The following is a 46,716-nucleotide window of genomic DNA, read 5'->3' on the forward strand; positions in this document are numbered from 1 at the left end:
CGGTGAGAACTGTGTGGATCTTGTAGGGGACTGCCGCGGTTAGAGCTTCGAGGAAGGCCGAGGCGGAAGTCCGTCCCGTCTTCCTGACCAGTTGCACGAAGGCGAACTTGCTGGTGCGATCGATGGCGACATACAGGTAGAGCTTGCCTTCGGCGGTCTGCAGCTCGGCAATGTCGATGTGGAATTAGCCGATCGGATAAGCATTGAACTTCTTCTTCGAGGGCTTACTGCCTTCGACCTCCGGCAATCGGCTGATGCCGTGGCGCTGAAGGCAGCGATGTAGGGATGACCGCGTCAGATGGAGCGGCAACAGCGTATGCCGCCGAAAAGCAACGATGATCGCCTTCTCTTCGACGGAAGGGACAGTCGACTTGGCATCTTTGGGACCTGTCGGGAGATCAGCGACGGTCTTGCGCTGCTTCCACTTCGCGGACGGTCTTCTGATTGACCCCGTAGCGCTTGGCGAACGCTCCCAGGCTCTATTGACTATTTTGTATTGCTCGACGGACTGCCTCCGTCGTGGTGGCGCAGCCGTGTAGAACCTACCCCATAGCGGGGACCAAGAACCTAGAGTGCCACGGCCGCCGATCAGGAAAAAAGAGAAAGCGCAACCCGCGCGACGGCGCCTCGTTCAACAGACCGGGTATAGCTACCAATTTAGCAACCGAGGTTCCGCTTCAGAAAAGAGCTAAAGAGATTGACAGGGCGAACCGAGGGCATGACTCGGGAGTCGACTCTCTGGGAATCGCCAACCTGAGCAGACCATTATGATTGACGGGTGGGGCCATTACCTCTAGCGCACTACCTGTGCTCGAGAGCAATTGTCGATGCCAATTTTCGCCGTATTTCGCATTGCGCGCGACCGCAATCAGTCTTGCCGACAACGATAGCCACGTAGTGATCGGGGCGCTCGCCACTGGCAGCGTCAGTCAAAGCGTGAATTCTGTTCTCTGAATGCGCGTACGTGGTTTCATTGTCCTACGGAGTAAGCACGTCAGAACGCAGTATTGAAGAAGCATGCGGCTGGCGAAGACGGCTGGTCTGGCTAGCAGGCCCGAGATGTCAGACGCGATGACTCACAATTGGACGGCCAAATCGGGGCTTGAACGTCTCTGAGGCGAGGCAGCTGAGGGCGCCGGGAGAGAAGAACGTGCAGGTGAGGAAGAGTCCGGCTAGACAGATGCTCGATCGCTCTTGCCCAGACACTTTGGTGGGATCCGCCGCTGCGCTCATCATCAGGCGCCATGAGCCGGTCGGAACAACGAGCCTGTTCGAGGTGGGCGCGGATCGGAAGAATAATGCTATCCGGTCCACGAGCCTCGATCTTTCGGCCATGGCTGGCTGTTCGCCCTGCCGCGGCGGAAGGAGAGCTGTCAGGGATCACCGCAAAATTGGGCGGCAACTGGTCCGAATTCGGCCGTCTCTCGTCGGTTGATCGCGATGTCGGCACAAAGCAAGGTCAAGTCGATGTCGTCGAATTGGCGGTGGCTTGATCTGCTTGCGATCCAGGCAGTTGGTCCGCATACCCACGATGAGCAAACAGTGATCGGGTCATCGGCATCGACAACGAAGGCATCAAGTATCCACTGATCATTGTCGATGGTGTCACCGACAATAAGTGCAGGCGCTGCTTGACAGCCTAACCAGCTGGGCGCTCGATCCTGGTGTCTCTAGCCTCTCAACGGGCCACGGTCGTAAGCATACGGCGGTCCGCTAGGCGCGGCGTCAAGCTGGAAGATCGACGAAGCGGCGCAGACCTAGCAATCGAGAGAAGAACGTTAAACATGAGGCTCTGGATGGCGACCAGCATTCTCGAAGAGTTCGCTGAGACCCTAAACGGACGCGTGCTCCGGCGTTCCACAGCAACTCCGGCGACACCTCTAAGCTCGATATCAATCAACGTGCTCTCTCTCTGAGCTCAAACATCGAGTGGGAGTCCCAATACTCCTAACTCAAGTAGGTTCGCTGCTTGTGGCTCTCAGGTAAGTAAGTGGGAGCCCTCCATTCCGGAAGAAAGGCGTCTACGAGATATGCGCCGTCGAGTTGAGGACCGCTACTCGGAAACCATTCGAGAGGGACCGGTCCGCTGAACGATGCGGGCCAGGTAATCAGGTCTTAAAACGTTTGTCCTCGCTCACAATTGATTCTGGTACGAAGCCAAGGCCTTGAAATATCGAGAAAGTGGAGGTCCAAGCATTTGAGACACAGTATCGTCGCAGTCAACCGCCTTAAGCTAGATAACTAGATAAGAAGTGAGGGAATCACCATGTCTTACGAGGCCATCAAGTATGAGGTCGCAGAGAGATCCTTACGATTACCTTGAACCGGCCGGAGAAGCTCAATGCTTGCACCTCCACCATGGAGCGGGAAATCATAGACGCCTTCGAGCGCGCCGATGAGGACGACGATATCCGTGTCATTCTCGTTACTGGCGAAGGCCGTGCCTTTTGCGCAGGTGCCGATCTTTCATCAGGCGCCGATACCTTTGACCGCGACGCGCGAGGCTGGCACATTAAACGGCTACCAAATGGTATGGTCGATTACAGCGATCCGAAAGTCAGCGATGGCGGCGGCAAGCTCACGCTGCGAATCTTCAAGTGCCTCAAACCTGTGATCGCCGCGGTGAATGGGCCGGCCGTCGGCATGGGCGCGACCATGCAGCTCGCGATGGACATCCGCATAGCGTCTGAAGCCGCACGGTTCGGCTTTGTGTTCTCCAGGCGTGGGCTCGTACCGGAAGGAGCCTCGAGCTGGTTCCTGCCGCGCATTGTTGGTATCGCGCAATCCCTGGAGTGGTGCTACAGTGGACGGGTGTTCTCCGCGCAGGAAGCGTTCACCGGCCGGCTCGTCAGCAGAGTAGTGCCGCCCGATCAACTGCTGCCTACGGCGCGTGCGCTTGCCCGGGAGATTGCCGAGAAGACCGCCCCCGTGTCCATTGCTCTGACTCGGCAGATGATGTGGCGTATGCTAGGCGCCGACGATCCGATGGAAGCCCACAAGATCGATAGCCGCGGCATCTATACGCGCGGCCGTTCGCCCGATGGTAAAGAAGGCATAATGGCGTTTCTGGAAAAGCGTTCCGCGATGTTCCGCGACAGCGTATCGGCCGATATGCCAGACTATTTTCCATGGTGGACGGAGCGAGAGTATAAATAGCCATGCCAGGAGCATTTCTCCTCATTTTGCATAGTGTTGGGATGCTTGCCGGAAGTGACAAGCACGATCGCACTAAGCGCGCGAGATCGTATGCCACGAGGCCTAACCACCCGCGAGGCCTCGCGTCTTTGCATTCTGCCGAGCGAAGGTTCTCCAAATGCCGACCTGCTCTCCCACGGAAAGTAGGCAGGGTCTAGATCCATTGTTGATGTCCTAACTGTCAATTAGAACCCGCCGCAAAAGGCGAACATGGACTCATCAACCAAATGCCAAGGTGTAGCAATGAGAAGCGTGTTTGATCCGTTGCAAGTCTCGCGCTTTCTTCGCGTATATGACGACGCTGCAGCGCAAAAGGGCATGAAGCTTTCGATTGGCTTTGATTTTAACGAGTATGTCGCGATCACGCGGAGTCTTGAAACGAAAAGGCCAACAGAACCGATTTTCCGACCAGATTGCTCGCCAATTAAGTCGGGCGAGGGATATTGGATGATCGGCGCGGACCAGAATAATGAGGTCGCGCTTGTGGAGGCTGCTCGACTATATGACCTTCAGCACAGTAACTTGGCCGAGCATCTTGAATCCCTGAAGGCGTTTTACGCGGACCCGGTAAGACAGGCGCACCCGCGGGATCGTTGTACTTGCACGGCACCTAGCGCAAGGAATATTAGGGGCAAAGTAGCCTATCATGGCGATTTTTGGTTGCGTAAAGATTTTAGAGGACAGGGTATGCCAAAGATTATGGCCGCCGTATTACGCGGTATATCGTTCGCCATGTGGGCGCCTGACTTCGTATGCGGACTTGCGGGGCATTGGACACTGGATAAGGGCGTTCTTGGGCAATACGGTCACACGCATCATGAATCCGGTGGGGCGATATTACAGCTGGTGGAAGAGAAAATTACTGAAGACAATCTGCTCGTTTGGCTGACCGGCGAGGAATTAAGGCGCTTGGTTTATCGTCATGATAAAGCGAGCTAGAGTAGCGCGTGATGGTTGCCGATGCGACTGCGGTGCTAATGATCGTCGGACGATCAAAGGTGTGGTGCATCATCATCTCTCACACTCGGCCAAGGCATGATGATGTTCTGCAGCAACGACCAAGCTGCCATTGCGTTCATGCGCGGTGGGTTCATTCGTCGGCAGTCCCATTCGACATGAGTTTATGTCGCAAGGCGGTCTGTAGATAAAGAATGTCAGCGGTTCAGAAGGAGTTCAGCTGATCCATGCGCAACTTACACTTTACATTACGCGTCACGATCGTTCAGTCCGCTCAATCTCGCTCCGAAACAAATGCGTCCGGATGCTGCCGGCCAAATAGAGGGTTCAGAAGATGAGGTATGAGTGACTGGCTAACGCTCTGTTCACTTAGAACAACAGGCAAAATTGATCGAGGAGGACACCGTAGTGCCGCTATCCACTGGTTCGAGTATGGCACGAACTGTGCGTTCTGGGCGGGGATCCAAGGACAGCTTTGCTCGGGCGCGGCTAGTTTTTCCTGATGGCACTTCCCGAGTGACTATCGTGCGCGATCCAATGCCGCTCTACGTCGAGCGCGGAATGGGTAGCTATCTTTTCGATGTTGATGGTCGCCGGTTTCTTGATCTTAACGGCAACTTCACGACTTTGATCCACGGCCACGCCTTCGCGCCCATCGTGGAAGCGCTAACGAGCCAACTTCAGCGTGGCAGCTGCTTCGCAAATCCGACAGAGAGCGAAATCGAGCTTGCCGAACTACTTTGCGGCCGAATTCCACGGGTTGATCGTGTTCGGTTCGTCAACACGGGCACCGAAGCTGTGTTATTCGCGGTGAAGGCAGCGAGGACCTTCACGGGCCGGACGAAAATCGCCAAATTCGAAGGCGCTTATCATGGTGCTTACGACTGGGCCGAGGTAAGCTTGGCGGCGACGCCGGACAATTGGGGTGATCCCAGCGCACCCAAGTCGACAGCAATCTATCGTGGGACGCCACCAAGCGTACTCGACGACGTAGTTGTGCTTCGCTTCAATGATGTTGAAGGTGCACACCGATTGTTGTCATTGCATGCGCAGAAGCTTGCTGCCATCGTTCTAGATCCGATGCCGAGCCGCGGTGGTCTGATTGCGCCGAGTGCTGATTTTATTGCTGCGGTTCAGAAAACCGCTAATAAGAATGGCATTCTGGTTATTGCTGATGAGGTGTTGAATCTCAGGCAGAGTTTTCGGGGCGCTTCTGCCCGCTATGGCCTTGTTCCGGATCTCGTGACGATGGGAAAAATCATTGGCGGCGGCTTGCCAATTGGCGCAGTCGGAGGTCGCAAGGAGGTGATGACAGTCTTCGATGCTTCATCTGATCGACCACTGCTGCCACAAGGCGGCACATTTTCCGCCAATCCTTTATCCATGATCGCGGGTCTTACCGCAATGCTGCATCTGGACCACGCGGCGTTTGCACATCTCGAGGAGCTGGGAAACATTGTCCGAGATGGGATGCGTCGGGTCATCTCAAGCCGGGGCGCACCGCTGTGCGTGACCGGAGCCGCGTCGCTCTTTCGTATTCATCCGATGCCTCGAATCCCGAATGATTTTCGTGAAGCGTTTCCTACGCCCGCCGAAGCCGCCCTAATGAGGCGACTCACACACTATTTTACAGAGAACGGCATAATATTGCCGCACGGCGCCGCTGCGTCGATCTCCACGCCCATGAATCGCGTTGATGCGGACCTCATTGTTGATGTGTTCACAGGCTTTCTGGATCGCAATCAAGATATGCTTGACGCGATAGAGGTGCGTACACGAAGCGAGCCGTCAGCGGATCCAGTGCGCGAGCGTTGAGTGCAATGCGGTCAAGGGTGATCTTCGGCTGCGGCCTTACTTGGGCTGGTATTCTAACGCGAAGTGATATTGCATTCGGTAGCTCGCTTAATACTGGCAAGGCCCCAATACGATGGAGGTTGTGCGGATTTCAGGTGCGCCGGACAAAAAAACGCAGATCGTCTATTCCGAACTAATCTGGTGTCGGCGAACGGATCCGAGGATCAAGTAAGATCTGTAGGCCGCGACAGGTGGCAACGTCTCAGCGGAAGGAATTCTTGTGTGGATGCCACCTGGTGCTCAGGTCCGACAGCTATCGAGGGCGATAGCGAGCAACGATCCGAAGCTCGGCCGATCATCACCGTCGTTTTGGTCGCCTATGTCAATAACGGTCGAGAAATCGATTCTGCGGTAGCGTCTCTGGTTGCATAAACCGGAGCTTCGCTGTCCGCCTGCAGAAGCTGGGTCGAATAAATGCGGAACTGTTAATGCGCTGGTCGGAACGACCACGTGCGCCTGACGGTACCGGAGCGACACGGGACGTTTACCCACCGTTCTGCGAGGCCTGGAGTGCAATCCTCCGGGCCTACTTGCTCATGGGCGTCCGGGCAATACGGCGCGTGCTCGCAAGCATGCGCTCTAGGCCAGGCGGCCGCGTGCCGCCATCCCGCACCGCTTTGAGACGATGACCGTCCTCGCCGGTCTGCGCTTTCGAGCATGTTCGCTCCAATGGTTCCCGATCGACGGGAAAACATTCCGCGTCGAGTCAATCATGGGCTCATTCAAAGATCGCGGATCACTCTAATGGACAATCTCGGCAGAGAAGGCGCAACAAGCGAACGTCGTGCGGACGAGGCGCAACGCTCTTCTGTCTCCTGCTGAACAGCTCCCACTTCATTCGATCTAGAATGTGCCTTGCTGAAGGCGATGCTACATAGGGCCGACGGCGAACGTCGAACGCTTGTGAAGCGCAATCGAACGCTGTGGTGACTGTTCACGCCCCGAATGCGTCGCCGTGGGACACGACGAAACTGATCGGGAACTGCTCTAGTAGCGATTCTAGCCCCATCTGATCTGATAGCTGTCCAGACGACCTAGCCGATGGTTTAGTGCGCTAGAACCATAGTGGCGCATCAGGTGGCGCAAAATGAAGCAGAACTTCAAGTTCAAGCGCTCGGCGCGATACTTCGCAGACGGAATGGAGAAGATTATGCAACAACAGGGCCCGCTCTCAAACGATGGTCGCGTGGTCAGTCATTTTAGGAACACCGCCTACATGATCAATAAGAGCGGTCCGTACTTCGAGGCGGCGCACGCGGCTGGTCTAATGGGTGTCCAGGGAAGGTCCACGACCGGACGCAACTTTGCGTTCGGCACGGGGCCTCTTGACAATCGGCCGGCGGTCACGGATTTCGTGCGATGCTCCTACCTTGGCCTGGACAATCATCCCTTGATCGTGGCTGGCGCTATCGAAGCAATTGAGGCGCATCGGTCATTACACTGGTCCTGCGCGCGAACGCGGCTAAATTTTGATTTCTTGTCAGAGCTCGAATCAATCTTATCGGAGATGTTCCGCGCACGCGTGCTGGCCTTTTCTACCGTCATGCTCGCCAACTTAGGCGCGATGCCGATCCTTGCGTCGGGCCAATTGACAGGTGGAAGAAAGCCGCTTGTCGTGTTCGATCGCGTTGCGCACATCTCGCTCGCCTATCACAAGCCGGTCGTCGCAGACGAAACGCGGGTGGAAACGATTGCGCACAACGACGTCGAAGCTCTAGAACGATTGTGCCGTGAGCACCCGGTTGTCGCCTACGTGTGCGATGGCGTCTATTCTATGGGAGGCAATGCGCCCGTTAACGAACTGCGTCAGCTTCAGGAGCGTTATGGCCTCTTCCTCTATATTGATGATGCTCACGGAATATCCCTGTTCGGACGCCAAGGCGAAGGATTTGCTCGCTCTCAGTTTCCGGATGTTCTTGGTGATCGCACGATTATAGCTGCGTCATTGGGAAAAGGATTTGGCGCATCGGGTGGCTTACTGATGCTTGGAACGCGCGATCAGGAGGCAGTGTTTCGACGCTACTCCATTCCATATGCGTTTTCAGTTGCTCCCAATCTTGCGGCCGTTGGCGCCGCGCTAGGTTCTTGCAAGATTCATCGATCCGCAGAACTCGGCGAACGGCAGAGGCGATTGTCGCAGCGGATCGAGGTCTTTGACCGTTGCGTCGCAACCGGCAACCACGGCAATTCACTTCCGATCAGGATGATCGTCGCCGGATCGGAGGCTCATGCGATTGCAGCAGCAAGAGAACTTCTCGATGCTGGCTTCTATACGTCGGTAACGTTCTTTCCGACCGTTGCGCAAGGATGCGCAGGAATTCGGGTTTGCATTACGGCCGATCATCAGGTCCGAGACATTGAGCGATTGTGCGACTGCGTCTTAGAAGCGATGCCCCACACCAAAAGCGCTACGCCTAGCATGGCATTGGCCAGCCCCTAAGCTGATGCTGGGAGTTTAGCGAAGAATCTATGGAGCTGCTTCATAGGACAGAGTTGCTTCCAATGTCTGCGGACAAGTGCAGTCCATCCGGGAAAAACGTCTCCTGGGAACCCAAAGACAGTAATGCATAGAGACTGGAAACGAACACTTGACGTCTCCGACTTGGGTGACTTTTCCGAGTGTGCGAACTTGCTAAATGGATGCGACAACGACAAAGGCGATTTCCTCGTGAGCCGTGCACTACCGAGCTGGACGTTTGACAATTATGCCGAAGACCGGAAATAATTTTGACTATAGCGACCGGCGAGTTGCCCTCGTGACTGGAGGAGCTCGCGGGATAGGATTTGAAATCGTGCGCCGGTTTTTGGCTGACGGTTATCAGGTCGCTTTTGTGGCGACCAAAGTAGAACACGTGGAGCGGGCGCTTGTTGCCTTTGATTGTCCGAGACATCAGATCTACGCTGAGACGACCGACGTAACGCAGCAAAACGAGCTGGAGAGATTTGTTGAGCGCGTTCAAGCCCGGTGGGGCGAAATCGCGATTTTGGTGAACAATGCAGGCATCTCCCCCAAGCGTGTGGATCAGGACACACCCTGGCTTTCGCAGACCACACTACAAGAGTGGGCGCGGGTGATCGATGTCAATCTAACCTGTCCCTTCAATCTTATACGGCTCTTAGCACCAGCGATGATTGCAGCAGGCTATGGACGCATCATCAACATTGGTTCACTCGCGGGTCGGGCGATGCCATTGATTGCAGGGCCGCATTATGCCGCATCCAAGGCGGGACTAGTCGGATTAACGCGCGCTGCTGCGCGGGATCTCGCTCCACACGGTATTACGGTCAACTGTATAGCTCCTGGACGGATCCTCAGCGATCTGACTGGACCATCCGGGGCAGCAGTCAACCGCTCTGCTCTCAGCCGGATTCCGGTCGGCCGTCTTGGAACAGCCGAAGAGATTGCGCACGTCGCAGCATTTCTGGTGTCGTCGATGGCGGGGTTTATCACCGGTGCAACCATCGATGTTACCGGGGGCGAGTTCGCCGCCTAGGTGGTTAGTCACGGACGTCGATGTGCAATCTTGTCACATGGTTCGAAGAATGCGCTAGGAGACACGTGCCGCACGGACCTATATCGCGGCCTAAGCGCCACGATGCCAGCCGATTATCGGAGGCCGTGGGCCTCCGAAGAAAAACTCAAGGCTTATCCGACTGGTTGTTTGTGAGGCCTATGGCTGTGTCTGCCGGTGAGGTGGCTCGCTCTACACTGCGTGTCCGAGGGTTGCTCGGGCGGACGAGACGATCCTCATCACAGGAGGACGAGCCGTGGCAGATATTATAACGAAGCATTCATCGGAATTGATGCCAAGCAAAGGAATGTGGTCGCGATTCCGGGCGCGGGCCGGGAAAGGAACGTTCGGTTCTTTCGGTGAGCTCGATGCTTCGGCCACCAACATGCGCCGATCTTAGAATGAAACGCCGACCGGTTTGACCGCATCCACTTCCTGTTACGAGGCTGGCCCAACTAGCTATGGTCTTTATCGCCTGATCCGGTCGCTCGGCCACGAATGCACCGTGGTGGTGCCATCGCTGATCCCAGGGAATGCGGGCGTACGGTTGCAGGGCGGCAAACTGACGGCGGTATGGAGTCCGAGTGAAGGTCACGGAGCTATGCGAGATCTCGTTTGCGCTCGAGTGGCAGCGGTTGAGGCATGGCGAGTCCACGAGTAATAGGTGAGCGCCTTCATGATCAAGTACGGCTGTACTTACCCTCGCAAGAAAGGTTAGACGATGTGTTATCTGCGCTGGCTTCAGGGGCAGCAGTTCGATCACCCGACACATCAGATCGGATTCAGGAGATGGTCGAAGCGGTTCGTTCGCAGCAAGTGGGCCAAATGTCTGGAGCGCGCCACAAGAGTTCCGTCTCGGTGTGGTCTCTGGAGACGCTCGTGCAGGCGCTTCAGACATTGTGAGGCATCGATCTGAACGTCGGGGCGGGGTGGCATCACCAAGGAAGCGGCCGCGTTCGCCACTTGTTGATCGAAAGGGCCTGGACATATCGACACCCGCCGATGATCCGGAACGACAAAGCCATACCGGCTCGAGCAAACGTCGCCAACAGCGCGAGAGAATGGTCGGGAAGGCGCTCGCGTTCATCCCGGTCTGCCAGGCAAGCGCAGGCGGCCCAATTGGGCGCCCTTCTATTCACCGTGTATTGGCGACCACAGTAGAGCAAGCCCGTCAAACGCTTTTGGGCCCGCTCGATTCCCGCAGTAAGGTGGGAGCACACCTCGGACCGACAATAGGGAAGGCGGCAGCTTGATCACCGACATCCTGCGGTTCCCGCCTCCGCCTATGCACGACTTTCTGTACGAACAGCGATTGACGGTCGGATGATGCTCTATTTCTAATCCTTGTCAGCGGACATCAAAGCGTAATTCTCAAACCATGGCCTTGAAGGCTTGAGTGCGGTAGGCCGGCGATGCGACCCGGCGTGCCGTCACGTTCAACTTGAGTGTATGGTCAAGCATAGACACGAGCCGATCACTTCAATGAGGCCGCAAAACGCGCCCATCGCAAGGCGCCAAAGGAGGGCGGGATCGCGACGACGCTAACAGCAAATGCCAGGACTCAACAAAGCTGCCCTGATGAGCTTGCTGACACTAGATGTGAACAGCAGGACTGAGCCAATCCATGCCGACGCGCTACGCCACGCACAAGGCCCACCGGCCTGTAACGTTTCCAGACAAACATACTCGAGGAAACTGCCTCGCGCCGACGTTCGGCGCCCAACACCGTGGTTAGCACTTGCGTCGTGGCCTTAGGTCCAAACTTAACGTCAAATCATCCGGTCGTACCTCAAACTAAGGAGGGCGGACCTCGCCGGAGCGATACGGTGCAACGAAAGGAGGATGAGGGAGAAGCGTCCCGAAACCTGGCATGTTCCCGCGATGTCACTTTGGCTACCCGGGGATAGAATCAATTGTGTCGTCCGTTTGCTTGATGCGGAAGATCGAGCGCGTGGTCATCAATGGACGCACGGTGCAGTTACTACCTGATTCAATAGCTGCCGAAGTGGCGTAGGCATGGTTTAGTCCGTTTGCGCCCATGGGAGTTGATCGAGCAGCCCTTGTGCGGAAGTCCCGGCGCGCGCATTATCTACGGATCGACGAAAACTGAGAATGCAAGAGCGCCTCCTTCTTTGTCGCGGTGCCGGCCTAACGGGGCGCTTTCGAAGCACTCAGGTGGACGTTGATTACATCCGTCGGGATCTCCCGGATGTAGTCGCGCAGCGGGAAAATAGGCCTGAGAAATCGGTCGAGCAGCGGCGCAAGAGCAGCCAACCCAACGGGATCCAGTATGTCGCGCACCTCTCCGGCCGTGCTTCGTTTAAGAGATTTAATGTCTTGAGACTGGCACATATTTGGGGGCCGCCGATCGCGGAAGCATCAGGCGTCAGCCACCAGGCGGACCCCGCCAGTACTCACGGCAAAGGGAATCCAAAGCTTCTGAACGCGAATCTTGTTGCAGCAAAAAAGTTGCGAACCTTTATGTCGGAGGTTAGGCGCGTATCGATCGCGTCGCGGTCGGTATCGAGAACATCGTGGATGCAGGGGAAGGAGGCGTTGGATCAAGCCGGATCGGCGCTGGCTCGCAAATGCCGTGAGCTCCCAAATCGCGAGTACGTATGAACTTGGACTAGTGCTCGCAAGAAGCGATGCGCTAGTGCATTGTCGTTGTTGTCTACCTAGCATTGCGGAGGATCAAGGAGCATCAATATGACCGGAAGGTTGGAAACATCGATCGAAGCGCTATCGCATCTGCGGGTCGTCGAACTTGGTAGCTCGGCAGCAACGAGCTACTGCGCCCGGTTGTTTGCCGATTTCGGCGCTAATGTTCAGAAAGTAGAGCCGCCGACGGGGGATCCACTTCGCCGGAGCGCGCCACTTACACCCGGTGGTGAAAGTGCGTGGTTTGCGTTCCTTAACTTCAACAAGTCAAGCATGGTCGTCGATGCGAAAGAGCACGATGCGATGACACGCCTGACTGAACTGATCGAGAGTTGCGACATTCTGGTCGACGGCCGCGATGTTGATACAGCGGATTGCCCGTCAATTGATATGATCGCGATCCGGCAGCGACGCCCCGGGTTGATCTACCTCGAAGGGAGCTGGTTCGGCCGTGAAGGACCCTATGCAAGATTTGCCGCAACTGATTCGACCGTTCGCGCGCTGGCCGGCTTCATCAAGTTGGTTGGACCGGTTGACGGAAGGCCATTGCACGCGCCGGATTTCCAAACAGGTATCCTTGCCGGGCTGTGGGGCTTCATCGCCGCGACCTCTTCGGCGGTTTTACAAATGCAGGACGGGAGAGGGCGGTCGTGGTCGCTCAGTATTTTCGAGTCGTGCCTCGCGCTCAGCGAGTATCTTATGTTCGAGACGTTTGCGCATGGCTACGTGATGCGCCGGATCGGTATCAACCGCTTCTGGCCGACATTTCCCGCCGGGATCTACGAAACCAAAAGAGGCTGGCTTGGCGTTACGACAGGCACGCCGGCACAATGGCGCGCGTTCTGTGACCTGCTCGGCTTGGCCGAATTGCGTGATGATCCGACTCTGGTCCTGGGCGTCGATCGCCTGCAACATATAGAGCGGATCGAGGGACAGTTCATGCCGAGGCTGAGGACGCGGACAGCTCAGGCGTGGTTTTCTGAGGGACTGAAACGCAACATACCTATCGTACCAGTGCCCAGTATGTCAGATCTGCTCCAAGACGCGGAGAGGAAGGAGCGGGGCGCAATCGTTCCCGTTCTGCTTGCCGAAGAAGAGGCCCTGACCGCTGGCTCGATGCAGCGACTGACACTTACGCCGCCGCGCCGGGGCGGAAAGGTTCCAGCTCCCGGCGAGCAGCAAGCTTTCGCCGATATCCGAAGACACTTGACGCTCGCTCCACAAGCCTCGTCCGGCTGCAGTGATCCCGACCGACTTCCGTTGCACGAGTCCGCGTCATCGACTTCTCGATGGGCTGGGCGGGCCCATTGTGTACGCGCACACTGGCTGATCTCGGTGCGGATGTCATCAAGATCGAAGCCATCCAATATCCGGATTGGTGGCGCGGTGTTGACCGACGGCCTGCTTACATTAACGACCAGATGTACGAAAAGAAAGCGTGCTTTTGCGTCATGAATCGAAACAAGCGCGGTATCACACTTGACTTAAAGCGGCCGCAGGGCCTTGCTCTTGCCAAACGGCTCTTAACGGGAGCCGATGTTGCCATCGACAATTATTCGGTGGATGTTCTGCCGAAGTTAGGTCTTGGCTACAACGTACTCAGAGACATCAACCCTCGGCTCGTTGTGATCTCGATGTCAGCCTTTGGGGCAGATAGCGTTCATCGCGATTGCCGGGCCTATGGCTCGACTCTGGAGCAGGGCTCGGGGTTGCCGGGCGTGATCGGAAGCTGCGACGACCCGCCCGTGATGAGCCACGTAGCTTTCGGGGATGCCGTCGGCGGATTGAACGGCTGCGCTGCAGTTCTGATTGCCTTGATTCATGCCCGCAATACCGGCCATGGACAGTTCATTGATCTTGCTCAGATAGAATGCATGATGCCGTTTGTGGCGCCATGGCTCACCGTTCATTCGATTGGCGGTATGCCTCCCCCAAGGTATGGCAACCGCCATCCACAATTCGTGCCGCATGGCTGCTTCCAGTGTGCGGGTGAGGACAGCTGGATCGTAGTAACCGCCACCGACCAGGAGATGTGGCAGAGGCTTGCCTTGCTTATTGGCCGCCCTGGCTGGGCCGCGGATCCATCGCTCGCGTCTGCGGAAGCTCGCCGCGGTATCGAGCATCTCATAGAGATTGCCATAGAGAAATGGACGCTCGCACGTGGGCCGCAGGAAGCCATGTCTGAGATGCAGGCCGTAAAGGTTGCTGCGGGTGTGGCCCGCCTGCCAATTGACCTGCTCAATGATCCGCATCTCAAGTCGCGCGCATTTCTGCAGGAAATCGAACGTGCTTTCGTGGGCTTGCATCCGCAGCCATCTATGCCCATTCGCGAAGGCGGACGGCCCTACGCGATCCGCACAGCGGCGCCCACGCTCGGAGAGCACAACGGAGAGATTCTGTCAGAGCTTCTAGGGCTTTCTGAGGCCGAGATTGTGCAATTGGCGAGGGAAGGCATCATCGGTACGGCGATGCTATCCCAAAAGGAGCCCGCAATGATAAAGGAGGCGCGGCCAAACTGACAAGTTGTCTTCTATAGCGCAGACTAGATCGGCACATCTCGTGTGCCCGCGAGCGGCTGCGGAAAGATGACATGGCCTCCAAGTGCCTGCCGGCGATGCTTGAGCAGCCAATGCTGAAGAAGCTCCTGCCGAGCGATCGCTTCTCAGTCGATGTCACGCTGATCGAGGCTAGGAACTCGATGAAAAGCGTCAAGCCGATGGACGGCTCCGCGGTCCGTCGGCGCCAGTTAGTGTGCGCAAATGCCGAAGCGGTCTTCCATGGCCAGAACGCTCCAACGACCTTCATGCCTCGACCACCGATCCCGATGCCAAGTGTACCGGAAATGGTAAAGCAAGGAGACGAAGCTGTGCGTCACCGGGTATGGCTGATGGAAAACGGCCATGGCGTACTGTTTGAGGTCTAGCTGATGCAGGCCGACGGCCAACCGAACGGGGGTGGCCGCGCTGCACATGATGGAGCCTCGTGACGAGCCGACAGGGATCACCCTTGGCGCCAAACAAACCCCGTGCCGCCGAAGACCTCGTCAACGAGCTGTGCGCTGACGCCGCATGTGGCGCAGAGTACCAGCGGCCGCAGCTTTACGATTGATGAGCTAACGAGCCGGCATGCCGTCAGCCAGCAAATCTGCAAGCGCGTCGAGGAGGCATCGGCTGGATCAAGACGGTCGCCGGGCACGGGAAGATCCTCTTTCCGTGCCGTGATTGGTGCTGATGGGCTTTTACCTTCGCTGTGGCCGCCTACAATCTGGTCCCTAAGCTGATCGCGGAGGCCGCCGATGGCCATGGTGACCGGCTTCGCCAAGACGCTTTTCGGCCATTTGTGCATTGCCGAAATGGACACTGGGACAGCGCCATCCTCCGATCTTGAGGCGTCGGCACGGGGCATGTAGGGCTTTCAGGAAGGTGTGAACATCTCAGGTAGCGCGACGCAATGGCGTTGCCCGCGGGTTGCTCACGGTTTGGCAACGCCGGGTCGCGGCGATGGCTGTCAAGGCGCCGAGCTTCGTATCCATCCGAATTAGTGGCGAGAGTGGCGGCGTAGCCGACGAGCGTATTTCGTCGACAGAGATCAGCCCGTCGCCGACTGCAGGGTGATCGAGATCGAGCTGAACGGGGCACACATCCGGATCGAGCCTGGTGTGGAACTGGCGACCCTTTCGACGGTTTCTGTCGGCGTTTCGGGGCATCCGGTGATTGCACTGAGATCCGACCTCAAAGTGGTGCTGGCGGAACAACCGGTCGACTTTCGCGAGTCAGTGCACACGCTGTCGGCCGTGGTGGGCGAAGCGCTGCGCGCGAACCCGTATTGCGGCGACGTCTTCGTGTTGCGCAGCAGCGCATGGATGAATTGAAGCTCCTAGCGTGGAATGGCAGCGGATGGTGCTGCTAACGAAGTCGTTGCACGAGGGGCAATTTACCTGGGCATTGATCCGCGACGGCGTAGTGCATCTGAGTGCGACGCAGCTTGCGATGCTGGTCGACGGGCTCGGATGGACGCGTGTCTCGTCCAAGCCTAAAGCAGCCGGCCGTTGTTGGGTAAGAGGAGAGGATTTCGCTGCAGCATGCAGGGCGCGCATGAATGGTCTGATCATGACGCCTTGTCCCGACCCTCTCCCGACCGATCCGGCGGTCTGACCGAGATGGTGCTCGCGCTCGACGCCGAGAACGAGAAGCTGCTCGTGACAATGCAGACACTCAGAGAGATGATCTTCGGGAAGCGTTCTGAGAGGCTTGCGGTGCTCGTTGACGAGCAACTTGTGCTCGGTCTGGATGATCTCGACATCGGTGTCACGCTGTCTGTAGCTGCCAACGACGACGAAGCTGCGGCGAAGTCGCTCGATAGGCGACGCAAGAGAGCGCGCCGCAACAACGGGCGCTGCCCAAGCACCTGTCGCGTTGTGAGCAGGTGCTGGAGCCGGAGCGACCGCGTGCCCCTCTTGCCAGAGCCTGCTTCACAAGAAAGGTCGAGGACGTCAGCGAGGTGCTGGACGTGATCCCGGCGATGCTGCTTTGCGGACGGTCCATCCCAGTACGCCTGCCGCAGCTGCACCGGTGGGTCCATGCGAAGGCTCCCATGCCTGATTTGGAGTGGTATGGCCTCGACGGCACTCGTGAGCCACATGGTGGTCTCGAAGTTCGCCTGGTATCTGCCGCTGTACCGGCAGGTGCAGATCCTGACCGGCCAGGCATCCAGCTCGACGGCGCGACGCTCGCCGGCTGGGTCAAGCGCGCCACCTGGTGGCTCAAGAGCCTCTACGAGCTCCAGCTACGAATGATCCAGGCAGCACCGCGCCTGTTCTGTGACGAGACCTCGATGCCGATGCTCGATCCCGGACGACATTTCTTGGCGCATGCCATGAATGACCGGCCATGGGGCGGGCCTTCGCCGCCGGCGGTTGCTTACTTGTTCGCCAAAGGCTGTGGCACGGAGGAGATCGCCGAACAATTGACGGGCTTTTCAGGCGTTCTACAAGTAGATGCTTATGCCGCCTACAAGGCGCTCCCCCGCCATCATGGCGGCGTGATCCAGCTCGCCATCTTTTTTCGCCCATGTCCGACGCCGTTCGCTCGCGAGGTGATCGAACGCCTGCAGGCAGTCTATGCCATCGAAGCGGAGATCCGTGGCAGCCGTGCGGAGCAATGGCTGGCCGCCCGCCGCACCCGAAGTGCACCGCTGATGGCGGCGCTCAAGATACGACTGACCGAGTTGGTCGGCCAACTCTTCTCCCAGTCGAAGCTGACAGAGGCGATAAACTATGCGCTCAATCTCTGGGACCGGTTGACGCTGTTTCTCCGCGACGGCCGCGTCGAAGTCGACAGCAACACAGTCGAGCGTTCCATGCGCCCGATTGCGATGGGGTAGACGGAACTCATTATTCAGCGGCAGCGAGAAGGCGCTGAGAGCTGCGCGATCCTGGCTTCGCTCGTGAACACGGCAAAGCTCTATGAGCTCGACCCACAAGTCTACCTGACAGACGTGCTGGGAGCGCACCGTGTCCATGCGAACCAGGAGCCATCAGCTGCACGAGCTGCTCGCTTGGAATGGGAAGGCGGTGCGCCATCGTACCGCACAGACTGCGGCATGAGTCCGCGTCGACACAAAGCAGCATGATCGACGACGTCAGCCGTGATGCCGCTCGCGGAACATGAGCGACGGCTCCAGCTCGCATCGATCGGCATCCTGTCGCCACCAGCATTCTCATGCTCGACGGCGATGCCGCCGCGATCGTAGCCGGGCCGGTGTCGATGAGCCCGCTCGACTGGGATCTGCCCGCTGCTCGCGATTGATGCCGACGCTTTCAACCATGGCAGCACGCCGGAGTTCGCTGCGATATCGGCCGTCGCGCTGCGCCACAACGACATCAGCAACACCCTTTCGACCGCGCCCGATCGGTTCGAGCCGATGCACCGGCCCGAAGTCGATGGCGATAGCGATCCGCGCCCGTGGTGCCAGGGCGTCTATGCCGCGATGCAGCTCAGACTGTCGGCGTGGGCGCAGTTGCTGGACGCGAACAACGTCAATACGACCTTTTGGTGCCTATCCTGCCATACAGTCGCGACGATCAGGACTGTCCGCTGCTCGGACCGCCGCGAGACCGAGGACTTTCTCCGTAGCGTCCACCTTGATATTCCAGCGGCGGTCGAGGCCTTGCGCCAATACTGGATGCCGATCCGCTACGCACGCTGATTACCGCGGACGTGGGAACTCATACCGGGTACCTTCGATCATATGAAAGATTCTAGTTTTAGAACCCGGCGCAGACATAGAAGCTCACATCTGTTCATAGACTCAGCACCCGATAGCCAATCGCTCACTCCCTGCGACGGATCGAATCTCCTTGTTGCGTACCGTACGAAAGCGACGCAACAATTCGCGCCGGGACAACTACCAATACTAGCAATTGATCAAAATGGCCGAACCATGTCACGCATTGCCGGGCTCGTCATATGTCACCTGCTAGGATTTCAGCATGCAACATCAACTACAAATGTGCTTCGCGACCCCGATCGATGCACTAGCTCGTCAAGTGCAGAAATGAGGGGCTGTAACCTGCGCTCTCATGCAGACGGTTGATGGCTCCTGGTGTGGCAGAGCAGGCGAACCGGCGCGTTCCTATCATGGACGTCGTTCCAGAGATGTAGGGACGATGACCAGATCAATCACCCGCAAGAATCTTTACCGTTAAACTAGGTGAGGCTTGACGGTAGCAAGAGCGCTTTGTGCGGAGCCCACCTCTAAACACTGGTTTCAGAGGATGTGTATCAAATGACTGTATCAGAAGGCACATTTGCCGAGGTTACTTCGAAACGTCGAGCAGCAAGGCGGTGATTTGTTCGAGAGGGGCGATCATCAGCCTGTACGCGATTTGCGAGGACAGTCCAATTCAACTGGAGGTACAGGATGCAGCGCAATGATGAAATGAAGCTCGGATTGTTCCTTGCCCAGGCGGGATATCACGAAGGTGCATGGCGCGATTCGAATGTGCCAGCGAATGGTGGAATTGATATCGACCATTACGCTCTTCTGGCAGCACTTGCGGAAGATGCGGCATTTCACTTCCTATTTCTCGCCGACAGCCCAAGCGTAGCAGAACAGGATAACGCAGCCATAGCTCGTGTGAGCAAGAACGATGGCTTTGAACCAATCACGCTGTTGTCGGCCCTTTCATCGAGAACACGAGAGATCGGCTTAGTCGCGACGGCGACTACGACCTATCATCAGCCGTATCATCTTGCCCGGATGCTCGCCTCACTCGATCACCTATCGCGGGGACGCGCGGCCTGGAACATTGTTACCTCGGGCTATAACTCAGAAGCCCCAAATTTTGGCGAAAAAGAACTTCCGGAACATGAGATGCGCTATGCTCGGGCGAGAGAATTCGTAGATGTTGTCAAGGGTCTTTGGGATACATGGGAAGACGACGCCTTCGTTCGTGACAAGCAAAGCGGTATTTTTGCTGACACCACGAAGCTGCATTTGCTCAACCACAAAGGGCACTATCTATCAGTCAGAGGCCCGCTGAACATAGCAAGACCGCCGCAAGGCTATCCCGTGTTGGTTCAGGCTGGTGCCTCTGATGCCGGTATACAGTTCGCTGCAGAGTTCGGGGAGGTGGTGTTCACAGCCGCGCCGTCTCTAGCAGATGGGAAACGATACTACGCAACGCTCAAGGAGAAGGCACGGGGTGGTGGACGGGAGGAGGATCAGGTGCTGGTCATGCCGGGACTTGTTCCGATCGTTGGCAGGACCAAGCAAGAAGCTTCTCAGAAACTGGAAAAGCTACAGTCGTATACGCATATTGACGTCTTGATTGCGACAGCCGATCGCTGGCTGGGGGCCGTCACCGACCTTCGTTCAACCAATCTCGAGTCATTAGTTCCCAAGGCTTTACCGCAGACGAATTTAATCCAGAGTCGCCAAAAGGTGCTGCTCGATATGGCCGTTCGTCATAAATTCACATGGAGGCAGCTGATCAGCTTGGTTTCAGCCAGCCGCGGCCATCTGATGGTCGTTGGAACGCCGGACGAAATTGCTGACACGATGGTGGATATGTTTGATCAACGTGCAGCTGACGGATTCAATGTGTTGCCGGCGACCGTTCCCGGCGGGTTCAAGGAATTCATTGAACTGGTCGTTCCAGAAATACGCCGACGAGGCAAATTCAGATCCCGATACTCGGGACGAACACTCAGAGAGAACCTGGGCCTCAAGCGGCCGCTCAATCGGTTCACACAGGCTGGTGCAAGCAGTAGTTAGTGACAGAGTACTCAAGCCATTTGAGAGCGATCCAGCTTTCGAGGTTGCGGGCCAGTCGAAAGCTCCATGGATGGTCCTGGGTTGAGGGCAGAAGGTCGCGCCGCGTACTAGCCGAACGGTTCGGGACCCCCGTCGCGAGCGGCCCTTTGTAAGAATGCCGCGAGAGCAGAACATGAAGGTGTAGCTAGCGCTCGCAGAAGAGGAGCTCCATGAGGGCAGATCACGTGCCGAACGGACGCGCGCACAGGCAAAACGCGCACACCAGCCTGCGCTGTCGACGGCAGCATGAGCAATCTCCTCTGCGAAATGAATGGCTCGAGCCGCGGTCTTCGCGACTAGGCATGGTCCTTGCCAAGAACTGCCCGATAACGGAAGGCGTACCCATTAAAATCAGCAATGTGACCCATTGTCCATCCGCACTTATGCGCTTCGCACTCGCTTGGAGCGAGCGGGACCGCATTAGCGATCGCACGAATTGGCACTAATCGACCACAAGTATGGTGGTATCGCGCCAATGGCATCAACTAGCGGGTATAGATCCACTCCGATCCAGCGTTTATCCGTTGGTGTCCCAGTTGAATGGCTCAGTCTAGTGAAGAAACGGAAAACGTTGGAGCACATACCATGAGCGAAAAAGCTTTTATTGACAATGTCATTCCGCGTACCGACGTTGTCAAACGTTCGGCCCGTATCGGTGCGGAAATCAGGAATGTCAAGCTGTCGGGCGATTTGCCGGACGATATCATCTCTGCAATTAACAGGCTGCTGCTTGAACACAAGGTCATCTTCTTCCGTGACCAGGGTCATCTTGGTGACGCCGAGCAAGAGCGTTTTGCCCTTCGATTCGGGCAGCTTGTGCCGCCACAGCGGGGCGCTGCCAAGGGAACCACGTCGATTCTCGAGATTGATTCCGCACGCGGAGGTCTTCGGGCCGACAATTGGCACATCGATCTGTCCTGCGTAGATGCCTACCCCAAGATTTCGGTGCTGCGAGGCGTTGTGATCCCACCAGTCGGCGGCGACACGGTGTGGGCAAACACCGCGGCCGCATATCTCGACCTACCATCGCCGCTGCAACGGCTTGCCGACGACATCTGGGCTGTTCACAGCAGTGCGTTCGACTTTGCCGTAACCGTCCGCCCCAGCGAGGCTGATAAGAAGGGTTACGACGAGTTCCTGACCAAGACGGGGTTCGAAGCCGAGCATCCTGTAGTACGTGTCCATCCCGAGACCGGCGAGCGCACTCTGGTGCTCGGCTCTTATGTCACGCGTTTTGTTGATATCCCTAAATATGACGGCCAGAGGTTGTTCGACCTTTTCGAGTCCCATATTACTGCGCCAGAGAATACCGTGCGGTGGAGCTGGAAGAGGGGGGATGTCATTATCTGGGACAATCGCGCCACGATGCATTATGCAGTCAAGGATTACGACGACCAACATCGCGTCGTTCGTCGCGCGACCATCGTCGGCGAGGTGCCCGTCAGCGTGGACGGGCGGTGCAGTGTAGCGCGTGCCAAGCTAACCAAGCAGCCGCCCACGAATGTAGGCTAGGGTGTTCGCAATTCCGTAGAGATCCGGCGGATGTAGACGCTGCTCTTATGCGCGCATTCGCTGCGGGTACTAATTGCAAGTCGGACTGGCACGCGCGGCGGAGCAATAGCCGTCGTCGTTGCGGCCAGTTTCGTCCACCAAGCCATAGCCTAGCGCTTGAGGAGGGCGTCTTCCGCTGGCTGAAAATCCGAGGGGCGCCGCAAAAACCAAGCGGATCGTGCCGATGGAGTGCCGCGCGGTCAACCCTCTCTATTAAGCGCAGAGCCCATGCCGGAGCGCGGAACTGCAATCGTTTGGGATGCAGATGTTCTGACCTCGGCGGCTTCCCAGATCGTCGAAGCACGCGGACTTCAAGGCCTGCCCCTGATGACCGCAACGCCCCACGAGAGTGTCTGGCGTTCGTTGGCCACGGCACAAGTGCGTGAAACTATGATGGTTGAAGAATGATCTTAAGGTGCTGATCTCGATCTGGCGGGCGTCAAAATCGGCAACATTTTTTTCTCGCGGTTCAACGAATCCAAAGGGACATCGATTCGGGCGCTAGCTATTCCTCCAGATTAATTCTAATGCACAGCACGTCGGGCTTAGTGGATCGAGTGCAGACATATTTGGCAAGAATCGACTAGGAAACGCCGCAAATCAACGGCCCGGACAGCGTCCAGCGGCTCGCTATCGTCCAGAATTCCTCCATACCGCAAGAGTCGTCGCGCCGATCCCGCAATGCAACTTCTGATAATAGATGCCACGACCGCAGGGGCTAGCCAGCGCCCGACCTCTTGAGTGTCATGACGGCACTTCCCGATGGATACGAGGTCACCCCTTTGCCACAGACGGATATCTGCCGGCAACCGGTTGACCTTGTAGCCGCTCGACATGATGTAAGCATCCGGTGAGGCCGGTGAGGCCCGGTGAGGACCGCGTAACGGTCACTCGGGCAGCCCGATTGGCTTGCTTGTTCTGGTCGCGTCAATTCCAGGGCAGGAGTTCGTCAAATCGTTGGACCGGATGTGCAGCGATGCGCGCCTGGACGTCGGCGAGCCAACCTTGTGGATCGAGGCCGTTAGCGACGACGACACGTTCGCTGCAGAGCAGTTGCCTCTATTCGGAAGTACGAAGAGAATACCGTGACCACGGCGCGGTTAGCGATCGAGTCACACGGACATCTAAGGCGGATAGCGCAGAAGGAGGGCATCGATTTCGATTGCGAGAACCGCGGAATCTTGCATTTCTGTCACAGTAGGGCGGAATTCGACGTTGCGGCCCAAGTTTCAGGACTGCTCGCCAAGGGCGGACTCGAGTGTCGCGCCGTGGCTCCGGAAGAGATGAGATCAATTGAACCCGCTCTTCAGGGTTCGTTCTTTCGTGGGTTCTATACCGAATCCGACTTTACTGCCGATATCCACAAATTCACGACCGGCTTAGCGCGTGCTTGCGAGCGTCTGAGCGCAAGATTGAAGTTTTCCGCCGAAGTGCTATCGATCGCGCTGGACAACGGCCAGGATGTACTTGTGGTTGGAGATCGACCGAACCGAACGGAGACTTAAGTACGCGTGTCGGCGACTTCGATCGCGTGGTCATTTGCGGCGGGGGCGGGTCTCGCCGTCTTGCCGCCAATCTCGGTGATCGCGTCAATGTCTATCCAGTCAGGGGATATTCTATCACCGTGCACCTACCCGAAAGTTCGGACCAAGAAGCGGCACCCCGGACAAGCCTGCTCGACGATCGTGCCAAAAATTGCCACCAGTCGGCTGGGCGCTACCCGCTTTCGAGTCGAAAGGACGGCCGAGTTCAACGGCGTCAACAAGGATATCCGGGCGGCGCGTGTTGAGCCATTGGTCAAATGGTGCCATGCGCACTTCCCCGGCATGAGCACCGGAACTGTTGTTCCATGGGCAGGTCTCAGACCTATGATGCCGAACATGCTGCCACGAGTCATAAGAGGTCGAGATCCGCGCGTGTTTTACAACACCGGCCATGGCCATCTTGGCTGGACCCTGTCAGCCGTAAGAGGTGATGCGATCGCAGCGTTGGTTACGGCTCGCCGGAATGCCAGCTAGGTAGGCATCCAGTCTCGGCATTTGCCGCAGCGGGTCGCAGGTGCACGAAAAGCGGACAGCAAGATGAGTAGCGACGTCGGATTCTGAAGCGAGCCATCTCAACAAGGCGCTGCCGTCATGGACCAGTTCCGGCGGCTCTCGCCGGGTTTGACCAAGCTTACAGCTTTGTGCGCCGCTCATGGACTGCAGAGACTTGTATATCGCAGCCTGCCGCTGGCGATTGGAAGTGCGGGATCGTCCAACCTGATAGCTCCTGTCTCTTTGGTTGTGCCAAGGATGAGGAATGATCCAGGACTTTCGGCGCGGCGTGAAGTCAGCGCGACATCGGGGGTCGTACCGCTATGGAAAAAGATTGGCGTCGCTCTCGCAACCTGAAACCGGAGAGACGAGGGCGACGATGAGGCGTATTGGGAGTGACCTGCTGGGGCTTCCAGAGTGGTCGTGGCACTTTGTCTTCCTGCGTCCTCTAGTCTGGTACAGCGACGGCTTCAGTCAGCAAAGTTCACCTCTGTTTCTTCGGCTTTGTCATGCATTCGCTGCGCTTAGGTTCAACTCGAACGGCTGCGGCGGGAGTCCGCGCAATGCGGGATTTACCTACTGACAATATCCAACAGGCAGTTCAGCAGGCGCTTGGTGTCGTGAACATGATCCGCCACGCACGCGAAAATTCGGCATTTAGGCGAAAGAACCTGCTCCATGGCCTGGCCGGAGAAAGCAGCCACGGAGGCGTCCAAACTCGCGGAGCATCGGGAAGAGTCGGCTGTATGCCGACTGCCAGCGAGCACTAAATCCGTCGAAGTTCGACTCAGATCGCAGGATTCAAGTGTTGACCCGGTGCTCGTTGCATCAATCCGAACTGGAATGCTTGCTAGCATAAAAGAATCGAGGCTACGTGCGATCCGAAGGTCTCTGCATGGTCATTTCACGCGATACAAACGCACGACCGGGGTTACGAAGGTTTGTGTCGAAAGGTGAGCGATACCAGAATCGTGGGACTTGTCAGGCACTCGAAAGGCAATCGGACTGGGCGCCGGGAGCCGCGCGCGATGGCGGGCAGATCGGGAGCCCGCTCGTCAGAATCGCCTGTCGATTCGTTGCGCTGATCGTTGCTGGGCTACGCTGTTTCACTTTGGATCAGCGCGGAAGATTAGACAAATTTCCCCTGTCTCGTCGTCTTCGCAACGACATCGGTGTCACCCAAGACCATATTGAGTCGGTGGCGGATCGAATGGACAAAATGAGAAGAAGGAATGGAGCATGGTTTTAGTCGTTGCTTCGACTGTGGCTGCGGCTTTTGCAAATTGTGAAGCTGGGTATGGCCGGTCGGATGTTTGAATAGCGTAGGCCGAATCTTGCCTTTGGGTCGATGCGCCGCATTAGCTCCGAAAGGTTCCGGTGGACCTGCAAGCCAGTAGGATCGTGGTACCGGTGCGCTCAAGCGCGAACGCCGGCTGACATTTTGACTAAAACCTCGAAGGTAAGGACAACCACTTGGTCCGCTGGAGGTCAGAAAGCTCTTTGCGCACGGATAGCCCCCGCATCGACAGTGAGCAAGGGTGACCAGCCACAGGTAGTCCGCGGCCTTTGTCCGCATGTTTGCCTCCTTTGGCCGCAACCGAAGGGTCGCGAGGCGGCCGCGTTCCGGCCGGAGCTTGGAATCTAGACGGCTGCTACCGCCGTCTTGCGCCGCACCTCTTGGACACACCATGATCGAGGCGCAAAGGGCGACGCCGAGTTGGCTTCTTAGAGGACCTTTCCGCGGTTCATGATACCGAGCAGGTCGAGTACCGGCCTTGACCTGCCGCATCGGCTCGATCGCGGTCTTGTCCTTTCTCAATCCAAACGCAGTTTGAAGACGCGGTAACGCAACCTGTGCGTCTCGGCGAGATCATCAAGAAGCTGGTTGTAGTGGTCCGGGCCGATTGGCATCATTTTCGCCTCTGTAATTTTCTGCAGCCAAGCAGAGAAGTCGAGGCGACCGCATCCTGTACAGTTGCACAGGTGCATATCAGTAGCCGTCGGCTATCTTCGAGATTTCGATTCAGCCGTCAACACGACGGCATGCGTACGCCGAGCTCGATCGGGCATTGTTCAACCGTTCGCTCCGAAATGCCGAGAATGATCCCGATCTCACTCGCAAGTTTACCGCGTGAGGGCCATTCCAGACATTCGAACTCGCGAGGGGGCAGTACAACTTCCACCGACGAAGCGGTCGGACGTCCGGAAGCATCTTGCATGTGCATGGAAGGATGCTGCAATCAAGCGCAGGTGCCGTGCGTGCTTGATTATCGCAGGGATTGGAAGGGTAAATCCAGAACGAATGCCGAAGCGAGCGGCTTCTTCAAATAGCTCCCACTCGGGTTCCGATTGATCCCGCGTTCCGAATTCAAGCCCCATCGAAACGGTTGTTCTTGGCGCATCGCTCGACGCACCACTGGATCGGCGGATTCGTAGTTCCGTCGAAAGCAAAAAAGCTGTCCAGGAAGAGGATACGTCGAAATCAGAGTCGGATAGTTCCCAGTGTATCAGGTAGGCCAGATACGTGAAGCAAGACAAATCCAGTTGGCGGGCAGATCCGCTAAACTCTGTCGAGCGGCAGGTTGATATGTGCTTTCCGTGAGCAGCGCGGCGAACTCTTAAAATCGCGGAGGATCGTTGACAAACAGATGACCTCCGTGTCGCTCTCTTGCTGCAAAGGGCGGTTCTTAAAAGCCTCGTGCCCAAAGTTTCGCGGCGACAGCGGCGAAAGTGCGAATGATTGTCGCAGGTCATATCGACGCGGACTGGCCAGTCGGACGACGTTCTTCAGATCGGCTTGAGCAGTGGCCAAGCGCTGTGACAAGCGCTTTGTTCCAGCGTGCTTTTGACGTCTGACGCGATGAGAACGCCCCGACGGTCAGAGCAGCTCTTCGCGGCGAGAATAGCTCATCGACGGTGTTACCGGCGTGGATATGGAATTCCGCGCGGGGCTGGAAAATCGCTGGATTTTTGCACGGCTTGGTCGTTTCGGTTTCAGGTTCGCACAGTGCTTCCGACTAAAAGAGGTCGCCCCAGCAAGGAGATTGCAGATGAAGGTGGGTGTTCCCAAGGAAATCAAAAACCCACGAATACCGCGTGGGCCGGACACCCGCGGCCATCCGAGAATATGTGGCTGCCGGTCACAGTGTGCTGGTCGAGTCCAATGCGGGTGTGGGCATTGGCGCCCCGGATGACGCGAATCGCAAGGCGGGTGCAACCATTGCGGCGTCCGCACGCGAGGTGTTCGGATCGAGCGAGATGATCGTAAAGCTCAAGGAGTCCCAACCGTCAGAGCGGATACAGCTGAGAGAGAACCAGATTCTCTTCACATATCTGCATCTTTCGCCAGATCCGAAACAGGCGAAGGGCTAATGAACTCTGGCTGCACTGCGATTACCTACGAAACGGTAACTGATCCGCATGGGGGACTTCCTCTTCTTGCGCCGATGAGCGAGGTTGCGGGCAGGCTTGCGATCGAAGCCGCTGGTGCGGCCCTCAGGCGGCATGCTGGAGGGCGAGGGCTGTTGATCGGTGGCGTGCCCCGGCGTCCCGCCCGCCCGCGTCGCAGTGATCGGTGGCGGCGTAGTCGGTACGCATGCCGCGCGCATGGCGGCTGGTTTGCGTGCCGAGGTCGCGGTTCTCGAAGGTTCGATCTCTCGAATTCGTGAGCTGGATGAACTGTTCGAAGGGCGCATCCGTACCAGATTTTCAACGATGGATGCCCTCGAGGAGGGAGTGTTCGCTGCTGACACCGTCATCGGTGGCGTGCTTGTCCCCGGCGCGAGCGCGCCGAGACTGGTCAGCCGCAACATGTTGGGCTCGATGCGCAAGGGATCAGTGATCGTAGACGTCGCGATCGATCAGGGCGGATGTTTCGAGACGTCGCGTCCTACGACCCATGCCGATCCGACCTATGAGATCGATGGAGTCATTCATTACTGCGTCGCCAACATGCCCGGGGCTGTTCCGCTCGCGTCCAGCCAGGCGTGAAAAACGCAACATTGCCGTTTGGCCTAGCCCTCGCGAACAAGGGCTTTGCAGTCGTCCTCGAAAGCGCGCATCTGCGCGCAGGCCTTAATATCTATCGGGGCCGGCTGACCTATAGCGCCGTAGCCGAGAGTCTCGGCTTGCCTTTCTCACCGATCGAGCAGGCTGCGGCCTGATCCCAGAAGTCTCCACGGGGACGTTTCCTCGCTGACTTGGAAGGGTGACTCTTCGGAGTGGCCCATTTTTTCGGCGATGAGTCTGCAAGACCGCGACATGCTCTCCGCGCACACGAAACGATCCGTACGGGGAGTCCCACCAGAACTGACGGTGCTTAGTCTACAATTCGCAATCGTCGATGTCGTGAAACCAACCAGCACTGGGGTCGAGATTTGTACTTTTCCGAACTGGGCTGTGAAAGCGCGCGCATTGCCTCATGCCTGAAAGTACTTGATTTCTGCCACGGGGGTCTGTCGCGCGACAGGTTACGTGAGTGGTATATCTGAAATACAAACGCTACGCATTCGTCCCGCTAGCCGATTCAAGGCAGGTCCTCCTCACCTCAAGTACCGGCAGCTGCACGAAGGGAAAGTGTAGGGGCGCCTTGATAGGCGATCTAGCACGGATCGCACGACCGCCGAGTGATTGTAGCTGTTCAATCCCCTGGCGGCGGCTCAATCGGAATAGCAAAGCTTGCTTTTACGCGGTCTACCACGACAACTGTCTTGAACGCCTTGATGTGGGGATTTTCGTAGAAGAATCGCCTAGTGAACTGCTCAAAATCTTCCATGCTGCGCGCTGTAACGTACAGGACGAAATCGGCATCGCCGGTAACATAAAAGCCATTCGTGACCTCAGCTGACGATTTGATGGCCTGTTTAAACTTGTCAATGATATCCGCTCGCTCCCGCTCCAAGCTCACCAGTACGAGCAATTGAATCGATCGCCCTACAGCCTTCGGCGAAACAATCGAAACATCCGCCTCTATGATGCCTTCAGAGCGAAGCCTCTTCAGCCGTCGTTGGCATGCGGTGGCCGAAAGCCCCGCCATTTCGCCGATCACTTCGGAAGTTAGACGGTTGTTCTTTTGCACGATCTCGAGGATGCGAGCGTCTGTTCGATCGTAGTGCATAATCGGCTCCAGGCTTTGAGGTGAATCGCGGCGCCCAATGCCTGCACGTTGCAGGAAATCATCTGAACGACAGTTTGATACGACGCAAATGTTTCGGATTACATGAGTATCCTCAATGCGTAGGCATTTGCAACAAAGGGTGCGTTCGACCTTCAGGTGGTCCTCCAAGATTGTCCGTCGCTGCAACATCAGGATTGGTGAAGTAGGCGCGCGTCGTCTCTAGCTAGCGCTCGAGTTCGTCGACGATCCCGGTGGAAGGCGTTCCAATCTATCGGTGAGGCGTCGTTTTTTGGCCGTTCGGCGAGCCCGCGCGGCGGGACTCGTAGCAGCGAGAGTTGCGTGATGATGCCTCGCTTTCCGCTTCGCCGCTTGACCCTCTGATTCACATCGATGAAGCGGTTTCGATGGCCCGCAGCACCGCTTCGAGTATTACGTTTGAGGTCTTCGCGCGGAGTGAACAATTCAAAGAGAGATGTCAGGAGCGATGGTAGCTGGAATGCGAGGACCTCTAGGCACTTGGCCTGAATGGAATTCAAGCGGTGCTTTAAACATCGGTAATGTGTAGGGCCAATAGTGGAAAGGCGATCGACGTATGTCCGGCAGCGCAAACTACAGACTCTTTATCGATGGAGCATGGCGGTCGGGTGGTGACGGCACTCAGGCCCTTATCAATCCCGCCACTGCGCAGGAGTTCGGCCGTGTTGCGGTTGCATCTGCCGCGGACCTCGACGATGCGTTAAAATCTGCGCAGGGCAGTCTGCAGAGATGGCGCGGCACACCGGCGAGCGAACGAGGAGCGCTCCTCGTGCGCGCCGCTCGAATTTTAAGGGGAAAAGTCGAAGCGGCAGCAGTCGCGCTTTCCAAAGACCAGGGCAAGACCTTGGCGGAAGCGAAGGGGGAGTACGCGCGCGGGATCGAAACGCTTGAGTGGAATGGCCTTCAGGCGGAGCAATTGTCGGCTCCAGTCCGCATAGATCAGCATCGAATGATCGCGCCCGAAGCGATTGGGGTGGTGGCCGCATTCACGCCCTGGAACTATCCCGCCGTGCTTAGCGCCCGGAAGCTTGCGCCAGCTATTGCTGCCGGTTGCCCCGTCATCCTGAAGGCGGCTGAGGAGACTCCGAGCGCGGGTGTGTACATTGTGGAAGCCTTGGACGAAGCGGGGATTCCGCCCGGTGTCGTGAGCCTGGTTTTCGGAAACCCTTCAATGATCTCCGAGCACATTTTGGGTTCACCTGCTGTCCGGGTTCTGTCCTTCACCGGATCGACGCCGGTTGGCAAGCAGCTTGCGAAGATTGCCGCAAGCAATCTGCAGCGGTGCGTTCTCGAACTCGGTGGTCACTCTCCCGTAGTCGTTTTCGAAGACGCGGACGTGCCGAAGGCCGTTTCTGCGATTTCAGAGTACAAGTTCAGGTTTGCGGGGCAAAGCTGCAATGCGCCGAGCCGCATTCTCGTGGCGCGCTCGATTTATCCGGATTTCCTGGCCAGGCTTGTTCAGATGGCAAAAGGTATCAGGGTCGGGGCGCCCGATGACCCGGAGACGACCATGGGTCCGATGGCAAATGTGAGACGCATTGAAGCCATGCAACGCCTCACGAAGGATGCCGTCGCCCGCGGAGCGAAGGTCGAAACAGGCGGAAAGCGCCTCGACCGACCGGGGTTCTACTGGGCGCCTACAATCTTGACCAACGTTCACCCCGAATCGCGGGTGCTCCACGAAGAGCCTTTCGGACCTATCCTGACTGTCGCACCGTTCGCGACGATTGAAGAGGCAATCGAGGAGGCCAACGCGACTGAATACGGATTGGCGTCCTACATCTTCAGCGAGTCGCGTGAAATTCAGCGGAGAATGGTTCAGGACTTGTCGACCGGCGCGGTCAGCGTGAATTTTCTCAGGGGTGTTTCAGCGGATGCCCCGGTCGGCGGCATTAAAGAGAGCGGCTATGGCTACGAGGGCGGTGTGGAGGGGCTGAGGGCCTTTCAAAACCTAAAGCTCGTCAACTCAGCGGGTGTTCCGCCGATTGCGTAGACGCGTCATTTTCCAGGTCGGACAATGGGCCGTTGGGCGCAGCGCTCCTGCCTGGAAGGAGGCAGAAGCATAGCCGATTGAGGACAAATATCCGGGGCCATTTCAAGTGGAGATGGCCTCGAAATGCGTGAACGGGCCTGATTGTTGGAAGCGACAACGAAACAATGGCGGCTTCCCCAAGGCGACAACTTCGATCACGGCCAAGCGAAGATCTCAGCGGTCCGTTTTCGCGATTGCCTTCTCGAACGTGACTTTCTTAGTGGCGACGACGACGCGGCGAAATGGTCGCAAGCTGCTGCTGACGATTTCCTGCGTTGAACTTGCCATCTTCCATAAGAAGGCCTTCGTATCCTCTCAACTGTATGCAGAATTTCGGAAGCATCAGGCCTCACATTGCGGAAATTCGGCTCGTGTGGGTGGTAAGGTCGATTATCACGCCGTCGATCGAGAGTGTTGACGTCCGCCGCGCAGACGGGTCACGATATTGGTAACGGTGATACAATGTGCCAGCCATCGCGGCGGCTGACTGACTTGCCCATGCACGTCGGCGGCCCGTCACGCATTGGCAATGGAGGAGGGTAGAGGTGAGCGCAGTGAACTTCGATATCGCGCAGCAAGCTGCTGCTGCGACGTTTTCGGATAGTTATTCGGAAGCCAGACAGAAATTCTTGGCAGCCGCACCCAAGTCGAGGTCGTATCCTTGTAGTGCAAAGGGGCCTTCAGGCGAGCCGCTGTTTACGGATGCGATATATTTTGGCAACTCGGACGCCAAGAAGCTGCTTGTTCTCATTTCTGGTACGCACGGTCCGGAGGGTTACTGCGGGTCTGCAGCACAGCTTGCGTTTCTTCAGGCCAGATTTCACGAGGAGCTACCGCATTCGACCGCGGTTCTCATCGTGCACGCTTTGAACTGCTACGGCTTTGCCTGGGATCGTAGGGCCACCGCAGAAGGGTGTGACCTCAATCGAAACTTCGTCGACTTCTCAAAGCCGCTACCCGCAAATCCAGAATATGAGGAGTTGGCGGACGATCTGGTCCCTGCCGACAGGTCGGGGGAGGGGGCGCGCAGCGCAGAGGCCGTAATTGCGGCTTACCGTGCAAAGCACGGTGAGCTTGCTTACCGATCGGCGAGATCTCGTGGTCAATATACCAGGCCGGGCGGGCTGTTTTACGGTGGGACTGGGCCGACCGAAGCCAGGCGGACTCTCGAAAAGGTTGTTGAAGACTTTAATGTCGCGGCGCGCGGTCAAGTTGTCATCATCGACTACCACACTGGGCTGGGCCCGTACGGCTATGGAGAGCTGCAATGCGAGCAGCCCTCTGGATTGAAGGGGCACGAACGAGCGACGAAAATTTTTGGTCCCTCGGTGACCTCGCCGGATCTTGGGACCTCCTCGTCTGTTTCTCTGCACGGTACACAAGACGAGTATTGGGAGCGTCTGCTGGGAGACCGGCACACTTACATCGCTCTCGAGTACGGAACGTACACCAATCTGAACATACTGAGAGATGAGCACTGGCTCTTTAAGCACCGCCCGGAGGTGGTCGATTCCGAGCTTGGACGCCAGATTCGGGGCGCCACCAAGCGCCATTTCTATCCGCAAAATGCGGATTGGAAGGAGATGGTCGTTTGGAGAGCCCACTTGGTGCATCGACAGGCGGTCGACTGGCTGCGATCTGCGGTCTAGCTCATCACTCGATATCTGGTGATCTCTCACTTCAACGTGGGTGGTGTGTAGGGCCCGATCCGTTCGCGGTTGTTCTCCGACGAATCGCGCCGACCGTGCTTCGGATGGAGCGTGGGAAGTGAGCGCGCAGTTTTGGGCCTCGCTTCGGGTGCTGCACTATCACGTCGAGCGGGGGCAACAGGTGAGTGTGAGGTGCGCGACGGATCACGAGACGATCGGTCCGTCAAGCTGATTGACTAAACGAAATATCGGTGACGAAAAGGAGCTAATCTGTGACCGCGATCAAGGCAATTCCATTTACCGGTGCGCCGTTCCCGAAGGCAGAGTATGAGCGACGACAAAAGAAGGTGCTCGAAGCGGTGGCCCGAGATGACCTCGATGCGCTTGTCGTCACTGCCCACGGTCATCTCCGCTATCTCAGTGGATACGACGGGATGGGCGCCTACTTCATGCCGTTCCCGCTGATTCTCGTGCCGGGAAGGGCGCCGATATATGTGGTTCGGGAGTACGAGCTGACGGGCGTTCGCGCTGAAAGCTGCATCGATGAGATTGTCTGTTATGCCGAACAGCCCGATTTCGCCAACGTTTGCGCGGATGTTCTTCGGCGATTGGGGCTGGCGAACCGCAGAGTAGGTTTCGAGCTTGGTTGCTGGAATCTCGCGCCTGCCGATGTAATTGCGCTGCAGTCGCGCCTCCCGGATATGAAGGTCACCGATGCCTCGCGTCTCGTCTCTTCGGTCATGGCAGTGAAGAACGAGCTGGAAATCAATGCAATGCGCGAAGCAATGGCCATGACCGACGTGGCCGTGCGGGCATTTCAGCAGTCGCTGCGTGAGGGCATCACTGAAATAGAGATGGCCGCGGCTATCCAGGGTGCGGTCAGGAATGCGGGAGGGGATGAAGCCCGGTTGGTATCGATCGGATTCGGTGAGCGTGCGAAACTGCCACACACGAAGCTGGCACGTCATCCGATCAGGGCCGACGAGCCGGCCATGGTCGAAATAGGGGGTATGAAGCAAGGATATGTCGGCCCGCTAGTCCGAAGCGCTGTGCTTGGTCGGCACGCCGAGACGGAAATTCTGCATGCTCTGTCGGTGGAGGCCCTCGACGCTGCGATCGCGGCGATCAAGCCAGGGGTGACCGCGGGAGAGGTAGATAAAGCTGCGCGTAAGGTGGTCGAACGATCTTTGCGGCCTCAGGCTCTTAACCACAGGGTCGGATATCAGACTGGCGCACCTTGGAACGAGCGGGGGAATATGAGCCTAGAGCCGGGCGCAATAGACGTGCTTCAAGCGGACATGACAGTTCATATGCCAGTCATTCTCATCGGTGAGGAGGGGTACATGTCTGGCTGCAGTGAGACCGTTTTGGTAACAGAGCGCGGAGCGGAGATACTCAGCAGCACTCCCCGCACGCTTTATCGCGCGTAAAGAACTTGTGCGCGACCGCCAACGTGAATTGCCGTGCGGGATTTTAGTCGTAACGAATGCCGGGTGCGTCGGCCCGTTTATGTTCATTGAGACGCTGGTAATTACAGGAAGCGCGCCCAGGGAATGTCGGGCGCGCCTTTTTGGCGTTATGCGTTCGGATGCGATGAAGTCGGTAGTTGTCCGTGGCTGGTCTCGCTAGTTCCGGCGCAGCCAACCACGCATGGGTATGCAGACGTGCTGGTCGGGTCAGGTGATTTGCCCGAGCCGCTCCGGCAGAGATCAATTGCAATCGGTCAAAGCTGACGTGGGACTACCAGCCAGTGCATCGAGCTGCGTTTGCTCAGACACACCCGAAGGTCCCACCAATCGAAACGCGTTCGAGCTTTCTGCCGAAGCAAGTTGCCCACAGGCTGCCATCCTTAGGAAGCGAACCCCACAGAAGTGTGGCTGCGGAGGTCAGCGCGGGAGGGAAACGAATCGACGGCACAAAACATGCATTTTTTGCTGCTCGAAGGAGGAATAGTTTAGCAAAGTCGGCCACATTCGAGAAATCCCCCAGCGGGGTATTGTAGGTAATATCCGATATCAGAATGAGACGGGTCTACCCACCTAACTACAATTCCTGTGATATCCGACCCCTCGCTCATCCGGTGAAGGGACATCACTAACGAATACAAAGGACGCGGCTCGACTAAGAAGTGTGAGCCCTAGAACTCCGATGCAACAATTGACGACCGCTGCACCGATAGTTGACCTGCGCAGCGATACGGTGACGAAGCCTACGTCAGCCATGCTTGACCGTATGATCACTGCCGAGCTCGGCGACGACGGTCGTAGCGGCGATCCCACGGTGCAGGAGCTCGAACGCGTCTCAGCAGCTCGGCTCGGCAAGGAGGCCGCCTTATTTTTCCCCTCCGGAACGATGAGCAATCACGCGGCGATCCTTTCGCATGCTGTCTACAAAGGCGAGGTGATCGGCGAAGCCTCGTCACACATTTTTCGTTCCGAAATGGGCGGGCTTTCCCTGCTCGCGGGACTATATCCGAGACCCTTGCCCGGACACGCGGGAGCGATGGATCTCGGCGCGCTTGATGCCTGCCTGCGGCCCCCGGGTGTAACCGACCACGTGCTTGGAACAGCGGTCGTATGTATGGAAACCACCCACGCTGTGGGAGGTGCTGTTCTCTCTCTCGACCATATGCGTCAAGTCCATGAAAAAAGCTCGCAGCTTGGCGTGCCAGTGCACCTTGACGGTGCGCGGATCTTCAATGCTGCGATTGCGCTCGATGTTGCAGCGTCCACCATTGCCGCCTTTGCGGATTCGGTTACATTCTGCCTGTCCAAGGGACTCAGTGCACCGATCGGATCGGTATTGACAGGGCCCCGCCCATTCATCGGGCGGGCTCGCGGATTCCGCAAGATGTTGGGCGGCAACCTGCGCCAAGCCGGCTTGCTGGCGGCCTGCGGTCTTGTTGCGCTGGAGCAGTCGATCGAGCGCCTCGCTGACGATCACGATAATGCGCGCAGGTTGGCTGACGGGTTATACGGAGTTGATCCGCACCTCGTCAAACCTGCTGAAGTCGCGACCAACATGGTGATGGTGCACGTGGGGAGCAACGGCGCTGATGCCGAACAGTGGACCAGGGTTCTGTCTGATCACGGCGTGTTGGCGGCACCCGTCTCCAAAGAAATATTGCGGTTTGTGACCCACCGTCATGTCGATGCGCCTTCGATCGAGCGCGTTGTGACCGTTTTCCGCGAGATCTACAGAAGCCGCCCAGGAGTCCTATTCTCTAATTGATTTTAGTGGATCTAACGTAAAGCTATGTCGGTGATGTCCCGATCCGATTGCGCCGCCTTTTGGACGGTTTAAAGTTCGCGTATTTCGGTCCCGCGCCTACGATGCCGATCAAGGCCGTGTCGGGCACCAATATGCAGGCGGTCGTACCATCGGCCGCAACATTCGCCGGCCGGCACAACCAGGCGTCCAACTAACGATCGCACGAGCGATTCATCTAGGTGTTCGAGGCATCTAGATGAGGCTGCGTCAGCACCGTGGCCACAACCTGCTCGCTGAATGGTAGGCGGTTGGGTAGTCGAAGCGCGTTGAAGTTGCCGTGGCCCCGTGGTCGGTCAAAATCCCCCGGGTATGGTAACTTGAAACTCCCCCAGGGAAGTGACCACCGGCCCGGTGAGCGGTTTGGTCCCTTTAGCTAGCAAGGGCCGGGGAGTTGAACGTCTTGAAGCCCACCTGCAAAACACGGCATTTACGCTACTCGGTCGCAACGCCAGCCAGCGCGAGATCCACAGGCGTGGAAGGCCAAATTCCTCCACCCGACTACCGGCTTCTGGGGCATCGGGAGCTACGGTCACCAGCTGGCCCGATCGGCTTGCGAACCGCATCGGACGTGGATCGAAGAACAGGTCCGCGTGAAGCGGAATGCGCAGGCGATTTACCAGGACCTGGTCGATCAATTTGGCTTTCCGTCCAGCTACCAGAGCGTCAAGCGGTTTATGCGCACGTTGCGACACAGCGATCCCGAGCAGTTGACCGACTTGAGTTCCTCCCCAGCGAGGAGGCCCAGGTCGACTATGGCGAGGGCGCTCTGACGATTGATCCCAGGAGCGGCCGGTGCCGCCGTCCCCGCCTGTTTGTGATGACGCTGCGCTACTCGCGGCGCGGCTTCCGGCGGCTGGTCTGGAAGTCCAACCAACAAGTCTGAGCGCAGCTCCACGAAGAGGCGTTCCGGTATTTGGCGGGGTCCCTAGCTCTGTCGTGCTCGACAATCGGAAGGAAGGCGTCCTCTGAAGCCGGATTTGTACGAGCCCGAGCTCAATCCGATTTACAGCGCGAGCTGGCTTATTACGCCGTGGTCGCCGATCCCGCACGGGTGGCCGATCCCAATCGGAAAGGATGCGTCGAGAGTGCGATTCAACATAGCCAGGGCACCGCGCTGGCCGGACGGCGCTCCGAGACACTGGAAGCCCAGAACGAGTTCTTGAGGCACTGGGAGGAGAATTGGCCCTCCATCCGCATCCACGGCAGCACGCGTCGTCAGGTCGAGGCGATGTTCCAGGAGGCGAAGCCACACCTGAGGCCGTTGCCAGTGGCTGCCTTCCGCATCTTCACCGAGGTCGTTCGGACCGTCTGCGACGATACCACCGTGCGTGTTGATAGCAGCTATTACGCCGCGCGGCCACCCATCGGCAGTCAGGTCGTGGTGCGGATCTACGCCTCCACGATCGAGATCCGTGATCGCCAGACCCATGCGCTGCTGCGAACGGCTGTTTCCGTCGCGGCAAACCGCCGTGCTGCTGGCGAGCGCCGAGGCATCGGGCCGCAGACCTGGGGTGCTGTGCCAGCAAGTGTTCGACACCGAGGGGCGCCCCGGACAGCGCGGGATGTGGGCATTGTCGGGCCGAGCCGGAAGTATCCGGCACCGCTGGTCGAGCAGGCCTGCGCGCACGCCATCGGCAACCGCATCTACCGTTACAAGCACGCGCGTACGACCGTCGAGCGGTTGTTCGAACAGGCGATCGCGCAGGTTGGAGCGACGCCACAGCCGGCATCGCCGCTCACCCGGGATCATCCGCTGATCCGCGCTCCAGCCGAATACGGCGATCTCTTCAGTCGTGCCGTGCGGCACGATGCCGGCGACAATGGCCGGCAGGCCGAGGCTCACGACGATCGCGCCGGCCAGCTCCGGCGACACGAGCGCTCCCGCGGCTTCTCACCTCAAACTGGAGACCAAACCACATGATGACCATGCCGGAAATTGAGCGTTGGCTGCGACAGCCGCGCCTGTCGGCGTCCGCGACACGCTGCAGACGCGCGTGCTGCAGGCACAGGCTGCCAACCAGCCCTTCCTCGAGACCTTCTCCCTGATCCTGCAGGACGAACTGGACCGTCGTCGGTCCCGCGTTATCGAGCGACGGTACCAGCAATCCGGGCTCGACGAAAAACTGACCCTCGCCGAGTTCGACTGGACCTTCAATCCCAGATTGCCGCGCCAGACTTGCTTCCAGCTCCACACCCTGACGTTCATCGCCGCCGGCGAGAACGCGCTCCTCGTCGGCGAAGCTGGCACCGGGAAGTCCTACATCGCCAAGGTGATTGACTATCAGGCGATCCTACAAAGCCACAAGTTTTAGTATCTTGCGACCGACGACTTCTTCCACCGCAACGCCATGAACTCCGCGAGGTCCGGCTGCGAACCATCATCGACTGCGATCTCCTCGTTCGGGACGATCTGTTCCTCGCACACGCCATCCCTGACGACACCAGCGCATTGCTGCAGACTCTGATCCATCAACGCTGCAAACTGCACCGCAGCGTCATCGTCACCTCCAATCGCGTCGTGCAGGACTGGGGGACATACCTGGGGGACAACACCACAAGCACGACGATCCTCGACCGCCTGATGCATCATTGCCATCTGCTTGAGTTCGACGGACGCAGCTATCGGCACAAAGAGGCCGCTGAAACTCTTGCCCGGGAAACAAAGGCGAACTAACAATCACCATGTCCTGCCTCGCGGGTGGAGGAATTTGACCGACCATACCCGGACGAATTTGAAGTGACCCGCGGGGCCGCGGAAAGCGACCTCGGACGCAACCGTCAATGTTCGCCTGACCGGCGCGATGAACTGCGACTTCAAACGGCTCACGCCTGGGACAGGCATTCTTGGCTTTTCACCTGCCTCTTAGCCTAGCTAAGATTGCAAAGGCTCGTCAAACCGGTATTCTCAACAAGCGATACGCCATGATCGTTGACTACCTTAGATATGTCGCCCTTGCCGGACGTCTGCGTGACTTCTTCGAGCAAGATCTTTTTGACTACGTCGAGCCAGACGCGACGACCGGACAGCATCTGCGGTTTGCGCCCGAATATATCGGAGAGCACCTCGGTTGGCGTGGTCAGACAATCGTCAGAGACCTGCAGTGGGATCCTCAAGCGAGGGATTTGATCTTCGAGGAATTAAAGGAAAAGCTCGGAGTCGCGACCGTCGCCGATGGGCTCACGGGAGATTGCTTTCGAGTGTGCGAGCGACCTCCGACGCATCTTTACGTGGAGCTTCGGGCGCCGCTCCTTGAAATTATTGTCGATGTCCATCCCAACCACTGGTCTGAACGATACCTGAACCGGAGCTCATACCGCGACATCCCTATTGTCTATCGCAAATCCGGACCAGCAATCGGCACCCTCAAGTCTGGAGCGAGGATTCAAAATGCCTCACGCGCGCTTAGCATTCAGGGAACGCTCTGTGGCGCATTTTACGATAATCGTATGCCCGTGTTTGCACTGACGTGTGGGCACGTTGTTGGACTCGGATCGGAAGTCGCGGTGGAGCGTCCCCCTCGACTTTGGAAGCTCGGGCTTGGGTCTCATCTTGCCTGCCTTGGTGAGACCAGTCACCACTCAATGTATACTCCACATGATGCACGGCAAAGGATCCAAACGCACCTTGACGCGGCATTGATCAAGCTGAGAGCTCCTGCGAAACTCAGCCAGGTTGATGGGAAGGCCGTGCGGCCTGCAGCAATCAAGCCCATCTCGTCGCTTCTGCAGGAGGAGCCCGTTGCATTCAGAGGGGCAGGGCGGCCCGCGGATACTTTGGCGCGGACGGCGGCTGTCACGATAAGAAAATCGTTTGACGCATGCAACGACGGAGCGGTTTCATTGCTGACCGATGCCTTGATGCTTGGGCACAGGCAGCCGATGTACATATCGCAACCGGTAAGCCGTCCCGGAGATTCAGGTGCAGCGCTCCGGCAAGGATTTTCGTTCGCGACATCGGTTACGAGTGAGGATCAGTGGTACGGCATGGTCGTCGGTGGCGACGAAACCGCCGCCTATGCAACGCACGCCGAATCATTGTGGTCCTGGGTCGCCGAAGTCACGAATAATCACAACCTCGAGTTCAGTTTCGAAATATGAGGGTGGTCGGTGGTCGACCTCGGTCGGGATGAAAGTCTGAAGCGCCGGCAAATGCCGTCTCCACATCCGTCGCGCAACACGAAGCGTCTTAAGCATCGTTCAGACGATTCCACCTTTCGAGTGCCGATGAGATCGAAAGGTGGATATTGAAGCGCCTGGTATCCTCGCTGCGAGCGATCCAGTGCGCTGCGCCAAATTGCATTCCTTCAGATCGGAACTGACTCGCTTCCAACCTTCGTCAGGCCTCAAGTGATACCCATAGTCCGAATGCGATCTACGGTCAGCGTCACGATGTGCCGTACGCGTTCGATGATCTCGCGGACCTGATCTTCTGTCACGATCAAGGGAGGACAGAGAGCGAGTGTATCGCCAATGGCGCGCAGGATAAGACCTTCATCATGGGCAATTTGCATTGCTAGAGCACCAACTCGCCCTTGTTCCGCGAACGGACGCTTCGACGCCTTGTCAGCAACAAACTCCAGTGCACCAAGAAGGCCCAACCCGCGCACGTCTCCCACGAATGGGAGTTCGGAGAGTTGTTTTAGTCCATTCTGGAATGGAACTTCCAGCCTCGCAGCATTGCCGATCAGATCACGCTCTTCGATGATCTTCAGGTTTTCCAACGCGACCGCCGTAACGACAGGGTGCGCCGATGCGGTGAATCCATGACCGAACGTGCCGATCTTGTGGCTATTGTCAGCGACCGCATTGTACATGGTTTCGCCGAACAGGACTGCACCAAGCGGCATATAGCTCGACGTGATCTGCTTTGAGACGGTCACGATGTCCGGAGAAAATCCGTATTTCTTGAATGCAAACATGGAGCCAAGTCGCCCGAAACCGGTGATGACTTCATCCGCGACCAACAGGATATCGTACTTACGACAAAGAGCTTCGATACCCCGCCAATACCCCGCTGGCGGCGGAAACACGCCGCCGCCGCCCATCACGGGTTCGCCTATGAAGGCCGCAATCGTGTCCGGCCCCTCGCGCAGGATGGTTTCTTCAGCCTCAACAAGCAGGCGTTGAGTGAAGTTGGCTTCAGTTTCGCCGTCCTTAGCTAGGCGATAGTAGTGCGGACAGGTCAGATGAATTACTGGAATGGCAGGCAGGTCGAAGTCCCTATGATTGCCCGGTAGACCGGTGAGGCTTCCAGCGCCGATGGTTATACCATGATAAGCCTTCTCACGAGCCAGAAACTTCTTCTTTCGGGGGCGCCCCAAGGCATTGTTCATGTACCAGACAAGTTTGATTACCGTGTCATTCGCTTCTGACCCGGAGTTCGTGTAGAATACCCTCGATAACCGCGGCTCAGCTGCCATCTCAATCAGCTTGTCCGACAAGCGGATAGACGGTTCATGTGATTTGCTGAAGAAGATATGGTAGAAGGGCAACTTCTCCATTTGTTTCGTTGCGGCGTCAGCTAGCCGCTTTTCGCTAAAGCCGACAGCAACCGACCACAATCCGGCCAGACCCTCGATGTATTTTTTGCCGTTAGTGTCGTACACATAGATTCCATCGCCTCGCTCGATGATGAGCGGACCCGTCTTTTCCAAGGCGCGCGCGTCCGTGGATGGGTGGAGTGAGGTTGCTAGATCCATTGCGACTAGCGAATTTGATTTTGTCATTTCAAACCTCTGAGTTCAATTGAACTGACGGGCACAGCGGTCCTTTCACATCCTGATGAATTGTACTCGGAGCCAATCCGGCATGCATCGAAGCGTCCCGTGTCGTTCTGTTGGTTTAGGTGCGTTTCGAGGCGCAAATGCTAGACGTGCGCGCGCGCCTTTATTGTGCTGTTTCGAAAGTACTCCCGCAGATTTCATGCGTTATGTCGTATTAGTGGCCGAAAAGCTGTGAGGAGCTAGGGTTCTCTACAGTTTAAGGGGCCATCGACAACTTCGGTGCGACGTGGATCATCTTGGTTTCCATTCAAGATCGCAAATTCGACCAGGCAGTCTTGAGCCGCTGGATCAGAAGGCTATTCGTGGTCTGTTTGAATTGGCAGCTAGTCGAGCGTGAGCTGGGAGTGCCATGGCGGCCGACGTCGAGAATCGTTGGTGAGTCATCGATGGTAGGCGACTATGCGTCGACGCAAATGCTGTGCAGGCGCTGGAGCGCGCATGAGACATTCGATGGCCTCGAGCGTCACGCTCGACACCGATTCCTGCTTGGCCGTGCATCTGAGATCGCGGTTCTCAAAGGGATCGCGAGTTGTTCTTGCACTATCAACGGACAGCGGATTAGACTTCACCGGCATCAGGTCCCACCTCGCCATTGCACGGTTCGCCTGCGAGATAGCCTGGCATAAGCTGCTCGGTGGAAGTGCAACGATCGCAAATGCCATGCTTGATGTCAGGCAGGAAGGTGATTCCTGTCGCCGGGTTGATATGAAGCGCCGGCGATGGACGGGCGAGGAGAGGGCCCGGATCGTGCCGGAGAGCATTGAGTGGGAGGTGAACATCTCCGAGGTAGCGCGGCTGACACCAGGTCGTTGCGGCGGTGGCCGGCGACGCCGAGCTTCGTGCCGATCGAAATTGGTGGAAGCGGTGGTGCGATAGCTAGCGAGTCCGAGCGTATTTCGTCGTCACGGAAGACGTTGTTGGAGATCGCTGCACCGGCCACCAAGCTCTCGGAGGTGACCGAGATCGAGATCGGATCGACGCCGTGATGATCAAGCTATACATGGAAGCCGCGCGCCGTCCGCCGCGATCAGAGCCGCAGAACAACCAGGATTTTCGCCCAAGAGCGATGCCTCGCAAGCCTCTTTCGGCGGCATTGTTGGAGAGGCAGACTCGCCCGTCCCCCAGGAAGAGAGTGAACTCGCCCATCGCTTCAGGATGTAGTTGAACGCCTTGGCCAGGTCGTGCCCACGGGATAGCTTGGCGAACTGCTCCCGCATATAGACCTGCAGGTCCTCGACCAGAGGCCGGCTTAGCGTCGGTCGCGTCTCCAGCCGCTCTTCGGGACTCCTGCCATTGATGGAGCGCTCGATCTCGAACAGAGCATCGATCCGCCGCACGACCTCGACCGCGATGGGCGATAGCGGGATCTCCTTCTTGCCGGCGGCCTTGCGACGCACATTTCTTCGATATCGGCCATGGCGGAGGACGGGCGCCGCGCATGGACCCAACACGCCGCTTCCCAGATCGGTCCAGGGTGGCGTTCCGCCAGATAGAGCTGATTGTACCCGTCATAGGCGTCGGCCTGCAGGATGCCGGCATATCCCGCCAGATGCGCCTGGGGATGCTCGCCCCTGCGGTCGCGGGAGTAGTAGAACATCGCCGCCGGCGGCCCGGCGCCGCCAAACGGCCGTCAGACGGCCCGGTAGATGCGGACGCAAACGGCCTATTCGCGCCCGCGGTTGGCGAGCCGCCGCAAGAAACGTCCGATCGGCTAATCTAGAAGGAAGAAGGCTGAGTCGCTTCCCGGGGTTTCGAGCGACACTCGGTGCTGTGTACCAAACCTTCGAAGGCGGGTCCGTAACGCTAGGATCTGTCGAAGGATGGAGTGATGGTCCGGCGTCTACACACCTAGCTGGGCTGGGCGAGCCATCGCATCAATCGTCCGATGGAATTTCAATTGGAACAGCAAAGCCCGCCTTTACGCGGTCCACGACGACCATCGTAGTAGCTCTCTTGATTTCTGGATTCCCAAAGAAGAATTTACGGGTGAATTGTTCATAATCCTCCATGCTACGAGCAGTAACGTACAACACGAAATCGGCATCGCCTGTTACCCAAAATCCATTGGCAACTTCTGGCGATGATTTGATGGCCTTCTTGAACCTGTCGATTATGTCTGCGCGCTCCCGCTCTAGGCTGACCAACACAAGCATCTGAATTGATCTGCCTACGGTCTTCGGCGAAACAATTGAAACGTCGGCCTCGATGATGCCCTCCGAGCGAAGCCTCTTCAACCGTCGTTGGCATGCGGTAGCAGAAAGCCCCGCCATTTCTCCAATCACCTCGGAAGTTAGACGATTATTCTTTTGCACGATCTCGAGGATGCGGGCGTCGGTTCGATCGTATTGCATGATCGGCTCCAGGTGGAATTCGTCTCAGGGTGCCTTGCCGATGGAGGAAATCATCGTGTCAGCGCGAGATTGCGACGGAAACATCTTTGTGACACTAATATCCCGGATGTAAGGGCAATTTCAACAGGCCCGAAATAGTTAACCCCGCTGACCACCACGAAAGCCGTGACGGCCGTCGGCGCAGGTCGCCTCGGGTTTGGCGAAAGCATCAAGATCGAAGACGGGCGTCGTTGCTCGAACTCCGGGTGATAGGGAGAACTGTGCGGGGTGCGCTAAACGTGGCGTGTCCTGAGAGCTCCGTCAACCGTCTGTCGAGGAACTCAACAATCAATAAGATACAGAAGCCACCAATCGGCGAGAGCGGATTTGCTCGTCGCTCCCGCACGTGACCGGAAAGGCGGCGCTGTAATCGGCAAAAGAATAGTCACTATTGAGCTGCTGAAGCGGGATGCCCACTTCGCCATGCAGGCTATTTCGACGCAGGCAAGACTCCCAAGGGCCGGAAAGCGCGACAGAGCGGCTAACCGAGCGCCAGCGCCCACCTAAGAGAGAGCACCACACGAACGCGGCCGAACCGGCTAATCGCAACTTCCGGGGGGAGGGGTCGACGCGGGAGCGACGTTTGAGGATTCCCGCTGTGCTGGTGCACTGCGATTGTGAAGCTGCGCTCGAAGTACGCCTCCCTCATCTGCTGTTTCGCCTTTCGATCAAGCTGTCAGTGGTCAGGCTGGACGATGGCCTATCCGACCCACTCTCAAATGGCCAGCAAATGGCTGAACGCCACTGCCCCCAAGACAGAACGTTCAGTCCAGTCAGTCAAAGCGTAGCACACGGGCGAATAACGTGTACTCGGTAGCGTGGCGTTGCGCTCCATATCTGATTTGCGAGGAAACCAAACTCGACTGTGGGCGAGCAGAATCCTATCGGGTGGATTTCATCAATAAGATTGTCTTTGGCGAAAGAATACGTCGGCATTAGGCAAAAAAAGAGGAAACTCGGCCACCGAGCGAGGATAAGCAGGGATGACCGCAACGGAGATCGCGGTCACATTAGCTGGGGGCAAGCAGTTTGCCGAGCGGCCCTCGCGGAGATGGGTTTGGAAATTTCCGATTGGGTAATTTGGTAAAAAGCGTCCGACCTGCGGAGGAAGATTGAGTGAATCGCTATTGGACGCTCGCGAAGCGGCCGCCACCGCCATGGCCGGATGGGGGCACTTTCGAGATGCGCCAGGCGGAGATTCCTCGGCCAAGTCTAGGCCAAGCCTTGACTCGAACGATCTACATTTCTCTCGACCCTTATCAGTGGAACTATAAGCGACGAGGCGTGGAGCCAGAGGGCGCTCCCTGTCACGCGCGCACGGTAAGCCAAGTAGTGACGAGCCATATCGAGGGGCTCGTGCCCGGCGACTTCGTGTTCAACACCAACGGTTGGGCGGAGTACGGCCTTATGGGTGAGGCCGTGGAGAGGCCGAGCTATATGGCGCCTCGCAAGCTCGATCTTGCCCAGGGCAAGATTAGCCACGCCGTGGGCGTGCTCGGCATGCTTGGACTCACCGCGTATGCGGGCATGATCCTGCAATGTGAACCAAAGGACGGTGACACCGTGGTGGTCTCCGCTGCTTCCGGCGGTGTGGGGCAAATCGCGGGGCAGCTCGCAAAGCAAAGGGGATGCCGCGTGATCGGCATCGCAGGGCGCGAAGAAAAGTGCCGCTACGTAACGGAAGAACTCGGCTTTGACAGGTGCGTTTCCCACCTTTCGGGCAGCTTCGTTCAGGATTTGCAGGCCGCTTGCCCTTCAGGAGTCGACGTCTATTTCGAAAACGTTGGTGGGCACGTCTTTCAGGCGGTCCTGCCACTCTTCCATGCTAGTACGCGTATGACAATCTGTGGCTTGATCGCCCACTATGGGGACGAGCTAGACGCAAAAGTTCTTGCGGAGGAGCAGCAAGCAGCAGAGGCTCGTGGCGCCAAGGTGCAAGTCGTATGGGCTAGTGAATATGTTGAGGCCTGGCAGGATGCTTTCTTGGCGGAGATGGCGCCGCTGGTCGCATCAGGCAAAATTCGGTATCGAGAGGATGTGCGTGAAGGCTTCGAGTCCATTCCAGGCGCGTTCGCTGAGATGCTGAAGGGCGCGAACTTCGGCAAAGCACTCGTCCGCATCGCCCGTGATCCGACAATAGAGTAATCCGAACGATTCGCGGCGGCTTCACTCGAAACGCTCTTCGACACAATCGCCAGGAAGGCGAGGTCCGGGTCGATCCATGCGCGAGTCGGGCGTCGAGTTCGCTAACTGGCCAAGCAGGCCAAGGTTGGCAGCAGCGGCGGTCGCTCGACTAGATTAGTCGTCTGTCCCTCGGCCGGTTTTTCCGCTGATGACCCTTCGCTGGTCCTTTGAGGG

26 protein-coding genes and 9 pseudogenes are annotated in these 46,716 nt (G+C 57.6%); 27 read left to right on the forward strand and 8 right to left on the reverse strand.

The window, feature by feature from the left end:
* Positions 1–497 (reverse strand): annotated as a pseudogene (locus AKN84_RS35330) (transposase family protein); the annotation flags it as partial.
* Positions 498–2,266: 1,769 nt separating this feature from the next.
* Here AKN84_RS35330 and AKN84_RS35335 point away from each other — a divergent pair.
* The 15 genes and pseudogenes from AKN84_RS35335 (at position 2,267) to AKN84_RS35400 (ending at position 22,007) form a co-directional block, all read left to right on the forward strand.
* Positions 2,267–3,156, forward strand: a pseudogene (locus tag AKN84_RS35335) (crotonase/enoyl-CoA hydratase family protein).
* A 249-nt stretch (positions 3,157–3,405) separates the two neighbouring features.
* Positions 3,406–4,134, forward strand: coding sequence for a hypothetical protein (locus AKN84_RS35340; protein WP_128971446.1), 729 nt, complete (start codon positions 3,406–3,408; stop codon positions 4,132–4,134).
* 450 nt (positions 4,135–4,584) lie between these two features.
* Complete coding sequence (locus AKN84_RS35345) at positions 4,585–5,967, forward strand: aspartate aminotransferase family protein (protein ID WP_050425072.1); 1,383 nt, start codon at positions 4,585–4,587, stop codon at positions 5,965–5,967.
* A gap of 1,177 nt (positions 5,968–7,144) precedes the next feature.
* Entirely contained in the window at positions 7,145–8,446 is a 1,302-nt protein-coding gene (locus tag AKN84_RS35350) for an aminotransferase class I/II-fold pyridoxal phosphate-dependent enzyme (protein WP_128971450.1), read from the forward strand.
* Between the two features lie 265 nt (positions 8,447–8,711).
* Positions 8,712–9,500, forward strand: a complete 789-nt coding sequence (locus tag AKN84_RS35355) for an SDR family NAD(P)-dependent oxidoreductase (protein ID WP_050425088.1) — start codon at positions 8,712–8,714, stop codon at positions 9,498–9,500.
* A gap of 2,727 nt (positions 9,501–12,227) precedes the next feature.
* Positions 12,228–13,298, forward strand: a pseudogene (locus tag AKN84_RS49505) (CaiB/BaiF CoA transferase family protein); the annotation flags it as partial.
* A gap of 170 nt (positions 13,299–13,468) precedes the next feature.
* Complete coding sequence (locus AKN84_RS49510) at positions 13,469–14,698, forward strand: CaiB/BaiF CoA transferase family protein (protein ID WP_244485670.1); 1,230 nt, start codon at positions 13,469–13,471, stop codon at positions 14,696–14,698.
* Between the two features lie 47 nt (positions 14,699–14,745).
* A pseudogene (locus tag AKN84_RS49515) lies at positions 14,746–15,473 on the forward strand (transposase); the annotation flags it as partial.
* Between the two features lie 316 nt (positions 15,474–15,789).
* Positions 15,790–16,050: an IS66 family insertion sequence element accessory protein TnpB gene (tnpB, locus tag AKN84_RS50115; protein WP_128971447.1), complete on the forward strand. Its 261-nt coding sequence runs from the start codon at positions 15,790–15,792 to the stop codon at positions 16,048–16,050.
* Positions 16,051–16,075: 25 nt separating this feature from the next.
* Entirely contained in the window at positions 16,076–16,333 is a 258-nt protein-coding gene (tnpB, locus tag AKN84_RS50825) for an IS66 family insertion sequence element accessory protein TnpB (RefSeq protein ID WP_430649956.1), read from the forward strand.
* 5 nt (positions 16,334–16,338) lie between these two features.
* Positions 16,339–16,692, forward strand: coding sequence for an IS66 family transposase (locus AKN84_RS49525; RefSeq protein ID WP_244485671.1), 354 nt, complete (start codon positions 16,339–16,341; stop codon positions 16,690–16,692).
* Positions 16,680–17,561, forward strand: coding sequence for an IS66 family transposase (locus AKN84_RS49530; protein WP_244485672.1), 882 nt, complete (start codon positions 16,680–16,682; stop codon positions 17,559–17,561). Before AKN84_RS49525 ends, AKN84_RS49530 begins: the two co-directional genes overlap by 13 nt.
* Positions 17,562–18,059: 498 nt before the next feature.
* Positions 18,060–18,386 carry a UPF0149 family protein gene (locus AKN84_RS46445; RefSeq protein WP_347337381.1) on the forward strand — a complete coding sequence of 109 codons (327 nt, stop codon included), beginning with the start codon at positions 18,060–18,062 and terminating at the stop codon, positions 18,384–18,386.
* Between the two features lie 714 nt (positions 18,387–19,100).
* Positions 19,101–20,456: an LLM class flavin-dependent oxidoreductase gene (locus AKN84_RS35395; RefSeq protein ID WP_050425076.1), complete on the forward strand. Its 1,356-nt coding sequence runs from the start codon at positions 19,101–19,103 to the stop codon at positions 20,454–20,456.
* 624 nt (positions 20,457–21,080) lie between these two features.
* Positions 21,081–22,007 (forward strand): TauD/TfdA dioxygenase family protein, encoded by a 927-nt coding sequence (locus AKN84_RS35400; protein ID WP_050425089.1) that lies wholly within the window; start codon positions 21,081–21,083, stop codon positions 22,005–22,007.
* Positions 22,008–22,973: 966 nt separating this feature from the next.
* On the opposite strand, the pseudogene AKN84_RS46455 reads toward AKN84_RS35400, so the two are convergent.
* Positions 22,974–23,069, reverse strand: a pseudogene (locus AKN84_RS46455) (transposase domain-containing protein); the annotation flags it as partial.
* A gap of 38 nt (positions 23,070–23,107) precedes the next feature.
* Between AKN84_RS46455 and AKN84_RS48595 the strand changes: the two are divergent.
* Genes AKN84_RS48595 through AKN84_RS50835 form a run of 3 tightly spaced genes read left to right on the forward strand, consistent with a single transcriptional unit; the run spans position 23,108 to position 24,064 of the window.
* Positions 23,108–23,551 carry an FAD-dependent oxidoreductase gene (locus AKN84_RS48595; RefSeq protein ID WP_283805560.1) on the forward strand — a complete coding sequence of 148 codons (444 nt, stop codon included), beginning with the start codon at positions 23,108–23,110 and terminating at the stop codon, positions 23,549–23,551.
* Positions 23,437–23,835 (forward strand): FAD-dependent oxidoreductase, encoded by a 399-nt coding sequence (locus tag AKN84_RS50830; RefSeq protein ID WP_430649957.1) that lies wholly within the window; start codon positions 23,437–23,439, stop codon positions 23,833–23,835. The genes AKN84_RS48595 and AKN84_RS50830 overlap by 115 nt, the downstream gene beginning before the upstream one ends.
* The gene (locus tag AKN84_RS50835) at positions 23,732–24,064 is read left to right on the forward strand and encodes an FAD-dependent oxidoreductase (RefSeq protein ID WP_430649958.1); all 333 of its coding nucleotides are present in this window, start codon (positions 23,732–23,734) and stop codon (positions 24,062–24,064) included. The genes AKN84_RS50830 and AKN84_RS50835 overlap by 104 nt, the downstream gene beginning before the upstream one ends.
* Positions 24,065–26,112: 2,048 nt before the next feature.
* On the opposite strand, the gene AKN84_RS50120 is transcribed toward AKN84_RS50835, so the two are convergent.
* On the reverse strand, positions 26,113–26,307 hold the full coding sequence (locus AKN84_RS50120; RefSeq protein ID WP_193399706.1) for a LuxR C-terminal-related transcriptional regulator: 195 nt from the start codon (positions 26,305–26,307) through the stop codon (positions 26,113–26,115).
* A 42-nt stretch (positions 26,308–26,349) separates the two neighbouring features.
* Entirely contained in the window at positions 26,350–26,568 is a 219-nt protein-coding gene (locus tag AKN84_RS50840; RefSeq protein WP_193399707.1) for an autoinducer binding domain-containing protein, read from the reverse strand.
* A 564-nt stretch (positions 26,569–27,132) separates the two neighbouring features.
* Between AKN84_RS50840 and ald the strand changes: the two are divergent.
* A pseudogene (gene ald / locus AKN84_RS35415) lies at positions 27,133–28,245 on the forward strand (alanine dehydrogenase).
* A 476-nt stretch (positions 28,246–28,721) separates the two neighbouring features.
* Here the strand turns inward: ald and AKN84_RS35420 are convergent.
* The gene (locus AKN84_RS35420; RefSeq protein WP_050425079.1) at positions 28,722–29,198 is read right to left on the reverse strand and encodes an Lrp/AsnC family transcriptional regulator; all 477 of its coding nucleotides are present in this window, start codon (positions 29,196–29,198) and stop codon (positions 28,722–28,724) included.
* A 592-nt stretch (positions 29,199–29,790) separates the two neighbouring features.
* Between AKN84_RS35420 and AKN84_RS35425 the strand changes: the two genes are divergently transcribed.
* The 7 genes and pseudogenes from AKN84_RS35425 (at position 29,791) to AKN84_RS35455 (ending at position 40,283) form a co-directional block, all read left to right on the forward strand.
* Complete coding sequence (locus AKN84_RS35425; RefSeq protein ID WP_050425080.1) at positions 29,791–31,227, forward strand: aldehyde dehydrogenase family protein; 1,437 nt, start codon at positions 29,791–29,793, stop codon at positions 31,225–31,227.
* A 584-nt stretch (positions 31,228–31,811) separates the two neighbouring features.
* Positions 31,812–32,915, forward strand: a complete 1,104-nt coding sequence (locus AKN84_RS35430; protein WP_244485674.1) for a M14 family metallopeptidase — start codon at positions 31,812–31,814, stop codon at positions 32,913–32,915.
* A 272-nt stretch (positions 32,916–33,187) separates the two neighbouring features.
* Positions 33,188–34,345 (forward strand): M24 family metallopeptidase, encoded by a 1,158-nt coding sequence (locus AKN84_RS35435; RefSeq protein WP_050425081.1) that lies wholly within the window; start codon positions 33,188–33,190, stop codon positions 34,343–34,345.
* 718 nt (positions 34,346–35,063) lie between these two features.
* Positions 35,064–36,146 (forward strand): GntG family PLP-dependent aldolase, encoded by a 1,083-nt coding sequence (locus AKN84_RS35440; protein WP_050425082.1) that lies wholly within the window; start codon positions 35,064–35,066, stop codon positions 36,144–36,146.
* Between the two features lie 534 nt (positions 36,147–36,680).
* Positions 36,681–38,125 (forward strand): annotated as a pseudogene (gene istA, locus AKN84_RS35445) (IS21 family transposase); the annotation flags it as partial.
* Positions 38,103–38,859 (forward strand): annotated as a pseudogene (locus AKN84_RS35450) (ATP-binding protein). The pseudogenes istA and AKN84_RS35450, both read left to right, overlap by 23 nt.
* Before the next feature lie 170 nt (positions 38,860–39,029).
* Entirely contained in the window at positions 39,030–40,283 is a 1,254-nt protein-coding gene (locus AKN84_RS35455; protein ID WP_128971449.1) for a hypothetical protein, read from the forward strand.
* Positions 40,284–40,528: 245 nt separating this feature from the next.
* On the opposite strand, the gene AKN84_RS35460 is transcribed toward AKN84_RS35455, so the two are convergent.
* From AKN84_RS35460 to AKN84_RS35470, 3 genes and pseudogenes are all read right to left on the reverse strand, one after another.
* Positions 40,529–41,911, reverse strand: coding sequence for an aspartate aminotransferase family protein (locus AKN84_RS35460; RefSeq protein WP_050425084.1), 1,383 nt, complete (start codon positions 41,909–41,911; stop codon positions 40,529–40,531).
* A gap of 996 nt (positions 41,912–42,907) precedes the next feature.
* Positions 42,908–43,598, reverse strand: a pseudogene (tnpC, locus tag AKN84_RS35465) (IS66 family transposase); the annotation flags it as partial.
* Positions 43,599–43,842: 244 nt separating this feature from the next.
* Entirely contained in the window at positions 43,843–44,319 is a 477-nt protein-coding gene (locus AKN84_RS35470; RefSeq protein WP_050425085.1) for an Lrp/AsnC family transcriptional regulator, read from the reverse strand.
* A 1,155-nt stretch (positions 44,320–45,474) separates the two neighbouring features.
* Here AKN84_RS35470 and AKN84_RS35475 point away from each other — a divergent pair.
* Positions 45,475–46,503: an MDR family NADP-dependent oxidoreductase gene (locus AKN84_RS35475; protein WP_050425086.1), complete on the forward strand. Its 1,029-nt coding sequence runs from the start codon at positions 45,475–45,477 to the stop codon at positions 46,501–46,503.
* The last annotated feature ends 213 nt before the right edge of the window (positions 46,504–46,716 follow it).

The organism is Bradyrhizobium tropiciagri (assembly GCF_001189845.1).
Taxonomy (GTDB): domain Bacteria; phylum Pseudomonadota; class Alphaproteobacteria; order Rhizobiales; family Xanthobacteraceae; genus Bradyrhizobium; species Bradyrhizobium tropiciagri.

Bases quoted from the DNA above. Each gene is read 5' to 3' on its own strand.
- AKN84_RS35340 (WP_128971446.1), top strand. From the start codon at position 3,406: ATGGACTCATCAACCAAATGCCAAGGTGTAGCAATGAGAAGCGTGTTT.
- AKN84_RS35345 (WP_050425072.1), top strand. From the start codon at position 4,585: ATGGCACGAACTGTGCGTTCTGGGCGGGGATCCAAGGACAGCTTTGCT.
- AKN84_RS35350 (WP_128971450.1), top strand. From the start codon at position 7,145: ATGGAGAAGATTATGCAACAACAGGGCCCGCTCTCAAACGATGGTCGC.
- AKN84_RS35355 (WP_050425088.1), top strand. From the start codon at position 8,712: ATGCCGAAGACCGGAAATAATTTTGACTATAGCGACCGGCGAGTTGCC.
- AKN84_RS49510 (WP_244485670.1), top strand. From the start codon at position 13,469: ATGGGCTGGGCGGGCCCATTGTGTACGCGCACACTGGCTGATCTCGGT.
- tnpB (WP_430649956.1), top strand. From the start codon at position 16,076: ATGGTGCTGCTAACGAAGTCGTTGCACGAGGGGCAATTTACCTGGGCA.
- AKN84_RS49525 (WP_244485671.1), top strand. From the start codon at position 16,339: ATGGTGCTCGCGCTCGACGCCGAGAACGAGAAGCTGCTCGTGACAATG.
- AKN84_RS35395 (WP_050425076.1), top strand. From the start codon at position 19,101: ATGCAGCGCAATGATGAAATGAAGCTCGGATTGTTCCTTGCCCAGGCG.
- AKN84_RS35400 (WP_050425089.1), top strand. From the start codon at position 21,081: ATGAGCGAAAAAGCTTTTATTGACAATGTCATTCCGCGTACCGACGTT.
- AKN84_RS50120 (WP_193399706.1), bottom strand. From the start codon at position 26,307: ATGCACATGCAAGATGCTTCCGGACGTCCGACCGCTTCGTCGGTGGAA.
- AKN84_RS35420 (WP_050425079.1), bottom strand. From the start codon at position 29,198: ATGCACTACGATCGAACAGACGCTCGCATCCTCGAGATCGTGCAAAAG.
- AKN84_RS35425 (WP_050425080.1), top strand. From the start codon at position 29,791: ATGTCCGGCAGCGCAAACTACAGACTCTTTATCGATGGAGCATGGCGG.
- AKN84_RS35440 (WP_050425082.1), top strand. From the start codon at position 35,064: ATGCAACAATTGACGACCGCTGCACCGATAGTTGACCTGCGCAGCGAT.
- AKN84_RS35460 (WP_050425084.1), bottom strand. From the start codon at position 41,911: ATGACAAAATCAAATTCGCTAGTCGCAATGGATCTAGCAACCTCACTC.
- AKN84_RS35470 (WP_050425085.1), bottom strand. From the start codon at position 44,319: ATGCAATACGATCGAACCGACGCCCGCATCCTCGAGATCGTGCAAAAG.